The 54,835-nt window shown below is 62.3% G+C and carries 53 protein-coding genes (1 of these 53 running past the window's edge); 18 read left to right on the top strand and 35 right to left on the bottom strand.

Annotated elements, in window-relative coordinates; translation table 11 throughout:
* Positions 1-195: 195 nt before the first annotated feature.
* Together VKS22_09850 and VKS22_09845 are read left to right on the top strand one after the other, a co-directional pair.
* Positions 196-1,797, top strand: coding sequence for a DHA2 family efflux MFS transporter permease subunit (locus VKS22_09850; protein ID HLW70913.1), 1,602 nt, complete (start codon positions 196-198; stop codon positions 1,795-1,797).
* 105 nt (positions 1,798-1,902) lie between these two features.
* A complete protein-coding gene (locus tag VKS22_09845) occupies positions 1,903-2,688 on the top strand; it encodes an SDR family NAD(P)-dependent oxidoreductase (protein HLW70912.1) in 786 nt (261 codons plus the stop codon).
* Positions 2,689-2,701: 13 nt separating this feature from the next.
* Here the strand turns inward: VKS22_09845 and VKS22_09840 are convergent, their stop codons facing one another.
* The gene (locus VKS22_09840) at positions 2,702-3,304 is read right to left on the bottom strand and encodes a flavin reductase family protein (GenBank protein ID HLW70911.1); all 603 of its coding nucleotides are present in this window, start codon (positions 3,302-3,304) and stop codon (positions 2,702-2,704) included.
* A 105-nt stretch (positions 3,305-3,409) separates the two neighbouring features.
* On the opposite strand from VKS22_09840, the gene VKS22_09835 reads away from it, so the two are divergent.
* Positions 3,410-4,213 carry an SDR family NAD(P)-dependent oxidoreductase gene (locus tag VKS22_09835; GenBank protein ID HLW70910.1) on the top strand — a complete coding sequence of 268 codons (804 nt, stop codon included), beginning with the start codon at positions 3,410-3,412 and terminating at the stop codon, positions 4,211-4,213.
* Between the two features lie 1,174 nt (positions 4,214-5,387).
* Here VKS22_09835 and VKS22_09830 read toward each other — a convergent pair.
* The 11 genes from VKS22_09830 to VKS22_09780 all read right to left on the bottom strand — a co-directional run bounded on the left by VKS22_09830 (position 5,388) and on the right by VKS22_09780 (position 20,488).
* On the bottom strand, positions 5,388-6,092 hold the full coding sequence (locus VKS22_09830; protein ID HLW70909.1) for a glutathione S-transferase N-terminal domain-containing protein: 705 nt from the start codon (positions 6,090-6,092) through the stop codon (positions 5,388-5,390).
* A 72-nt stretch (positions 6,093-6,164) separates the two neighbouring features.
* Positions 6,165-7,553 carry a DUF2252 domain-containing protein gene (locus VKS22_09825; protein HLW70908.1) on the bottom strand — a complete coding sequence of 463 codons (1,389 nt, stop codon included), beginning with the start codon at positions 7,551-7,553 and terminating at the stop codon, positions 6,165-6,167.
* A gap of 91 nt (positions 7,554-7,644) precedes the next feature.
* Positions 7,645-8,733 (bottom strand): peptide chain release factor 2, encoded by a 1,089-nt coding sequence (gene prfB / locus VKS22_09820; protein HLW70907.1) that lies wholly within the window; start codon positions 8,731-8,733, stop codon positions 7,645-7,647.
* A gap of 164 nt (positions 8,734-8,897) precedes the next feature.
* Entirely contained in the window at positions 8,898-10,544 is a 1,647-nt protein-coding gene (gene lnt, locus VKS22_09815; protein HLW70906.1) for an apolipoprotein N-acyltransferase, read from the bottom strand.
* Positions 10,541-11,095 carry a hypothetical protein gene (locus VKS22_09810; protein HLW70905.1) on the bottom strand — a complete coding sequence of 185 codons (555 nt, stop codon included), beginning with the start codon at positions 11,093-11,095 and terminating at the stop codon, positions 10,541-10,543. The genes lnt and VKS22_09810 overlap by 4 nt, the downstream gene beginning before the upstream one ends.
* An 11-nt stretch (positions 11,096-11,106) precedes the next feature.
* Complete coding sequence (gene ybeY / locus VKS22_09805; GenBank protein HLW70904.1) at positions 11,107-11,649, bottom strand: rRNA maturation RNase YbeY; 543 nt, start codon at positions 11,647-11,649, stop codon at positions 11,107-11,109.
* 1 nt (position 11,650) lies between these two features.
* A complete protein-coding gene (locus tag VKS22_09800) occupies positions 11,651-12,715 on the bottom strand; it encodes a PhoH family protein (GenBank protein HLW70903.1) in 1,065 nt (354 codons plus the stop codon).
* 62 nt (positions 12,716-12,777) lie between these two features.
* Positions 12,778-15,477: an alanine--tRNA ligase gene (gene alaS / locus VKS22_09795; protein HLW70902.1), complete on the bottom strand. Its 2,700-nt coding sequence runs from the start codon at positions 15,475-15,477 to the stop codon at positions 12,778-12,780.
* Positions 15,478-15,522: 45 nt separating this feature from the next.
* Entirely contained in the window at positions 15,523-16,167 is a 645-nt protein-coding gene (coaE, locus tag VKS22_09790) for a dephospho-CoA kinase (GenBank protein ID HLW70901.1), read from the bottom strand.
* A gap of 68 nt (positions 16,168-16,235) precedes the next feature.
* Positions 16,236-18,014 (bottom strand): ABC transporter ATP-binding protein, encoded by a 1,779-nt coding sequence (locus tag VKS22_09785; protein HLW70900.1) that lies wholly within the window; start codon positions 18,012-18,014, stop codon positions 16,236-16,238.
* The gene (locus VKS22_09780) at positions 18,011-20,488 is read right to left on the bottom strand and encodes a glycosyltransferase (GenBank protein ID HLW70899.1); all 2,478 of its coding nucleotides are present in this window, start codon (positions 20,486-20,488) and stop codon (positions 18,011-18,013) included. The genes VKS22_09785 and VKS22_09780 overlap by 4 nt, the downstream gene beginning before the upstream one ends.
* Positions 20,489-20,598: 110 nt before the next feature.
* Between VKS22_09780 and VKS22_09775 the strand changes: the two genes are divergently transcribed.
* Positions 20,599-21,459, top strand: coding sequence for an alpha/beta hydrolase (locus VKS22_09775; protein HLW70898.1), 861 nt, complete (start codon positions 20,599-20,601; stop codon positions 21,457-21,459).
* 6 nt (positions 21,460-21,465) lie between these two features.
* On the opposite strand, the gene VKS22_09770 is transcribed toward VKS22_09775, so the two are convergent.
* The gene (locus VKS22_09770; GenBank protein ID HLW70897.1) at positions 21,466-22,239 is read right to left on the bottom strand and encodes a methyltransferase; all 774 of its coding nucleotides are present in this window, start codon (positions 22,237-22,239) and stop codon (positions 21,466-21,468) included.
* Here VKS22_09770 and VKS22_09765 point away from each other — a divergent pair.
* Both VKS22_09765 and VKS22_09760 read left to right on the top strand, forming a co-directional pair.
* Positions 22,239-22,451, top strand: a complete 213-nt coding sequence (locus tag VKS22_09765) for a hypothetical protein (protein HLW70896.1) — start codon at positions 22,239-22,241, stop codon at positions 22,449-22,451. The genes VKS22_09770 and VKS22_09765 overlap by 1 nt on opposite strands.
* Before the next feature lie 152 nt (positions 22,452-22,603).
* Positions 22,604-23,032, top strand: a complete 429-nt coding sequence (locus VKS22_09760; GenBank protein ID HLW70895.1) for an Hsp20/alpha crystallin family protein — start codon at positions 22,604-22,606, stop codon at positions 23,030-23,032.
* A gap of 73 nt (positions 23,033-23,105) precedes the next feature.
* Here the strand turns inward: VKS22_09760 and VKS22_09755 are convergent, their stop codons facing one another.
* Both VKS22_09755 and VKS22_09750 read right to left on the bottom strand, forming a co-directional pair.
* Positions 23,106-23,486 (bottom strand): cupredoxin domain-containing protein, encoded by a 381-nt coding sequence (locus VKS22_09755; GenBank protein HLW70894.1) that lies wholly within the window; start codon positions 23,484-23,486, stop codon positions 23,106-23,108.
* Complete coding sequence (locus VKS22_09750) at positions 23,473-24,498, bottom strand: metallophosphoesterase (GenBank protein ID HLW70893.1); 1,026 nt, start codon at positions 24,496-24,498, stop codon at positions 23,473-23,475. Before VKS22_09750 ends, VKS22_09755 begins: the two co-directional genes overlap by 14 nt.
* A 221-nt stretch (positions 24,499-24,719) precedes the next feature.
* Here VKS22_09750 and VKS22_09745 point away from each other — a divergent pair, with 221 nt between their 5' ends.
* Complete coding sequence (locus tag VKS22_09745) at positions 24,720-25,241, top strand: sigma-70 family RNA polymerase sigma factor (GenBank protein ID HLW70892.1); 522 nt, start codon at positions 24,720-24,722, stop codon at positions 25,239-25,241.
* Between the two features lie 2 nt (positions 25,242-25,243).
* On the top strand, positions 25,244-26,044 hold the full coding sequence (locus VKS22_09740) for an anti-sigma factor (GenBank protein HLW70891.1): 801 nt from the start codon (positions 25,244-25,246) through the stop codon (positions 26,042-26,044).
* A gap of 8 nt (positions 26,045-26,052) precedes the next feature.
* On the opposite strand, the gene smpB is transcribed toward VKS22_09740, so the two are convergent.
* Positions 26,053-26,541 carry an SsrA-binding protein SmpB gene (smpB, locus tag VKS22_09735; protein HLW70890.1) on the bottom strand — a complete coding sequence of 163 codons (489 nt, stop codon included), beginning with the start codon at positions 26,539-26,541 and terminating at the stop codon, positions 26,053-26,055.
* Between the two features lie 242 nt (positions 26,542-26,783).
* Here smpB and VKS22_09730 point away from each other — a divergent pair, with 242 nt between their 5' ends.
* Positions 26,784-28,634 (top strand): alkaline phosphatase family protein, encoded by a 1,851-nt coding sequence (locus VKS22_09730; protein HLW70889.1) that lies wholly within the window; start codon positions 26,784-26,786, stop codon positions 28,632-28,634.
* A 112-nt stretch (positions 28,635-28,746) separates the two neighbouring features.
* Here the strand turns inward: VKS22_09730 and VKS22_09725 are convergent, their stop codons facing one another.
* From VKS22_09725 to VKS22_09710, 4 genes are all read right to left on the bottom strand, one after another.
* On the bottom strand, positions 28,747-29,892 hold the full coding sequence (locus VKS22_09725; GenBank protein HLW70888.1) for a cobalamin-independent methionine synthase II family protein: 1,146 nt from the start codon (positions 29,890-29,892) through the stop codon (positions 28,747-28,749).
* A gap of 36 nt (positions 29,893-29,928) precedes the next feature.
* Positions 29,929-31,119 (bottom strand): cobalamin-independent methionine synthase II family protein, encoded by a 1,191-nt coding sequence (locus tag VKS22_09720; GenBank protein ID HLW70887.1) that lies wholly within the window; start codon positions 31,117-31,119, stop codon positions 29,929-29,931.
* A gap of 74 nt (positions 31,120-31,193) precedes the next feature.
* Positions 31,194-32,216 (bottom strand): LLM class flavin-dependent oxidoreductase, encoded by a 1,023-nt coding sequence (locus VKS22_09715; GenBank protein HLW70886.1) that lies wholly within the window; start codon positions 32,214-32,216, stop codon positions 31,194-31,196.
* A 32-nt stretch (positions 32,217-32,248) separates the two neighbouring features.
* Positions 32,249-32,890: a DedA family protein gene (locus tag VKS22_09710; GenBank protein HLW70885.1), complete on the bottom strand. Its 642-nt coding sequence runs from the start codon at positions 32,888-32,890 to the stop codon at positions 32,249-32,251.
* 226 nt (positions 32,891-33,116) lie between these two features.
* Here VKS22_09710 and VKS22_09705 point away from each other — a divergent pair, with 226 nt between their 5' ends.
* Complete coding sequence (locus VKS22_09705) at positions 33,117-34,448, top strand: citrate synthase (protein HLW70884.1); 1,332 nt, start codon at positions 33,117-33,119, stop codon at positions 34,446-34,448.
* 438 nt (positions 34,449-34,886) lie between these two features.
* On the opposite strand, the gene VKS22_09700 is transcribed toward VKS22_09705, so the two are convergent.
* From VKS22_09700 to VKS22_09655, 10 genes are read right to left on the bottom strand one after another with little or no spacing between them, the layout of a single operon-like run.
* A complete protein-coding gene (locus tag VKS22_09700) occupies positions 34,887-36,362 on the bottom strand; it encodes a dihydrolipoamide acetyltransferase family protein (GenBank protein ID HLW70883.1) in 1,476 nt (491 codons plus the stop codon).
* A 12-nt stretch (positions 36,363-36,374) separates the two neighbouring features.
* The gene (locus tag VKS22_09695) at positions 36,375-37,355 is read right to left on the bottom strand and encodes an alpha-ketoacid dehydrogenase subunit beta (GenBank protein HLW70882.1); all 981 of its coding nucleotides are present in this window, start codon (positions 37,353-37,355) and stop codon (positions 36,375-36,377) included.
* A gap of 9 nt (positions 37,356-37,364) precedes the next feature.
* Positions 37,365-38,411 (bottom strand): thiamine pyrophosphate-dependent dehydrogenase E1 component subunit alpha, encoded by a 1,047-nt coding sequence (locus VKS22_09690; GenBank protein HLW70881.1) that lies wholly within the window; start codon positions 38,409-38,411, stop codon positions 37,365-37,367.
* Between the two features lie 42 nt (positions 38,412-38,453).
* Positions 38,454-39,362 (bottom strand): class I SAM-dependent methyltransferase, encoded by a 909-nt coding sequence (locus VKS22_09685; protein ID HLW70880.1) that lies wholly within the window; start codon positions 39,360-39,362, stop codon positions 38,454-38,456.
* Positions 39,359-40,309, bottom strand: coding sequence for a glycosyltransferase (locus VKS22_09680; protein HLW70879.1), 951 nt, complete (start codon positions 40,307-40,309; stop codon positions 39,359-39,361). The genes VKS22_09685 and VKS22_09680 overlap by 4 nt, the downstream gene beginning before the upstream one ends.
* Positions 40,310-40,314: 5 nt before the next feature.
* Positions 40,315-41,202: a sulfotransferase gene (locus VKS22_09675; GenBank protein HLW70878.1), complete on the bottom strand. Its 888-nt coding sequence runs from the start codon at positions 41,200-41,202 to the stop codon at positions 40,315-40,317.
* 21 nt (positions 41,203-41,223) lie between these two features.
* Positions 41,224-42,219 (bottom strand): glycosyltransferase, encoded by a 996-nt coding sequence (locus VKS22_09670; GenBank protein ID HLW70877.1) that lies wholly within the window; start codon positions 42,217-42,219, stop codon positions 41,224-41,226.
* Between the two features lie 42 nt (positions 42,220-42,261).
* Positions 42,262-43,038 carry a sulfotransferase gene (locus VKS22_09665; GenBank protein HLW70876.1) on the bottom strand — a complete coding sequence of 259 codons (777 nt, stop codon included), beginning with the start codon at positions 43,036-43,038 and terminating at the stop codon, positions 42,262-42,264.
* Between the two features lie 54 nt (positions 43,039-43,092).
* Complete coding sequence (locus VKS22_09660) at positions 43,093-43,236, bottom strand: ferredoxin (protein ID HLW70875.1); 144 nt, start codon at positions 43,234-43,236, stop codon at positions 43,093-43,095.
* Positions 43,202-43,990 carry a methylated-DNA--[protein]-cysteine S-methyltransferase gene (locus VKS22_09655; GenBank protein HLW70874.1) on the bottom strand — a complete coding sequence of 263 codons (789 nt, stop codon included), beginning with the start codon at positions 43,988-43,990 and terminating at the stop codon, positions 43,202-43,204. Before VKS22_09655 ends, VKS22_09660 begins: the two co-directional genes overlap by 35 nt.
* Before the next feature lie 195 nt (positions 43,991-44,185).
* Here VKS22_09655 and VKS22_09650 point away from each other — a divergent pair, with 195 nt between their 5' ends.
* The 4 genes from VKS22_09650 to VKS22_09635 all read left to right on the top strand — a co-directional run bounded on the left by VKS22_09650 (position 44,186) and on the right by VKS22_09635 (position 47,927).
* The gene (locus VKS22_09650; protein HLW70873.1) at positions 44,186-44,674 is read left to right on the top strand and encodes an SRPBCC family protein; all 489 of its coding nucleotides are present in this window, start codon (positions 44,186-44,188) and stop codon (positions 44,672-44,674) included.
* Positions 44,675-44,797: 123 nt separating this feature from the next.
* Positions 44,798-45,472, top strand: coding sequence for an OmpA family protein (locus VKS22_09645; GenBank protein ID HLW70872.1), 675 nt, complete (start codon positions 44,798-44,800; stop codon positions 45,470-45,472).
* Positions 45,473-45,710: 238 nt separating this feature from the next.
* The gene (gene icd, locus VKS22_09640; GenBank protein ID HLW70871.1) at positions 45,711-46,955 is read left to right on the top strand and encodes an NADP-dependent isocitrate dehydrogenase; all 1,245 of its coding nucleotides are present in this window, start codon (positions 45,711-45,713) and stop codon (positions 46,953-46,955) included.
* A 93-nt stretch (positions 46,956-47,048) separates the two neighbouring features.
* Positions 47,049-47,927 (top strand): hypothetical protein, encoded by an 879-nt coding sequence (locus VKS22_09635; GenBank protein HLW70870.1) that lies wholly within the window; start codon positions 47,049-47,051, stop codon positions 47,925-47,927.
* 92 nt (positions 47,928-48,019) lie between these two features.
* On the opposite strand, the gene VKS22_09630 is transcribed toward VKS22_09635, so the two are convergent.
* The 5 genes from VKS22_09630 to mdh form a co-directional block, all read right to left on the bottom strand.
* Positions 48,020-48,277: a hypothetical protein gene (locus VKS22_09630; protein ID HLW70869.1), complete on the bottom strand. Its 258-nt coding sequence runs from the start codon at positions 48,275-48,277 to the stop codon at positions 48,020-48,022.
* 3 nt (positions 48,278-48,280) lie between these two features.
* Positions 48,281-48,697: a nucleoside-diphosphate kinase gene (gene ndk / locus VKS22_09625; protein HLW70868.1), complete on the bottom strand. Its 417-nt coding sequence runs from the start codon at positions 48,695-48,697 to the stop codon at positions 48,281-48,283.
* 40 nt (positions 48,698-48,737) lie between these two features.
* A complete protein-coding gene (sucD, locus tag VKS22_09620; GenBank protein HLW70867.1) occupies positions 48,738-49,619 on the bottom strand; it encodes a succinate--CoA ligase subunit alpha in 882 nt (293 codons plus the stop codon).
* Between the two features lie 96 nt (positions 49,620-49,715).
* Positions 49,716-50,876 carry an ADP-forming succinate--CoA ligase subunit beta gene (gene sucC, locus VKS22_09615; protein HLW70866.1) on the bottom strand — a complete coding sequence of 387 codons (1,161 nt, stop codon included), beginning with the start codon at positions 50,874-50,876 and terminating at the stop codon, positions 49,716-49,718.
* On the bottom strand, positions 50,873-51,814 hold the full coding sequence (mdh, locus tag VKS22_09610) for a malate dehydrogenase (protein HLW70865.1): 942 nt from the start codon (positions 51,812-51,814) through the stop codon (positions 50,873-50,875). Before mdh ends, sucC begins: the two co-directional genes overlap by 4 nt.
* A 147-nt stretch (positions 51,815-51,961) precedes the next feature.
* Here mdh and VKS22_09605 point away from each other — a divergent pair, with 147 nt between their 5' ends.
* The 4 genes in view from VKS22_09605 to VKS22_09590 are tightly spaced (at most 48 nt apart) and all read left to right on the top strand, a layout consistent with a single transcriptional unit that may run on beyond the window.
* On the top strand, positions 51,962-52,474 hold the full coding sequence (locus VKS22_09605) for a nuclear transport factor 2 family protein (protein HLW70864.1): 513 nt from the start codon (positions 51,962-51,964) through the stop codon (positions 52,472-52,474).
* A gap of 5 nt (positions 52,475-52,479) precedes the next feature.
* Positions 52,480-53,592: a 23S rRNA (adenine(2503)-C(2))-methyltransferase RlmN gene (gene rlmN, locus VKS22_09600; GenBank protein ID HLW70863.1), complete on the top strand. Its 1,113-nt coding sequence runs from the start codon at positions 52,480-52,482 to the stop codon at positions 53,590-53,592.
* Positions 53,593-53,617: 25 nt separating this feature from the next.
* On the top strand, positions 53,618-54,481 hold the full coding sequence (gene mtnP, locus VKS22_09595) for an S-methyl-5'-thioadenosine phosphorylase (GenBank protein HLW70862.1): 864 nt from the start codon (positions 53,618-53,620) through the stop codon (positions 54,479-54,481).
* A 48-nt stretch (positions 54,482-54,529) separates the two neighbouring features.
* A protein-coding gene (locus VKS22_09590) for a PfkB family carbohydrate kinase (protein HLW70861.1) crosses the window boundary here: on the top strand, positions 54,530-54,835 show its start. The gene runs 618 nt beyond the window's last position; 306 of the gene's 924 nt are visible here — the first part of the coding sequence; it begins with the start codon at positions 54,530-54,532; its stop codon lies beyond the right edge, outside the window.

Raw genomic sequence — 54,835 nt, 5'->3', positions numbered from 1 at the left:
GGCGACAATCCAGAGTGCTCGCAGGGCCTCAGGTCAAACTAACACTCGGGCTGCGAGCACCAGGAAAAAAACGACCTCGGTGCCGACAGCGCGGTGTCCCTTCCTTAGCAGGTTTCATCCATCAGGGTGGGCGCAGCCCATAACGAACTAACATGATAAGACCTTGGGGTTGAGTTTCGCCAAGGTTCAGGACGTATGGCTGCCGCTGGAAGTACCGCCCCGACAAGCGCTCACGCCGAAGCGCCCGCGCACAAGTGGCTGATCGCACTGGCCGTGATGCTGGGGGCGACGCTCGAAGTCCTCGACGGTTCGATCATCAACGTCTCGCTGCCCCATATGCAGGGCTCGTTTTCGGCCAGTGTGGACGAAATCGCATGGATTCTCACGAGCTACCTGGTGGCCAATGGCATCATGATCCCGATGACCGGGTGGATCTCCGGGCGCTACGGCCGCAAGCAATATTTTCTCGCCTCGGTCTCGACTTTCGTGCTGGCCTCGGCGCTGTGCGGCGCCGCCCGCTCGCTCAGCGAGATGGTGCTGTTTCGTCTGATCCAGGGAGTCGCCGGGGCGGCGATGATTCCACTCTCGCAGGCCATCCTGATGGAAACCTTTCCGCCGCAGGAGCAGCAGTTGGCGATGGCGATGTGGGGGATGGGGCTGATGGTCGCGCCGATCCTGGGGCCGACGGTCGGCGGCTGGATCACCGACAACTGGAACTGGCGCTGGAATTTCTACATCAATGTGCCGCTAGGCGCGATCGCCTTCGTGATGGTTTCCAGCTTCGTCCACGACCCGGCCTATATACGCGAGCGCAAACGCAGCGGCCCAATCGATTTCCTTGGGATGATCTATCTGGCCGTCGCGCTCGGGCTGATGCAGATCATCGTCGATCGCGGAGAGCGCGCCGACTGGTTCAATTCGCCCTGGATCGTCGGCGCGGCGATCGTTTCCGGCGTGGCGACGGTGCTGCTGGTGTTCCGCGAGCTGCGGGTGGCCGATCCGATCGTGGAGTTGCGTTTCCTGGAAATCCGGCAGTTCGCGGGCGCGGTCTTCGCCGTCGTGATGTTGAGTTTTATCCTCTTCGGCACCGGCATCCTGAACCCGGTCTTCCTGCAGGAGTTCATGGGCTATACGGCGTGGAAGGCTGGACTGGTGATGGCGCCGCGCGCGGGCTGCGCGATGTTCGCGATGCTCCTTGCCGGGCAGATTGCGCGCCATGGAATCGATAACAAGCGGCTTATCGGATTGGCCTTCGTGCTGCAAGCGATCGGATTGTGGAATATGGCCCACTGGAACCTGGAGGTGGGAATCTGGCAGGTGATCTGGCCGGGGATGGTTCTGGGACTGGGCCTCGGCATGTGCTTCCCGGTGCTCTCCGCCGCGGCGCTGACCTGCGTCCCGCGCGAGCGGATGGGCTACGCCTCGAGCCTCTACAACATGATGCGCAATACCGGGGCGGCGATGGGAATCGCCTACCTGACCAGCACGCTGGTGCGCCATCAGAGCATCCATCAGGCCTACCTCGTGCAGCACTTTTCGGCCTTCGATGCGTGGCAGATGAGCAATCGCGCGCCGCACCTGCCGGGCTCGCCGACGTTCCATCTGCTTAACCAGATGGTGACCGGGCAAAAGCAGGGTCTCGGGATGGTATACGGCGTAATCCAGCAGCAGTCCGCGATGCTCGCGTTTGCCGATCTGTATCGCATCCTGGCGGTGATGGCGATCGTAATGGTTCCGTCGTTTCTGCTTTTTCGCGGCGCGAGCACGACGGGTGCGGGCGGCGCGGCGGCACACTGAGGAGCGCTCTTTCGCGCCCGATCTACTGGCCCGGGTTGTGATAGACCTTGCGGATTGAATCTCCCGATACGCCAAAGCGATCGGGCGTACATGAAGGAGGTAGTCATGGAACTGGGCTTGGACGGCAAAGTCGCGATCGTGACCGGCGGCAGCAAGGGCATCGGGCGGGCCACGGTATTAGGCCTGCTCGCCGAGGGCTCTTCGGTGCTGGCCTGTGCGCGAGGTCAGGCGGCGCTCGACGAGACGGTCATCGCCGCGGGTCATGCCGCGCGCGAGCGGATCGATACGATCGCTGCGGACCTCACTGACGGCGCGGCGATCAAGCGCGTCGTCGCGCGCTGCCTCGAGCGCTTCGGACGGGTCGATGTCCTGATCAACAACGCCGGCAGTGCGCGCACCGGTCCTTTCATGGAGCTCTCCGACGAAGCCTGGATAGCAGACTGGATGCTCAAATTTTTCGGTTACGTACGGATGGCGCGCGAGGTGCTCGCACCGATGCGGCGCGACGGCGGCGGCATAATCGTCAACGTGATCGGTGCGGCCGCGCTCAATCCGCGCGCCAGCTATACGATCGGCGGCGCGGCCAACGCGGCCCTCAATCACTTCACCAAGGCGCTGGCCGAAGAGGCGGCGCCAAACGTCCGCGTCGTCGGCATCAATCCCGGACCGATCCTCACGGAACGATTACTCAAGATGCGCTCGGGCCTGATTCCTGCCAGTGCAGGTCAATCGACGGAAGAGGCGTTTCGCACGATGACCCCGCTCGCACGGATTGGCCAACCCGAAGAGGTCGCCGATCTTATTCTGTTCCTCGCGTCAGCGCGTGCGGGCTTCATTCACGGGGCCAACATCACGATCGATGGCGGTCTGACCAAGGGCCTGATGGGCTAGCGAATCGCGCCTTCTAGCGCGGGCGCTTCATGCGGAAAATGGTATCGATGACGGTGTATTGATCGGTCGAGCCCAGGCGCGCGATCGGGCGATGGCGTGAGAGATCGACTGCGCCGTCGATGACCACGGCGTCATCGATGTAGATGCTGACGACCTCACCGATGACGATCGTGTAGTCATGCGGCCGGCCGTCGCGGCCGGGCAGATCGACGCTCTTGACGTATTTGCACTCGAAGGCGACCGGCGAGTGTTTGACGCGCGGCGGCTTGACGACGGTCGAGGGCGCCATCGCGAGCTTCGCCAGTTCCGGCTCGCTAACCTCGGGACCGACCATCGCGGAGGTGAGATTCATCTCTTCGCGCAGCTCCCAGGTGGTGAGACTATGGACGAACTCGCCGGATTTTTCGGCGTTGTGCTGCGAGTGTTTGCGGCCGCCGCTCGAGAACATCACGAAGGGTGGATTCCCCGCGATCGCATTGAAAAAACTGTAGGGCGCCAGATTCACGACGCCGCTCGGACTGATGGTCGAAATCCAGCCGATTGGGCGCGGCACGACCAGCGCTGTCAGCGGATCGTGCGGCAGCCCGCCATTGCCTTTTCGCGGATCATATTGCATCGATAGACCAAGCCGTTGTTCGTTGATGTCCGAAAGGGACGTCCAAGCGCAAGTTACATCAGGCGGCGAGCCGGGCAAAGGCGACGTTTCGGGAGGTCAAGAATCATGGCGGGAAAACTCGACGGGCGGGTCGCGATCGTTACCGGTGGCGGCTCGGGAATCGGCGCGGCGACGGTGCGGCGCTTCGCGCGCGAAGGGGCCGCGGTGATCGTGGCCGATCTGAGCGGTACGCGCGCCGACAAGATCGGCGCGGAAATCGTCGCAGCGGGCGGCAAGGCCCGGCAGATCAAGATGGACGCGTCGGACGCCGAGGGCGTGCGGGCGGCGATCAAGCTCGCGCTCGACAGCTTCGGCCGGCTCGACGTGATGTTCAACAACGCCGGCGCGGCGGAGGTTGCGACGCTCGAAGAGACCACGCTCGAGAGCTGGAACCGCGTGATGGCGGTGACGCTGACCAGCACCTTCCTTGGGATCAAGTACAGCCTTCCGATCATGCGCAAGCAGGGCGGCGGCGCGATCATCAATACCGCGTCCATTTCGGGCACGCGCGGGGACTATGGGCTCTCGTCCTACAACGCCGCGAAGGCTGGCGTGATCAATCTGACGCGGGCCGCGGCGATGGAGAACGCGCGCTACAAAATCCGCATCAACTGCGTCTGTCCGGGCGCGATCAATACGCGCGCGCCGGAGCTGATCGCGGGCGATCGGGCCGACGAATTCCGCCGGCTTCAGGCGGAAGCGGCGCCGCTTGGGCGGATCGGCGAACCCGACGAGATCGCCAACACGGTGCTGTTCCTCGCCTCGGACGAGGCCTCGTTCATCACCGGCGAGGCGATTGTGGTTGACGGCGGCCTCACCGTGCAGACCGGTTTGGCCAATCTCAATACGATCCGCAGCGGGCGGGCCTAGTTCCCCCGAGTTAGAAATTCGCTGACAAATTGGAGTTGGCCGAGTGTACCGGCACGGCGACCGGAGCAGTTACGTTTTCCATTTCACCGGATAACATAGGAATGCCTGACGAAAAGAAAGAAGAACATACGGCGCATTCTCTCGCATCCAAATTTGCAAAGTCTTTACTCAAAATAAAGCCCGATCCGAAACAACCAAGGTAACGTAACCCTGAGGATATAGCCAAATGAACAAGTTGAAAGCGCCCTGGTATTGGTGGCCGTTCATCGGTATTGCATTTTTTGTTGCAGTCCAAATAATCGCAGAATTTGCTAAGTAGAGAGAACACATGGCACGATCGCTAGCGTCGAAAATTGCCAAGGCTTTGCTGGAGACGAGTCCGTCCAAGAGGCATGAGCAAGCACAAACGCAACCGCCAACAGAGTAACTACATATCCAACAATATCGGTAATCGCCCTATGAAGCTTATCCAGCTGCTTAAGAGAAGCAGTCTGACCGACTGGCTGCTCATGTTCATAACAGCTGGAATTTTGTGGGTAGGTTTTCGGCAGTGGAGGGTTTCGCAAGGGCAATTGGAAGTTAACCACAAAGAGCTTCGCGCGTGACTGAATGTGACAGAAGGCACCATACCAGTGTTGGCAGTAAATACGCCCTTGCAATCGACCCTGATCATAATCAACTTTGGGAAGACCATCGCTTCCCAAGTAACAGGAGAGTTTATATCGAGGTCATTCCAAACAGCGTTGCGCCTCACTTCGAGACCTCCGGCCAGCATGGCGGATTCACCACAGGATCTATCTTTCCGAATATAGTTGCGAAACCTCTGTAAGTATCCGTGCAAAGAGGCCAACCTAAAAAGCTATAGGGCGACGCCAGTAATCAACAGTTGCTTACGCAAGCCGAGATAAACTCTCTCCAAAGCGGTGAATCTTGGCTCGCCCTCCATGGCTGCATCACTTATTACGATATTTTTGGTATTTCGCACTGCTGCGCTTTTGTATGACAAAAGTTTATAAAGCTGGCGGATATCTCTACAAAGACTGCACTGATTACAACAGCACCGATGACAAGTAATGCGGCCGCCTTCGGCCTGTCACGTCGCCCCTGATTCTGGGCGAACCCGCGTCTTCTGCCAACAGACGGATAATCGCCCTAAGCTAGCGCCGCGGGCGCGTTAGCGTTTTTCGAATTGCTGCTTGCCGAAGAGAATATCCCAGGCTTTTGGGTTGGGTTTGGCGCCACGCCCGCGTTCGACTTCTTCCTTCATCACGGCGAGGCCGCGCTGGACCGCCGGACGCGCTTCGATAGCGTCATACCAGCGCTTAAGGTTGGGAAAGTCATCGAGGTTTTGTCCCTGCCAATGATGCGTGCGCAGCCACGGATAAGTCGCCATGTCGGCGATTGAGTATTCGCCGGCGAGGTAGCCGGCCTCGCCGACGCGCTTGTCGATCACGCCGTAGAGGCGATGCGCCTCGTTGGTGTAACGCTCGACCGCGTACTGAATCTGCTCAGGTGCGTAGCGGCGAAAATGATGGGCCTGACCGAGCATCGGGCCGACGCCGGCCATCTGGAACATCAGCCACTGGACGACGTCGTAGCGCTTACGTAGGTCCTGCGGCATGAACTGCCAGCCGCTCTTCTCGGCCAGATACATGAGTATCGCGCCCGATTCGAAGATCGCGATCGGCTTACCGTCCGGGCCGTCATGATCGACCATCGCGGGAATCCGGTTGTTCGGCGAGACCTTGAGGAAGTCGGGCTGGAACTGCTCGCCCTTGCCGATATTGATCGGGATGACATTGTACTTCCAGCCCAGCTCCTCGAGCAGGATCGTGACCTTGTAGCCGTTCGGGGTAATCCAGAAATAAAGATCGATCATATTTGGCTCCTGGTTGGTTACCGGGCACAGCCTAGCAAAAGCGGCGCATTATTCTGAGCGCTGCATTGGAGATCACGCGCTCGCGGCTTTGATCCGTCCGGCCTTGATTGCTTTGAGCAGCGCCGCGTAGTCGCGCTCGGTCTGATCGGCGTAGGCCGCGGCGAAGTTGACCAGCGCGTCGTCGAAGGCTTCGCCCGAGCCGAGGTAGCCGGCGATCATCGCGGAATCGCCGGAGCGAGCGTGTGCGAGCGCCAGGGCCCAGCCGCAGGCTTCCGCGAAGTATTCGAGGTCGGTGTGGCCGGCGGTCTCGATCGGCATCGCGATCTTCATATCGCGCAGTTGGCGGATATAGAAGTGGCGGTTGTCTTCGAGACCCTCGGTCCAGCCGAGCAGGATGTCTCCCGCGGACTGCATCAGACGCTGTCCGACGACGACGCGCTCGCCATGACTGGTGAAGGCGCTCGCCCCGGCATACGGCTCGAGCACTGAAGGGCCTGCCTCCTTGACCTGCAGGAAGAGCGGATCATCCTCGGCGGCGGTGAAGAGCGCGACGGCGCAGAACGTGCCGACGCTACCGACGCCGACGACCTTGATCGCGATGTCCTGCAGCTCGTAACGCTGAAACAACTGCCGATATGCTGGTGGGAGCGACGCGGCATAACGCTCGAAGCCGTCGAGTACGCGCTGGCGAAATGCCGCCTTGTGGCGTTCCGCCGGATGATAGATCAGGGGCGGTGCGTCGTTGATCCGCAGGGGTTTGCGGCCCGACCGCGCGAGCGCCGGAAAAAGATGTCCCGGAGTGCTGTCGCGGCGCGCCTTCTCGATTGCCCGCCGGGTCTCGGCGCGCTCGGCGTCGCGCGGCATACTGCGGATCAGCGCCTTAAGATCGATGCGCTGGTACCAGACCTCAAGCACGCGCATCGCGGCATATTCCGCCATGTGCTCACGATAGGCGCGGGTGGCGGCGCGGACCGCCTCCTCGCGATATTCGGTCTTGAAATCGGCGGTGCGCGCGGCGACCTCGATACTCGCAGCGAGACGTTTGATGTCCCATTCCCAGGGCGCAGGCAGGGTTTCGTCGAAATCGTTGATGTCGAAGATCAGGTTGCGTTCGGCGGTCGCGAAGGCGCCGAAATTCATGATGTGGCAATCGCCGCCGGCCTGCACCCGCAGCCCGGTGGCGGGTGTGCGCGCGAGATCGGCGGCCATAATCGCCGCGGCGCCGCGCAAAAAGGCGAACGGCGACTTCTTCATGCGCCCGTAGCGGATCGGCAACAGTTCGGCGATGCGGTTGTGGTCAAACTCGCGGAGGATCGCAACCGGGTCGGCGCGATTGACTGCGGCCTGCCATTCCCCGTGACTGCTGCGCGGCACCTGCTCGCGCAGGGCGCGGCCCGCCATCATCCGTTCAGCGGCCGACAGTGCCGGTGCCGCGCGGGTCGCGCCTAAGGCTTTCCGCATGCCGATCTAGTAGCGACGGCTAGCGCAGCAATGCAATGGGCCGCAAATTAACTTTTGGTTACGAAAGATCCGTACCCGAAGATTTCGTCGCTCAGACCGATGCGGCTTCGGGGTCGCCCTTGCGCACACCCATCAGGTAGGCCTCGATGAACTGATCGATATCGCCATCGAGCACCGCGCTGGTGTTGCCGGCCTCGACGCCGGTGCGATGGTCCTTCACCAACTGATACGGATGGAGCACATAAGAGCGGATTTGGCTGCCCCAGGCGATCTCCTTTTTCTCCTTGCTGAATTTCTCGAGCTCCTCGCGCTTCTTGCGTTGCTCAAGCTCGAACAGCCTTGCCCGCAGGATTTTCATCGCCATCGCGCGATTCTTGTGCTGCGAGCGCTCGTTCTGGCAGGTTACGACGATTCCGCTGGGGATATGGGTGAAGCGCACGGCGGAATCGGTCTTGTTGACGTGCTGGCCGCCGGCGCCTGAGGCGCGAAAGGTATCGACGCGCAGATCCGCTGGATTGATAATGACCTCGACCTTGTCGTCGATCGCCGGGAAGACAAAGACCGAGGCGAACGAAGTATGGCGGCGCGCATTCGCGTCGTAAGGTGAAATCCGCACCAGCCGATGGATGCCGGCTTCGGCCTTGAGATAGCCATACGCGAACTCGCCGTCCACCTCGAAGGTCGCATTCTTGATTCCGCCGCCGTCGCCGGGCTGCAAATCGGCGAGATCGGTCTTGTAGCCGCGCCGCTCGGCCCAGCGGAGGTAGAGACGGAGAAGCATCTCGGCCCAATCCTGAGCCTCAGTGCCGCCGGCCCCCGGATGGACCGAGACGATCGCGCCGAGGCGATCGTATTCGCCTCCGAGCATCAGTTGGAGTTCCTGGCGCTCGAGCTCTGCGCCCGCGGTCTGAAGTGCGGCTGCGGTTTCGCCAGCCGCCTCAGAATCGTCCATCCCTTCTTCTTCGGCCATCGCGAAGAAGAGCTTCGCCTCTTCGAGCGATTTCTTCAGAAGCTCGTAGCCCGAGAGCTTGGCGCGGATGCGGTCCTGCTCCTTGAGCACCGCCTGGGCGTCCTCAGGGCGATCCCAGAAATCGAGCTTGCTCGACTCCTCGAGCAGTTGGTTGGAGCGCGCGCTTAGTGTGGCGACGTCAAAGACGCCTCCCGAGGGTCTCGCTGCGATAATCGAAATCGATGAGTTGTTCGCGCATCTCGGCTAGGGTCATTGGGCAATCTCCAAATACAGAACGTTGCGTTTCAAAACAGTCGGTAGAAGCTGGGTTGTTAGCCGACGCGAAGTGTGTCGGGTCGATGCAGCTTATATTCTGACATAAACGCGTCGGCGAATTAATGCAGTAGGTGCGAGTTTGTCCGCTCGTGGGCGCGGCCGTTGGGCGGGAACTGATCGGACCCGACTCCGCGTCGGCCGCTGGCGCCGCGGCGCAGAGTCAGCGCGTCGAGGAATCCGGCGAGCGTGAGGATCAGGCAAGCTTCCGCAAAGAGATCACCGACCCGCGTGTACACTGTCCGCTCGCGGCGCCAGTACACAAGTTCGGTTTCAGTACCGCGCACGAAAAGCGGCGTTGGCGCGGTGATCGCGCCGGTGGGCTGGATAACTGCGCTGATGCCGGTGTTCGCCACGCGCACCAGCGGGACTTTGGTCTCGACCGCGCGCATCGCCGCCATCGCGAGCAATTGATAAGGCGCAGAGCTTTCCCCGTACCAGGCATCGTTGGTGATATTGATCAGAATGTCGGCGCCGTCATTGACGACGCTGCGCGCCAGATCCGGAAAGATGCTTTCATAACAGATCAGCACGCCCAGCTTGGCATCTTTCACCGTAAAGACGGTCTGTTTTGATCCCGCAAACATATCGCCGAAACCGGCGACGACGCGATTGACGAAGTAGCCGAAAAGGCTGCGCAGCGGGACGTATTCGCCAAAGGGCACGAGCTGAATCTTGTCGTACCAGGCGATAACCTCGCCGCGGCCACTGACGAGATAGGCGCGATTGTAAAACCCCACGCGGCCATCTTCGACGCCAAGCGCGGGCGCGCCGAAAAGGATCGGATCGGCAGTCTCGACGGCGAGCGCGAGTAATTGTTGGCGGTAGCGCGCATCTTCAGCGAAAGCGGCGGGATAGCGCTCGTCGGGTTGAAAGAAAAACGCGGCGGCGGCCTCCGGCCAGACGATTAAGTCAGCGCCGCGCCGCGCTGCGCTGCGGCTCTGATCCGCATAGACGTCGAAACTGGATTTGAGGAACTTGGGATCCCATTTCAGCGATTGCGGGATGTCGCCCTGGACCATCGCAACGTTGAGTGACGCCTCGCCCTGGGCGTTTTGCAGGCCGCGGACTCGGATCGAACCGAAGACGAACGCCGCCGCCATCAGGAACGTCAGAGCGCCGAGACTCACCGCCTGCGTCCTGCGCGAATAAACCTGGAAGGCGACGACGTAAACTACCACGTTGGCGAAAATGATCAGCGCGGAGATCCCGTAGACCCCAGTGAGTTCCGCAAACTGAATCAACTGAAGATTGCGATAGGCGGTGTAGCCCAGCAGATTCCACGGAAAGCCGATCGGGAAGTAGGTGCGGACCCATTCGAGCGCCGTCCAGGCGATCGGCAGCGTAACGACTATCGGAATACGGAAACGGACCGCAGTGAAGTCGGCGAACGCAAAGGCGATAGCGCCGTAGAGCGCGATGATCGCGGCCAGCAAAAGCATCGGCGTGATCGCCAGATCGATGCGCAGGCTGGTGAAGCTGTGCAGCGTGATCGCGATCCAGTAAACCGAAGCGATATTGCAGACAAAGCCTTGCAGCCATGCGTAGAGAAAGAGGCGTCCGGTTGATTCGTCGCGGATTGCGTAAAGCAGCGGCACAAAGGCGACCCAGGCGAGCAGACCCAGATCAACCTTCGGAAAGGCTGCGGCGAGCGCCAGTCCGCTGATCGCCGCGAGCGCGGCGCGAGTTCCCCGGCTCAGGCCAGTCACGCGCCGGAACCAAATAAATTTTCGAGCGGGAGAACGCCCGCGCACGGCGGTGCGCCGTCGAAACGATCGTACAGTTCGTCAGCGTCTCGCCAGGACTCGACCAACGCGACGGCGCCGCGGGCGGGCAGCGGCAGCGCGCCGGGCACCCGCCATTCGCGCTCGAAAGTCCAATCCACGGCCGGCGTGCGGCGCAGGTCGATCGCGACCACGCGCCACAGCTCCTCGGCGGCGAGAATCGCGCGCGCCTCGGTCAGCGGGAGATAGAAAACCGGACGCGCCCCCATCGCAAAGGCGTAGCGTTTGTCCAGCGCAACCCCGAAGGGTTGGTAGCGGCGCCGATTGGCCCGCGTGAGCAGCCGGCTCAATTCTGCGAGCGGCACGTCAAAGAGGCAGACGGCGCGTTGTTTGCCGGGGACCATCCGGGTAGAGCCTGCGATACTCCCGTTGCGCAGAATCGTTACCAGATTGTCGAGCGCGTCACCGCTGCGCGAGGTGCGGGTGAAATGCGTCAGGACTGCGGCGGCGGCCGGCTTAAGCGGAGCGGCGGACATGCTTTAACGATTCACAATCTCACGGTCGCGGAGCGCAAGCGGCGCGGGGCTGGCCGGGAATCGAGCAGCGCTGCGAGTTCACGTTCACGCGCGAACATGCGCCGCGCCTCGGCCCGAGAACGCTCGTGGTCGTACCCGAGCAGATGGAGGAGGCCATGAATTAGCAGGGCGCGCAGACGGCGTTCCGGCGGCAACCTCATCGCCTGCGCCTGGCGCAAGGCGGTCGCGATCGAGATCACGACATCGCCAAGAATCACCGGAGGGCCTGCGTCCGCGGCGCCCGCGCGCGTTTCCGCTGCGCGCCCGCGCGAGTTCTCCCCGCATTCGTGCGATCCCTGGCCGTCGCCGAGTTGCGGAAACGAGAGCACGTCGGTCGGCGAGTCCTTGCCGCGAAACAGGCTGTTCAATTGACGGATCGCCGCGTCCGTCGTGAGTACGATCGACAGCTCTGCGCGGTCACGATCGAGCAGCCGCAGGAGCGACTTGGCCGATCCGCGCAATGACGCGGCGAACTCGCGACCGTCCGCCGCGTCGCATCGCAGAGCTACCGTCACGTCACGTCCGAGGTTTGGGGACGCTTTCGAGGGCTTGCGTGGGACCGTCGCCGTTGAAGGATTCGTAGGCCGTGATGATCGCCTGCACCAGCCGATGGCGCACCACGTCACGCTCATTGAAGTAAACGAACTTGATCCCCGGCGTATCGGCGAGCACGGTGCGCGCTTCTTTCAGCCCTGAGAGCTTGCCGCTCGGCAGATCGATCTGGGTGATATCCCCGGTGATCACCGCCTTGGAAGCGTAGCCCAGCCGCGTCAGGAACATCTTCATCTGCTCGGAGGTCGTGTTCTGCGCCTCGTCGAGGATGATGAACGAATCATTGAGCGTGCGCCCGCGCATAAAAGCGAGCGGGGCGACTTCGATCGTGCCGCGCTCGAGCATCCGGCGCGCCCGATCGTAATCGACCATGTCGTGCAGCGCGTCGTAAAGCGGACGCAGATACGGGTTGACCTTTTCGGCCAGATCGCCCGGGAGAAAGCCGAGCTTCTCGCCGGCTTCGACCGCGGGCCGGCAGAGCACCATGCGGGTGACCTGATTTTTCATGAGCGCGGCCAGCGCCATCGCCATCGCGAGATAGGTCTTGCCGGTGCCGGCGGGACCAATCCCGAAGACGATATCGTGGGTGCGAATCGCGTCGATATAGCCTTTTTGATTAAGGCTCTTCGGCGAAATGACGCGTTTGTGCGCCGAGACGTAAACCGTGTCGAGGAAGATGTCCTTCAGGTCGGCGTTGCGATCGGCCCGCAGGATGCGCGCCGAGTATTCGACGTCGCCCGCATAGATCGGATAGCCGCGTTTGAGCAGTTCGTAGAGCTCGCTCAGGAGCTTGCCCGCGACCGCCTGCTCCTCGTGTCCGCCGGAGACCTTGAGCGTGCTGCCGTTGGCGCCGATCCGCACGCCGAAGCTCTGCTCGATCGTTCGGAGGTTGGCGTCCTGCTGGCCGAGCAGCTCCGTGAACAGGCGATGATCGTCGAAATGAAGTTCGAGAGAATCCTCAGAGGATAGAGTCGAAAGGCTGCCGTTGATCCGATTGATATCTTCCGTCACGCCGTTATGTCGATCCATCTTGAACGGTAAGCGTAGCGGTTTTCACCCGCGCTGTTAACCGGCGCGAAATTAAGCTCGCGTTACGAATCACCGCGGATGAGCCCGGCAATGCGATCGAGCGCTTCGTCGAGTCTGGCGGCGTCGCGGCCGCCGGCCTGCGCAAAATCCGCGCGACCGCCGCCGGTACCGCCGATGATTGGCGCTAACTGCTTGACGATGTCGCCGGCCTTGATCCGGCTGGTCAGATCGCTGGTCACCGCGACGAGCAGGGCGGCCTTGTCGTCGCCGAGGTCCGAGCCCAATGCGACGACCGCGGAGCCGTGCTTCTGACGCAGGCGATCGGCGAGGTCGCGCAGCGCCTTGGGGTCCACGCCGTCGAACTTGCGCGTGACGACTTTGACGCCACCGGCGTCGCGCACCTGCTCGGCGTCGCCCGCGGCCTTGCCGTCGCCGGCGACGAGCTTCTGCTCGAGCGCGCGCAATTTTTTCTCGAGTTCCTTCTCGCGCGCGAGCAGGCGTTCGAGCCGCTCGAGCGCGTCGCCGTCGCGTGCGCCGAGCCGGCCGCTCAAGTCTTCGAGAATCTTCTCGCGCCGGCGCACCGCTTCGAGCGCGCCACGGCCGGTCGCGGCCTCGATGCGGCGCACGCCAGCCGCAACTCCAGATTCGGCGTCGAGCTTGAACAGCCCGATGTCTCCGGTGCGATTCACGTGCGTGCCGCCGCAGAGCTCGACCGAGAAATCACCCATCCGCACGACGCGGACGCGGTCGCCGTACTTGTCGCCAAAGAAGGCGAGCGCGCCGGCCTTGAGCGCGACGTCGTAGGCCATCTCCTCGGTGGTGACGCCGGCGTTGTCGCGGATGCGCGCGTTGATCAGCTCCTCGATCGTGACCAGGTCGCCGTCCGCGATCGGCCCCTGATGGCTGAAATCGAAGCGCAGGCGGCCCGGCTCGACTAATGAACCGGCCTGACGGACTTCCTTGCCGGCGACTTCGCGCAGCGCGTAATGAAGGAGATGGGTGGCGGAATGATTGCGCATCGCGGCGTCGCGCCGCTCGCGATCGATCGTCAGCTTGACCGGGCGGCCGCGCTCGAACTCGCGGGCGTCACCGCGAACTATCCGGCCCAGATGGAGGATCGCGCCGTCCTGTTTGCGCGTGTCGAAAACTTCAAGTAACGCTCCAGATTCTGTCGCGATCGCGCCGCGGTCGCCGACCTGTCCGCCGCCCTCGGGGTAGAAGGGGGTCTCGGCGGTGACGACGGTGACGTTGTCGCCATCGGTCTGCGCCGCCACAACTTTGGAGTCTGCGTCGTAGGTGTGATTGCCGACGAAACGCGAGGCCGCGCCGTCGCTCGAAGTGATTTCGGGCGCGACGGTTTCCTGCTTGCGGGCGGCTCGACCGCGCTCGCGCTGTTCGGCCATCAAGCGATTGAAACCCTCAACGTCTACTTCAACTTTCTCATCGCGCAGAACGTCCTGCGTCAGGTCGAGGGGAAACCCGTAAGTGTCGTAGAGTTTGAAAGCGACTTCGCCTAGGAGCACTCGCTTACCACCTGTAGCGGGAGCGCGGCTGCGAAAGGTATCGAGAAGCAAGAGTCCGCGGTCCAAGGTTTCGAGAAACCGAGTTTCCTCGCTCGTAACTGCGCGTCTAATTTCTGCGCTTTGTTTCCTAAGCTCGGGGTACGCAGCGCCCATTGTCTCGATTACGGCATCGCATACATCGCTCAAAAATGGCTGCTTAATTTCGAGAGTATGGCCCTGACGCACGGCGCGGCGAATCAAACGCCTAAGGACGTATTCACGATCGGTGTTGCCGGGAAAGATACCGTCGGCAATCAGAAAGGTGATCGCGCGGGCATGGTCAGCTATAGCCCTATACGAAATGTCTGCCTTTTCGTTGAGCCCGAACGACCGAATTATCGGAGTCGGTGAAAATCTCTCGAGTTTGGGCTTAGCGACAACAACTTGTTCCTCGATTCGTCGAATAATCGCCTGGAACAAGTCAATCTCGTAGTTGCCGAGGAGTTTGCCCGTTTCGAGACTCTGCAATACAGACGCGATGCGTTCGAGGCCGGTGCCGGTATCGACGTGCTTCATCGGCAGCGGTGTCAGTTTGCCGGAGGCGTCACGGTTGTACTGGATGAAAACCAGGTTGCCGAGCTCGATAAAGCGCGCGCAACCATCGACGTTGACCGCGCACTTACCCGGCTCGTGCGTGCAGAACTTCGCCGCCTCGACGTCGCGATCGATATGAATCTCCGAGCAGGGACCGCACGGGCCGGTCTCGCCCATCTCCCAAAAATTGTCCTTCGCGCCGCAGCGCAGGATACGATCTTTAGGTAATACTTTAAGTTTGAGCCAGGCCGCTTCGGCCTCGTCGTCGTCCTGATAGACGGTCGCCCAGAGCAGCTCCTTGGGGATGCCCCAGACCTTGGTCACGAGCTCCCAATGGAACGCGATCGCCTCTTCCTTGTAGTAGTCGCCGAACGACCAGTTCCCAAGCATCTCGAAAAACGTGTGATGGTAACTGTCACGGCCGACCGCCTCGAGGTCGTTGTGCTTGCCGGAGATGCGCAGGCATTTTTGGCAATCGGCGACGCGCTTCGACGTGGGCGTCCTCACGCCGAGGAAATAGTCCTTGAAGGGGACCATGCCAGCGTTGGTGAAGAGCAGGGTCGGGTCGCCGTGCGGGATCAGCGAGGCCGACGGAACAATCTCATGTCCTTTGTCCTTGAAGAAATCCAGAAATGACTGGCGGATGCGGTCGGTGGTCCAATGCATACCGGCTTATTCTAGCCATGCCGGTCAGCCGGTGCATCCCGCCTCTCAAGCGGTTTGGGCGAGCGCCGACTTCCATAGCTTCGCGATTTTCTCCCGAAGCTCCCCGATCGTGCCGTCGTTGTTGATGACCTCGCTAGCGTGACGGCGCCGTTCCTCGTCGGAGAGCTGGGCGCGGATGCGCGCCTCGGTCTGCTCGGGCTTGAGTCCGCGTTCGAGTTCGACGCGCTCGATCACGCGTTCTTTGGCCGCGACGACCAGCCAGATCTCGTCAAACAACGGCTGCCAATTCGCTTCGATCAGCACCGCGGCCTCGATCACGATGGGCTTGCGCTCGCCCGCAGCGCGCATCGCGTCGACCATCTCGCGCATCCGCGCGAACATCTTCGGATGGACGATCGCGTTGAGCCGCTTCAGCGCGGCCGGGTCGGCAAAGACGATCGGGCCGAGCTTCTTGCGATCGATCGTGCGGTCCGGCGCGAGGATGCCTTCACCGAAGGCGGCGAGCATATCCGGATAGGCGGGACCGTCCGGCGCGTAGATTGTGTGACCGACCTTGTCGGCGTCGATAATCGGTGCGCCGAGTTCGGCGAGAATTTTGGTCACGGTGCTCTTACCCGACCCGATTCCTCCGGTCAGTCCGATCGTGAGCATCCACTCGCCCTTGGAATAGAAACTGTCGGCTCGTCGCAAGGTTTGATCCCTCAGATTACTGCTCGATTCTCTGAGCACGGCTCGCAGACTCGCTCCTTTTGCTCCGCCTAGCCAGCCTGCCGGGTCCACGACTGCAAGTCGTAAAGATGGCTGAAAAAGCCGCCGCGCGCGAGCAATTCCTCGAAAGTACCTTGCTCGGCGATCGTGCCGTCACGCAGGACGAGGATCAGATCCGCGTTCTGGATCGTCGATAGCCGATGGGCGATCACCAGGGTGGTGCGTTCGCGCATCGCGGCACGCACCGCCGCCATCACCAGGACTTCGGTTTCCGCGTCGAGCGCGCTCGTGGGTTCGTCCATGATCAGAATCGGCGCGTCCTTGAGCAGCGCCCGCGCGATCGTGACGCGCTGCCCCTCGCCCTCGGACAAGCTGTGGCCGCCCTGGCCGACGAGTTCGTCGAGGCCCGCGGTCAATTTCGCGATCAGCCCGTCGAGCCGCGCCGCGGTCGCCGCCTGCTCCAACTCGCGTGCGGTCGCGTCCGGCCGTCCGATCGCGAGATTGGCCCGAATCGTCGCCGCCAGCACCAGCGGCGGCTGGATCACCATCGCGATATTGCCGCGCAGCGACCGCAATGTGGCCTCGCGCGTATCGACGCCGTCGATCCGGATCGCGCCGCGGTCAGGTTCATAGAAGCGCATCAGCAGGGTCGCCATCGTGGTTTTGCCGGCGCCGCTGGGCCCGACGATTGCGACTGTCTGCCCGGCGCGCACCTTGAAACTGATCCCCTTCAAGACGGGCGCGCTGCGCTCGTAGCCGAAGACCACGTCATCGAACTCGACATCGCCGCGGACGCGGGGGAGCGTGCGGGCGCCCGGCCGGTCCTTGATCTCCGGTTCGAGCTCGACCAGCTCGAAGCATCGACGCAACCCGGCCTTCGCGCCCTGAATCATGCCGTAGGTTTGAAACATCTGGTTGACCGGCAGATAGAGCGACGCGAGGTAGGTCGTGAAGACGATCAAGTCGCCGACTGTCAGCTCGCCGCTGAGCACGTGCAGCGCGCCAATGTAGATGACCAGCGCGGTGCCGACCGCAATCAGCGCGTTAACGCCGCCGGCGTAAATAGTCTGAAAGACGTAAAGCTTGAGTGACTCGCCCAGGCTCTCGCGGCTCGATTGCACGAACTCGTTGAGCGACTCGTTTTCCCGCGTGAAGGCCTGCACGACGTGTATCGAGGAGAGCGCCTGATGAGCGACCGTATAGAGCTGGCTCTCCTTGATGCGTGCGCCGCTCGCGAGCCGATCGATCCGTTGGCTGACGCCGGCGATCAGGATGAACAAGATCGGCACAACGCCGAGGGCGGCGAGCGTGAGGATCGCGTCCATGCGGATCATCACGACGAACATTGCAACCAGCATCACGCTCGCGGACAGCACGGGAAAGATTCCGTTCATCGCGATCGTCTGCAGCGACATGCTGTCGTACGCGATCCGGACCATCAGATCGCCGACTTCGCGCCGGCGATGGAAAGAGAGCGAGAAGCGCTGCAAGCGGTCGAACATCTGCGTGCGCAGCTCGTTCACCATCCGCTGTCCGACTGCGATCGTAACGTAGTTGTTGAGCACGTTGAGGACGCCGAGCGTCAGGTAAAGCACGACCAGCACGAGGCAGGCGGCGATCAGCAGATGGGCGCCCGCGAGCGACGGCGTCCAGCGCGTCGCCGCCAGCGGCACGCCCTTCAGCACATTGTCGATTACGATCTTGAGCGGCCACGGCTTGGCCACTTCGATCAGACTGGTCGCGCCCACGCTCAGGATGACGACGAGCAGCGTGCGCAGATGCGGGCGCATCCGGCGGAACACTTCGCGGTAAAGCGCGAGTTCTTTCATCGAGGGCCGTTCCGTTCGGGGACGAAGCCTGCCGCATGAACTGCTCCCGCCTCACGCACCGCGAGCTCGATCAATGGCGGAAGGTGTCGCGCATCAAGAACGAAGAGCGTGGTGATCGCCATTGCGCCAAGAACTGCTGCGAGAATCGCGAGGTAAGGGCCGGCGCTGAAGTAGAAAACCGCGGCGACGACGATCACCAGGACGCCGAAACGCCAGGCGGCGACCGCCGGCTGTGCCCCGAGCTTCCATCCGACAACGATGCGGCCGTCGCGGGCATTGAGCAGGTTGAGTGCGGCGGTGGCGCCGTTGGCCGTGCGGACCTGCAGATCGTAGGGCTGATAGCCGTCCGTCAGCGCTACGGTCGCGCCGCGTCTGAGCAGAGCGGCGCGGAGCAGCCCGGTGAGCTGCTCGACGGCCAACTCGTCGCTGGGGTCGGCGAGGATATGGGCGAAGGCGACGCTGCCACTTCTCTTCCATCCGGGCCTGGAGGGCGCCGGATCCGCCGAAATATCCAGGGGCGCGCGAGCATAGCGAAAGTCTCGCGCGTAGCTACGCACCAACGGACCCAGAAGGCAGAGCATCGCGAGCCGGATGCGCACCGCGATCGCCATTCCGCGCGGCATAGGCGTGACGGCGGCCCACGCGATCGCACTCGCGAGCATCGCCGCGAGCCCGATCGCGCCAACGACCGCCAAAGCGTCGTGCGCCAGGAGCCCCTGGAGCAAGAGTATCGCGGAAATTATCAACCAGGAAAAATGGAGCGGCGCCTGCAACGCGAGCGGAAAATCAGCGCCGCGATAGAGGCTCTGGAAGAGGCCGCGGCCGAACGCGCCGTAGTAAACCCGCGCGCCAGCCCCGAACCATCGCGCGAACCGCCCGCCGGCGCCGTAAACTTGCGCGCTCCCGCGATTCGGATATTTCCGCGCGAGGACAGCCTCCGCCTGACCGTAACCAATCTGCTGACGCAGATAGGCGCTCATCGTCGGTCGCCGCCGATGGATCACGATCGCGGCGGGCGCGTACGCCAGTTGCAGTCCGCGCTCACGCAGCCGCCACGAGAAGTCAACGTCATCGCCGGCGGTCCTGAAAGTGTCGTCGAACGGCGCCGCGCCGCCCAGCCGAGTTTTGTCCAGCGCCATGCTGCAGCCGCAGACCTGATCGAGCGTGTCGTCGCCGGCGCGAACCTCGCGCGGCAGACCCGGCGCCGCCGCGATCGCGGCCTGCGTCGCCGTGACGGCAAGTGGTGGAAAATTCTGACCGCCCGCCGCGGCCAGGTCGCGGCGCAAAATGGTCTCGACGAGATGATACAACCAGTCGGAATCGGCTTCGGCGTCGGCGTCAATAAACGCCACGATGCGTCCATCCGCCGCGGCAATTCCGGCGTTGCGCGCCGCGCTCAGTCCGCGATGATCGAGTTTCAGCAGCCGCGCACCCGCGCTTTGTGCGATTTGCGCGGTCGCGTCGGTCGAGCCGTCGTCGACGACGATAACTTCGTAATCCGGATAATTCAGATGCTTCAGTGATTCGAGACAGGCAGCGAGGGTCGCCGCGGCGTTGTAGGCGCAGACCACTACGGAGGCCTTCGGGAGAGCGGCGAGTGGCGGCGGCAACGCGCCGGCGAAGACTTGCGCGATCGCGGCGAACGCCTGCTTCGGTTGGCGCTCCCGCGTCACCAGGCCAAAGGCCCAATCGGTGATTTCCGCACCGCCCGTGTGCCATTCATCGGTGAAGGCGAAAACGATGAAGCCCGACAGTCCCAGCTCGAAGGCCGCCCGCGCCTGCCAGCGCAGAAGTTCTGCCTGATGCCCCTCGCCCTCGCGCAGGGTGTCCATGCCGGTCTCGCTCAGGACCAGCGGGCGATCCTGCGTCGTCACGAGCAGATGAGTCAGGTAGCGACGGAAGTCCGTCTCGCGATGGAGATAAACGTTGAAGCACACGAGGTCGAGAAAGTTGAGTTCCAGATATTCCGCCGACGGATAATTCGAGTAGGTGAAGAGACCCTGCGGGTCGGCTTGCTTGCCGAGGTCGTAAAGTTCGCGCAGAAACCGATTGACCGCGCGCGGTCCGTGCCAACGCACGATGTCGGAGCGAATTTCGTTGCCAAGGCTGTAGGCGAAAATCACCTCTGCAAACTCTTTCATCGTGCGGACGCCGTCGCTGATCGTGCGCCGAATGTCGCGCGCCATCTCGGGCGAATCGAGAAACGCCATGTGGAACGGCCACGGCATCCCGACCATCATGCGCAACTCGTGTCGAGCGGCGAGCTCGAACATCCAGGGCGGCGGCGGCACATAGGTGCGCACGACGTTGACGCCCAGCCCGCGCATCAGCGCGAAGTCGGCGGCGGCGCGCTCCGGCTCCGGATAACGCTCGCCGCGTGAATTCGGAGTAAAGGGCCCGTAGGAGACGCCGCGCGCGAAGAATTTCTGCTCGCCATCGTATAGATATTTGGAGCGCACTATCAGCCGATTCATCTCGATGAGATAAGCCTAAAGGTTCACGGCAAGCAACGCAGGTTATTCAGAGTTATAAGGCACCAGCCGGGTTTGCTCGGCGTCAGCCGTCTCCTAGTATTTACGTCACGATGGCTATTGAGAAGTTTCCGGATGATCCCGTGAGCGGATACCTCCGCGTTAATGGCGCAAACTTGCAGTACCTCGACTGGGGTGGCGACGGTCCGCCGATCCTGATCCTTCATGCGACCGGATTCCTGGGACGCCTCTATCGGCCGATTGCGCAGGCGCTCCGCCCGCTCGGCCGGGTCTACAGTTACGATCAGCTCGGGCATGGCGGCAGTGATGCGCCGGCGCTCGAAGAGATTTCATGGTATCGCACAGCGGACGACCTCGAGGCTTTTCTCGAGCAGATGAGGCTGCGCGGGGTGCGAGCGTTCGGCCACTCGGCGGGCGCGACCGCGATCGCCGCCATCGCCGATCGCCGGCCGGACCTGATCGCGCGCGCGATACTGGTCGAGCCGGTGATTGTCGACAAGAGCGACCCGCGTGAGCGTCCGAGCGAGCTTTACGAGCGCACGCTCAAGCGCAAGCCCGCGTTCGACAGTCTCGCCGCGATGTATGCAAACTTCGCGAGCAAACCCGGCTACTCAGCGTGGCGCGCGGACATCCTCCACGACTACTGCGAGTACGGAACCCGGTCGGATGCGGGCGGCAGGCGCCTCCTCAGATGCACGCCGGAGGTCGAAGCCCGGCTCTATCAGACCGCGCGCGACTTCGACGGACTCCAGCACATCCTCGCGGACAAGATACCGGCGTTACTCGTTTTTGGCGAGAAGAGCGACAGCCCCGGGATCGGATTTGCCGAGCGCATCGCTCAGAGCGCATCGCATAGGCGAATCGTAGTGATTCCGGGCGGAGGCCATCTGCTGCCGATGGAGCAGCCTGAGGAGATCGCACGCCTGGCAGTTGAGTTCTTCAGCGCGGCCTAACGCTGATCAAACGCGGCCCCATACCTTGGCGAACGGATTCGCGCCAGCGTCGTCAAGAATGCCGCGGGCTTCGTCAGTATATACGCCAGGTTTTTGCCAAACGATCAGCGGCGGTGCAACTTTGCCCTCGACCCCAGCGCCCTTGCGCGCTTCAACCATAATCAAGGTCGCCGGACTCTCCGCATACGGCTGGACGAACCTGAGTCGCTTGGGCTCGAGCGATTTGGCTCTCAGCTCGACGAGCAGATCGGCGCAGCGACTCGCCGGAAAGATCATCGCGACGCGGCCGTTGCCGGTTGCGTAGCGCGATGCGGCCGCGATGAAATCGCGAATGCTCGCGCCGCCGGCGCCGCGAGCTACATGGCGGCTTGCATTCGGGCTTTCGCGTCCTCTCCGGAGCGCATGATAGGGCGGGTTGGCAACGACGTAATCAAATGAGCCTGGCGCCGCCCCGGCGATCTTGCGCGCGCGCAAATCAGCCGCAATCGCAGTTGCGTGCGCGAGTTGGTTAAATGCGAAGTTACGCCGGGCAAGCTCGGCGAGGTCGGTCTGGATTTCGATCGCGACGACCTCGCGCGGCCGCCGGGTGATGGCCACGATCGTGGCAATGACGCCGCATCCGGCGCCGAGATCGAGCAGCCGGTCGCGTTGGCGCGGATGTGCGAAGCTCGCGAGCAGGATCGCGTCAAGCGAGAAACGATAGCCCGCGCGCGGCTGGACCAGCCAGACGGCGCCGTTTAGGATCGAATCGAACGTTTCCGTGCGCGAATCAAATTCCATTGGATGCGGCCGAAAAAGGCGCCAAATACGCCAAAATCTTTCGTAAGGCCGGGGCGCTCCTCGGCCGCAGCAGAATAGCGCGCGCGATTGTCGCACTAGAAGAAGGACGCGCCCTGGCAGAACAACTGGGCGACCACGCCATGGCGCGGCGCTTCGCGGCCGAAATCAAACGGGCGAACCTGCTCGCCAATCCTGCTGATAGTAACTCTTAGTAGCGTTCCGGCTTTCGCGACTATCAGATCGGGTGCTCCCCTTGACGCCGGACGATCCGTACTTACCTTTCATGCAGAAGCTGCGACGAATCGGGCGTCCGGGTCGCAAGCTTGAATTCAAAAATGATCGGCATAGCCGACGGAGGATTCAGATGGAACTTAGACACGAAAACGTATTGCCGGCGAACGGCTGGCTCTTTAACCGGATGAACGGCGGAGTTAACGGATGGTTGGCGGAATTGAACGGGACCCCGCGGCGCATCAGCCCGGCGACCGATGTCGTCGAAGAGAAGGATGCCTATCACTTCTACTTCGAGATTCCCGGTCTCAAGAATGACTCATTCGATGTGCGCGTGGAGAATGGCAACCTGATCATCGCGGCTGAGCGGAAGCGTCCCGAATGGGCGAGCGACGCGCGGGTCCATGTCGCGGAGCGCGGCTACGGTCGAATCCATCGCGCCTTCGAGCTGCCCGAAGATGCGAGTGCCGACAAGGTGAGCGCATCTTATAAGGACGGCGTACTCGAACTCACTGTCGAGAAGCGGCCGGAGACCAAGCCGGTCAAAATCCAGGTCAACTAACCAGGCTGCAATCGTTTGACTACAAAGGGGCGCGTCTTGACGACGCGCCCCTTTTTGTTGCACATAGCGTCGGCTATCGACTTGCAGTCTTTTCTGCGACCACCACAGTCATTTTCATCCCACCATGGCCGGGTCCGCAGTAGTGATCACAAATTGCCTTGAAGTTCCCGACGACATCGGGAGTGACGGTAACGCTCGTGGTCCTGCCGGGTTCGATCGTCGAATCGATTTTGAGCGCGCGGATCATAAAGCCATGCGTCCGATCGGTGCTGGTTAGTTCGAGGGTCACCGGCTCGCCTTTCACCAACGTAATGTGATCGGGAGTGAACTGATATTTGCTCGCGCTGATCTTCACGATCTGCGGAGTCTCATCGGCGCGAACGGATACAGTCGCCGCGCACGAGATCAAGCCCAGCGTTAAGCCTATAACTGCGAATTTTCTAGTCAGCATCATTGGAGGAACTCCCACCGATTGAATTGTTGCCCTTGATCATTTGTTGCATTCCCGAAAGGCCCGAAAACTCATTCTTGGCCATTACTACGTCCGTGATCGCAAGTGGCGCGGACGGCTCGGCGGTCCCCTGGGACCCGACTAACCGGATTCCCAGGTCCTTGAAGGGATCGTCCTTGTCGAACGGAAGCTGTTTCTTATCGTCGCTAGTCGCCGGATCGTTGAAGGCGAAAATCAGAGATCGCGCCGCGTAGTGCCCCACTTTGCCACTCTGATGAACGTCGTGGCGGTGAATGTGACCGTAAAGCACCGTGACGTTCTCGTAAGGCGCGAGCGCGTTCATCACGTCGTCGCCATCGGCAGTGAACCATTCCCATTCGGGCTTGAGGTCGAACAGCGGGCGATGAGTGAAGACGACGATCGGCGCGGTCTTCGGAAAGCGTGCGACGTCAGTCTTGAGCCAGGCGAGCTGTTCCGCGCCAACCTCAGGATGGCCGCGCGAAACGTTGTCGAGCGCGACGAAATGGACGCCCTTGTGGTCGAAGGAGTAATGGCTTTCGCCGAAATGCTCGCGATACAGCGTGCCGCCGTCGAGCGCCGCGTCGTTCTCGCCCGGGACCGTGTGAATGGCGTTGGTCTTAATGCGTCCGGCGATCGACTTGAACAATTCCATCCGGCGGGCGTGGGTATCGCGATCGTCGACGTCATGGGTCAAATCGCCGGTGAACAACACGAAGTCGGGACGCTGGGGACCCCGGTTGATCAGCGACACGGCGTTTTCGAAGGCCTTGGTGCCGAGCGGATCCGGTGGCCCCTCGAAACCGACGTGCGGATCGCTGAATTGCGCGAAGCTGAAGCTCGCCGGAGCTTCGCCGTTGGCGTGCTTGTAGAATTCGCTGATCGGGTCGGCTCTCGCGCCGCTCGCCAAAAAAGGCGCGAATTCGTAAAGTACACCGATTCCGACCGTGGTTCCGGCGATTCGCAGAAATGCGCGCCGGTCGATCTTTTCGTTCATCTAGTTACCCTCCGTTGCTATGAGCAGCCGGTCCGTTCGCGTGGAGCGCCCTTTTCCTGGGGCTCAGCAGCGCGTAAAGTCAGACCGCTTTCATCGGGTAATACCGTCGCGAGCGCGATAAATTCCCACCCGCGGGTCACTTTTGAAAGCGGGAATAAAAACCCGGCAGAGCAGGTCTCATCGATGCGGCGGTGTCAGATGAGACCCGGAAAGCGCATCCATTGGCTCGACAGGAACAACGCTTTGAAGAGGCCGTGTTGCCTCATCTGGACGCCGCTTACAATCTGGCGCGCTGGATTATGCGCAACGACGCTGACGCTGACGATGTAGTGCAGGACGCCTGCCTCCGCGCGCTCAGGTTTATCGGCGGCCTGCGCGGAAACGACGGCAAGGTCTGGCTGCTCAAGATCGTCCGCAACACCTGCTATTCGCGCTTCGCTCACGATCGTCGGCGCGAGCGTGAAACCGAATTCGACGAGGATCTGCATTCGCCGCCGGTCGAAACCCTCGACCCCGAGCGACTTCTGCTCAACAGCCGCGACGGCGAGATCATCAATCGGGCGCTCGACGAACTCCCCGATGAGTTCCGCGAGGTCGTGGTGATGCGTGAGCTGGAAGGGCTGAGCTACAAGGAAATTGCCGAGGTGGCCGGCGTTCCGCTCGGCACCGTGATGTCGCGACTGGCGCGCGCGCGGAAACGGCTGCAGCGGACGCTGAGCATGGCGCCGCGCGAGGAGTCGTGACGATGACCTGTGCGGAGGCCCGCGTGCTGATCCATCCGTATATCGATGGTGAGCTCGATTTGTCGCGCAGCCTCGAGATCGAGGAGCACCTGGGCGGCTGCGCGGCCTGCGCCGCGGAGGCGGCGGCCGTGCGGGCGCTCAGCGCGGGAATCAGCGAAGGGGCGTATCGATACGAGGCTCCAGCGCGCCTCGAGAATCGGATCCGCGCGATGGCGCAGGCTCGTGGCGGCACCGCTCATCGGCAGCGCTTCTCCTTACCGCGCGTCGAGTGGGGCTTGCTCACGGCGGCTGCGGCCGTCGCTCTTATAGTCATCCTGTTTAAGGGCGGCTTTTTTGCCGGCGGCTCCGGGCCTGAGGAAATCGCGCGTGAGGTCGTAGCCGACCATGTCCGCTCACTGATGGTTGATCATCTGACTGACGTGATTTCCACGGATCAGCATACGGTCAAGCCGTGGTTCGAGGGCAAACTCGATTTTTCTCCGGTCGTCGAGGACCTCACTCCGCAGGGCTTCAAGCTTGTCGGAGGGCGGCTCGATTATCTTGGCAATAGGCCGGTGGCGGCGATCGTCTATAAGCGCCGGGCGCATGTGATCAACGTCTTCGTATGGCCGCAACCAAGTGGCGGCGAGACGCCGGTAACGCTCGAAACGCACGACGGCTATAACCTCGCGCATTGGACCGCAGGCGGAATGACCTATTGGGCGGCTTCGAGTCTGAATAAAGAGGAGCTGGAGGAATTCGTCGCCGACTTGCGCCGGCCAATCGTGCCCGCTTCGCCTGCTAACGCTGCGCCGATGGGCTGAGCGCCTGCCTAGCGGCTGCGCGTCTTGATGGCGCGTTGCATCTCACGCTCCGTCGATTTGCGCGCGATCGCTTCACGCTTATCGTACAGCTTCTTGCCCTTGGCCAGCCCGATCTCGACTTTCGCGCGGCCTTTCTTGAAGTAGAGTTTCAACGGGACGAGCGAATAGCCGCGTTCGCGCACGCGTCCCCATAGCCTCTCGATCTCGCGCCGATGCAGTAACAGTTTCCGCGGCCGGGTCTCCTGATGGCTGAATTGGCCTGCCGGCGCGTAGGCGCCGATATGCACGCCGTGCAGAAACATCTCCCCGTTTTTGACCCGCGCATAACTGTCGCGCAAATTGGCCCGATGACCGCGCAGCGATTTAACCTCGGTGCCGGTCAGCGCCATCCCGGCCTCGAGCGCTTCCTCGATAAAGAAGTCGTGCCGCGCCTTGCGGTTATCGACGATGAGATCGTAGCCGTCGGCGGACGGCCGTTGGGCTTTTTCGCGCGCCATTTATGGATCGAGTCTATCGGCGGGACGTGCGGTCAGACAATCGGCTCGCCGGTTACGCAGAATCAACCTTGCAGAAACTCCCCTGCAACCAAATGTTCGCCGACTGTCCGCGCGACGTTCACCGTTGCGCAACCTTCCTCGGCTACCTATGGCGGGGTCCCAATTACAGGAGGAGGACAGCGATGGAGCATAGGAAAACCAGGAGTTGGCTATGGATAGCGCTTGCGTCAGCAAGCGCCTCGATGGCCGTATTCGCCGCCGGCGCTGCGCATGCCGGTTCGGCGGACAAACCCGCGAATCCCGAAGCGGTCACCACCACCACGCCAATCAAGCACGTCGTGCTGATTATCGGGGAGAACCGCACGTTTGATCATGTTTTCGGCACCTTCGTGCCGAAGGCCGGCCAGACGGTCTCGAATCTGCTCTCCAAAGGTATCGTGAACGCGGACGGTTCACCCGGCCCCAATTTCAGCCTCGCGCAGCAATGGCAGGCGAGCGACACCACCACGTATTCGATCAACCCGGCCAAGACCTCGGTGTACAGCGTCCTGCCCGACGTCAATACCGACGGCACGCCGACCGCTCCATTGTTCAGCACGGTCGCTGCGGCGGAAGCCGTCGAACCCGCGCTCCAATTAGCCGATTACGTGGAATTGACCACGGGCGGCAGCGGCCTCCCAAGCCACTCGATCGATACCCGTTTCGGCGCGTCGCCGCAGGACCTGCCGAACGGACCATTCGATATAACGCACTTCATTACGTATGACGATTACGCGGGCAGCCCGGTCCATCGCTTCTTCCAGATGTGGCAGCAGCTCGACTGCGATATCACCAAAGCGACGGCGGCTAACCCCAGTGGCTGCCAGGAAGATTTGTTCCCTTGGGTCGAGGATACGATCGGCGCCGGCAGCAACGGCAATCCGCAGCCGGTGCCGTTTACCGACGAGACCACCAACGAAGGCTCGATCGCGATGGGCTTCTACAACGTCGCGGCTGGCGATGAGAGCTATTTCGATACCCTGGCTCATCAGTACGCACTGAGCGACAACTATCATCAGGCGATTGAGGGCGGCACCGGCGCCAATCACCTCGCGATCGGCTACGGCCAGGGGGTCTTTTACGCAGACAGCAACGGCAATCCCGCCACCCCGCCGGCCAACCAGATCGAGAACCCTGATCCGCAGGCTGGCACCAATAACTATTACACGCAGGACGGCTACGGCGGCGGCTCGTATATCAATTGCGCCGACTCGACGCAGCCGGGGGTTTCCTCAGTCACCAGCTACTTGAACTCGCTGCCGTACAAAACCTGGCGGGACTGCGCGAAGGGCGCCTATTACCTGGTCAACAATTACAATCCTGGTTATCTCGGCAACGGAACTCCGGCTCCGCTCGGCCCGACCGATTACACGATTCCGCCGACCCAGCAGAAAAACATCGGTACGCTGCTGACGGCGCATGGAATCTCCTGGAAGTACTACGGCGAGGGCTGGGCGAAGGGCGCCGAGACCGGCGAGGCGAGCAGCTTTTGCAACATCTGCGATCCCTTCCTCTACTCGACGCAGATCATGACCAATCCCAGGCTGCGGGCGAACAACCAGGACATCCAGAATCTGTATGAAGACATCCGCAAGGGCAAATTGCCTTCGGTCTCGATCGTCAAGCCCGACGGCTACCTCGACGGCCATCCGGCGTCCTCGAAGTTTGAGCTATTCGAGGGCTTCACGAAAAAGATCATCGACAACGTTAAGGCCAACCCGGCGCTGTGGGGCGACACCGCGATACTGATCACGGTCGACGAGGGCGGCGGCTACTACGATTCCGGTTACGTCCAGCCGATCGATGCGTTTGGCGATGGCACGCGCATCCCGATGCTTGCGGTCTCCCCGTTCTCTAAGGGCGTCGGCATGGCGCATTCGTACGCCGACCACGTCTCCTTCGCCAAGTTTGTCGAGGCGAACTGGGCGGTTCCGACGATCTCTCCTTCGAGCCGCGACAACTTGCCGAATCCAACGCAGGCGGCCGGCTCGTACGCGCCGACCAATGCACCCGCGATTGGCGATTTGATGGACATGTTCAGGTTCCCATCCTGAGACAGGAAGGTCACGCCATCGCGGCGTGACCTTAAAGACAAGAGCGGCGGAGCTGCGCTCCGCCGCTCTTGTTGCGACCGTATCCTAGACGCGCGCCGCGTTTAATCGGCTCTCACCAAAGTTCTTTCGACGCCAGTCTCGCGCCCTCCGCCATTGCCGCGAACTTGGCCCAGGTGATTTTCGGATCGACTGTATGAAAGCCGGCGAACGTGGCGAAGCCGCAGTCGGTCCCGGCGATAACGTTCTCGCGCCCGACCAGCCGCGCGACGTTGCAGATGCGTTGGGCGACCAGCTCCGGATGCTCGATAAAGTTGCTGACCGAATCGATCACGCCCGGAATCAAAACCTTGCCCGCCGGCAGCTTGACATCCTTGAAGACCGCCCATTCGTGCTCGTGACGCGGGTTCGACGCTTCGTAGGAGATTCCAGCAGCGTGGGCCTTCAAAACGATATCCAGAATATCCCGCAGCGGGACGTCGCGATGATGCGGGCCTTCATAGTTGCCCCAGCATAAATGGAGCCGGACGCGATCTTCGGGGATGCCGCTCAGGGCGTGATTCAAGGTCTCGACATGCAGTTCGATATTCTTGCGGAACTCCGCCAGCGAGGCGTCGGGAAACTGGATATGGCGGCCCATCGCGAGGTCCGGGCAATCGACTTGCAAAACGAATCCCGCCTGATGAATCGCCGCGTATTCGACCTTCATCGCGTCGGCCAGCGCGGTCAGATAGGCCTCGTGCGTTTTGTAGTGGCGATTGGGCAGGAAGATCGAGATCACTCCGGGCGAGGCGGCACTCATAAAGGCTTCGGCGGGCTTGGCCTGCGCCACCGCCGCCTTCAAATTGGCGATCTCGGTCTCGAGTCCGGCGCGATCGCGATAGGCCACGGGGCCGTCACAGGCGGACCGTTTGAGGCGGCTGACCGTCGTGCCGGCAAAAAAACGCTCGCCGTATTCCGGGTAATCGACCAGATCGCCGATCGAGAAAAAATCCTCCACCACACCACCAAAGCCGCTCAAGCGATCCTTCGGGTAGGTCGCATACGACGGTTTGTCGACTTCACCATCGTTGACGATATCGACACCGTTCGCGGTCTGCTGGTGCACGATCTCGCCGACGGCGGACTTCACCGCCGCGTCGAAGGCGGCCTTGTCGCGCAGCGTGCCTGAATCCTTTTGCTCGATCAGGGGCATCAGGGCGTCGGGCCGCGGCAGGCTGCCGGTATGAGTCGTGAGAATGCGTTCGCTGCTGCGTTTCATGACAAGGGCTCCTTCCCTTGGATGCGTCAATTCGGGCTATCCCCACAACTCCTGTGAGGCAAGGCGCGCGCCTTCAGTCAGCGACCTCATTTTGGCCCACGCCACTTCGCCGTCAACCGCCGACGCTCCTGCGATCGTACCGAAACCGCAATCGGTGCCGGCAATCACATTCTCGCGGCCGACCATGCGCGCGACATTGCCGATCCGCTGCGCCACCACCTCGGGATGCTCAACGAAGTTGGTCACCGAATCGATCACACCGGGGATCAGAATTTTGCCGTCGGGCAGCTTAACGTTTTTGAAGACGGTCCATTCGTGCTCGTGGCGCGGATTGGACGCCTCGTACGAGATCGCCTGCGCCCGAGTCTTGAAAACAATGTCGATGATATCGCGCAGCGGCACGTCGTGATTATGCGGTCCCTGGTAGTTGCCCCAGCACAGATGGACCCGCACACGATCCGGCGGCAGGTTGGCGAGCGCGTGGTTGAGCGCGTCGACATGGAGCTCGATCGTCTTGCGAAATTCGGCCAGGCTCAAATCCTTATAGTGGACGTGGCGGCTCATCGCGAAGTCGGGGCAATCGACCTGGAGCACGAAGCCCGCGGCGCAGATGGCCTCGTATTCGACCCGGATCGCCTCGGCGATCGCCCGCAGGTAAGCTTCGTGCGAGGGATAGTATTTGTTGCTGAGGAAGAAACTGACGACGCCGGGTGAGGCCGCGCTCATGAAACTTTCGGCTGGACCTTGGCCGCGCGTCGCAGACTCCGCCGCCCCCCGGGCGCTGCCGATAGCGGCTTTGAGATTCTCGAGATCAGCTCGCAAGGCTTCTTGGTCGCGATAGGCGATCGGTCCGGTGCAGGCGGGCCGTTTCATGTGCACGCCCGCGGCACCCATCCCGCCCGCGCTGGCGCGCGCGAAATCCGGGAACTCCAAAAAGTCGGCGCCGCGAATCGGTGCGCTTCGTTCGCTCCCATCGAAACCGCTCATCCGGTCCTTGACGTAGGTGGCGTAAGACGGCTTGCTCATCTCGCCGTCGTTGACGATGTCGAGCCCGGCCTCGAGCTGGCGGCGCACGGTCGCCATGACTGCACTTCTGACCTTCGCGGCGAGCGCCTCGGCGTCCTTCAATTCGTCATTATCTTTCTGGCGCAGCAGCGGCAGCAGATCGGCGGGCCGCGGCAGGCTTCCGGTATGGGTCGTCAGGATGCGTTCAGTGCTGCGCTTCATCGGCGGCCTCCTTTTTCGGGACCGCCCGACCTTAGCGCACTCCCGCTCGCAGCGCCAAAGGCCGTGCGAAGGTTCTAGCGAAAGTGCGGCATGACCTTGGTCGCCATCAGTTCGAGGTGCTCGTCCATATTGCGCACCGGAAAGCCGGGAGGGATGGTCCAGCTGTAGAAGCGCTCGATTGGTACTGTCGCGGCGTAATCGCTGATCGTTTTGATCGCGGCTTCGGGCGTCAGCACCTGCAGCATGCCGCTGGCCTTGAGCGCTTCGAGATTGGGCATCGGCGGGAAGAGTTCCTGTCCGGCTTTCTTGAGCCAGTCCGCATAGACATTGATCTGGAATTGCACGTGCGGCGCGATCGCGGCCCACGCTTTCTCGGGATCGTTGGCGACGACCAGCCAGAAGAGGCCGCCGGCGACTCGCCCTTGCTCGGGATTCTTGCCCGCCACGCGCAGCTCCTCGACGTACATCCGATAGATCTCGCGCATGTCGCCGGTGCCGATATAGCCGTCGCCGAGGCGCGCGGCGCGGCGCGCCGAGGCCTTGGCGAAACCGCCCACCCAGATCGGCGGACGCGGCTTCTGCAGCGGCAACGGCGAGATTCGCGCGTTCGTGACGTTGAAGTGCTTGCTCTTGAAGGTGACGCTTTCGCCCTCCCACAGCCGCCGAATGATCTCGAGACCCTCGTTGGCGCGGGCGCCGCGCGCCGAATGCGCAATCCCGAGGCCGTCGAATTCCTCGCGCCGGTAACCGACGCCGACGCCCAACTCGAAGCGCCCGCCCGACAAGAGATCGATCGTCGCGCCATCCTCGGCTACGCGCACTGGATCATAGAGCGGCAGCAGCAGCACCGAAGTGCCGATCCGAATCTTCTTCGTGCGCATCGCGAGCGCGGCGGCGAGGATAAGCGGTGAGGGGGCGTGACCGTCATCGACGAAATGATGCTCGGTCAGCCAGACGTCGTCGTACCCGATCGTTTCGGCCCACGCGACCTGATCGATTATCGCATCGTAGATCTCCTTGTCACTGCGCCGCCATTGCACCGGATTGCGGAAGTCATACCAGAGCCCGAAGCTGAGTTTGCGCTTGCCGTTATCCATGGTCTTCTCCTCATATCGCGATAAAGGCGCGACTACTTCGCCGCGGACGTTTCGCGCGCGAGCGGCGAACGTTTGATTCGGTTGTACAGCAGGAGTGCCGCGCCGACCAAGACGGCGAAACCGATTACACCGTCGAAGCGATGGAAGTAAGGTCCAAGCGCCTTCCAGTGCGCGCCAAGTTCCATCCCGGCGTAGGCCAGCGCGAGGCACCAGAGATACGAACCCGCGAGCGTGTAGAGCGTGAAGGGCAAAAGGCGCATCCGCGCGACGCCCGCCGGGAACGCGATAAAAGTCCGCACCACCGGCAGTAGACGGCTCCAGAAAACCGTCGCCCCGCCCCAGCGCGCGAAGAACCGGTCGGCGATTTCGAGTTCGTGCGGAGCAATCAGCAGGTAGCGTCCGTAACGCTCGAGGAACCAGCGGCCGCCGCTCGCGCCGAGGTAATACGCCGCGTATGACCCGAGCAGGCATCCACTCGCCCCCGCCAGCGCGACCAATTGCAGATTGAAGCGCCCGCTTGCAACCAGGTAACCGGCAAACGGCATCGTTACCTCCGACGGCAGCGGGATGCACGCGCTCTCGATCGCCATCAGGATGAGCACGCCGCCGTAGCCGAGGCTCGCGATCAGCCCGACGATCCAGGCCGACATTGCGGTTATGAGCTTGTCAATCATCCAGAGTAACCTGCATTTGGGTAATCTGCCTGACCTTGCGTTCGCAGTAGAATGTCAGCACGCTGCATCCGATGCGAGTTGCGCGAAATCTGCGGCATTCGTTTGCATCGTGCGGAGAAAAATTATATAACTGCATATATGTTGATGAAATCTGGATGTATGTTGAACGTTTAAACTGCCGGCGCGCCGCCTGACAATAAGCGCCGCAACCGGGGAGGACCCATCGATGGCCAAGGACACACTGACGATTACCGACAATCGCACCGGCAAGAGCTACGAGGTTCCGGTCGAGGCCGGCGGCGTGATCCGCGCCGCGGCCCTGCGCGATATCAAAACCGGGCCTGACGACTTCGGCCTGATGTCCTATGATCCGGCCTTCACCAACACCGCCTCCTGCCGCAGTCGCGTCACTTTTATCGACGGCGACAAGGGCATCCTGCGCTATCGGGGTTTTCCGATCGAGGATCTCGCCGAGCACAGCAATTACCTTGAAGTCGCCTATCTGATCGTCAAGGGCGAGCTGCCTGACGCCAAGCACTACGCGGCGTGGGAGCAGAACATCAAGACCCATACGATGGTCCATGAGAACATCAAGAAGTTCATGGAGGGCTTCCGCTACGACGCCCATCCGATGGGGATGCTGGTGGGCACGATCGGCGCGCTTTCGACCTTCTATCCCGAGGCCGCGCAGGTTAACGATCTGGAATCGCGCCGCCTGCAGACGCGCCGCCTGATCGGCAAGCTGCCGACGCTCGCGGCCTTCGCCTATCGCCACACGCGGGGCCTGCCCTACGTCTATCCCGACAACGAACTGAGCTACACCGGCAATTTCCTCGCGATGCTCTTTCGCATGACCGAAACCAACTACAAGCCCAACCCGACACTCGAAAAGGCGCTCGACATCCTGTTTATTCTGCACGCCGATCACGAGCAGAATTGCTCGACTAACGCGATGCGCGCGGTCGGCAGTTCGCAGGTGGACCCCTACTCGGCCGTCGCCGCGGCCACCGCAGCGCTCTATGGTCCGCTGCATGGCGGCGCCAATGAAGCCGTCATCCGGATGCTGATCGATATCGGTTCGCCCAAGAACGTGCCCGACTTCATCAGGGGCGTGAAAAAGGGTGAACGCCGCCTGATGGGCTTCGGTCATCGGGTGTACAAGAGCTATGATCCGCGGGCCAAGATCGTCAAGCGTATCGCCTACGAAGTGTTCGACGTGATGGGCCGCAACCCGCTCATCGATATCTCGCTCGAGCTCGAACGGATCGCGCTGGAAGACGACTATTTCGTTTCGCGCCGGCTCTATCCCAACGTCGATTTCTACACCGGCGTGACCTACCAGGCGATGGGTCTTCCGATGACCATGTTCCCGGTGCTGTTCGCGATTCCCCGCACCTCAGGTTGGATGGCGCAGTGGGCCGAGATGATTCGCGATTCCGAACAGAAGATCGCGCGCCCGCGCCAGATCTATGTCGGTGAGGTTTTGCGGAAATGGACGCCCCTGTCGCAGCGCGAGGCGCCGGACCAGCGCGAGGACAAAGTCAGCGATCAGATCTGAGTTTTCGTCACGCTTGACGCTGGAAATTGACAGCGCCCGCGGTCGTGGCGATGGTGCCGGGGCCTGCGCAGGCGGTACGCAAGTACAGGTCGTCTTAACTATTCGCCGACGTTCAACGGTTGGCCGGACGATTTGCCGCGATTGCTACGGAAGCACTCGGCAGAGTTGGCGCGACTCGTCGAGCGGTAGATGAAGCGGCGCGACCGCGGGAGCTTCGGCAATAGATTGCGGAGCGCTTTTTGACCCGGGATCTATCAACGGGCGACTTATTGTGCTGTCCCGCAAATAACTTGGACGACCGCGGTCTTTCTGTGTCATCCTGAGCGAGCGCTGCGCGAGTCGAAGGACCCGGGATCATCAATGACTGCATCGCCGCAAAGCCCGCACCTCCATCTGGTCCTCGGAGCGTTTTCAGGAAGCTATTTGCGGGACACGGCACTAGAGTTCGAAGTTCGCTTCCTCGAGCAGCCGCGCGGTGTGGAACAGAAAGCGGTTGCCGAGCACGCCGTCGATCACGCGATGGTCGTATGATAGCGCCAGATACATCATGGTGCGGATCGCGATGGCGTCGGCGCCGTCGAGCTCGATCACGACCGGCCGTTTCTTGACTTCGCCCATCCGTAGAATTCCGACTTGCGGCTGATTGATAATCGCGAAGCCGTAGAGATTGCCTTCGCGTCCGGGGTTCGACAAAGTGAAGCTGCCGCCGCCAAGGTCGTCGGCCGTGATACTCTTCGCGGCGACTTTTTGCCGCAACCGTTCCATCTCGCGCGCCAGCCCAACCACCGTGAACGTATCGGCCTGCTTGATGACCGGGACAAGCAGGCCGTCCGGCGCGTCCATCGCGATGCCGAGATTGATGTCGCGGCGAATGACGGCGGAATCGCCGACGACGGCCGCGTTCATGCGGGGAAATTCCTTGAGCGCCTGTATCGTCGCCATCGCGGCGAACGGCAGCAGCGTCAGTGAAAAGCCTTCGCGACTCTGAAAATCCTTCTTGTGCTTTTCGCGCAGCGCGGACAGCCGCGTCAGATCAACCTCCGCGACCGTACCGACGTGCGGCGAATGGGTCTTGGAATAGACCATGTGCTCGGCGATGAGCTTGCGGCGGCGGGTAAACGGCTCGACCATATCGCCCTCGCGCGGTTGATAGACCGGCGGGCGGAAGGTGGGCCCGTGAGCCGGCGTCGCGACGGGAGCCGCCGCGCTCGGTGCAGGCGCGCCGGTTGGCGTCGGCTCATTCGAGACGGGATGGGCTGCTACGCCGTTAGTTTGCGACACCGGCGCGCGGCCGCTGCGCAGGGCTTCGAGGTAACGCTCGACATCGCGCTTGCTGACCCGTCCGCCGATTCCAGTCCCGGGGACGAGGCTCAGATCGATCGCCTGCTCCTCGGCCATCTTGAGCACGACCGGTGAATAGCGGCGCGGCGCCGAGGCGACGACGGGCGCGCCTTCCATTGCTTGCGGAGCGCCCAAACTTGCTTGGTGCGGAGCGTTAAGAGTTCGTGCGGGCGCGGAGGCCTCGGCGCTCGCGAGCGCTGCCGCGGGCACAGCCTGAAGTCGCCGCGGCGCGGGCGGCGCCACGGCCGCCACAGGCCGCGACACCGGCCGCGTCGGCGGTGAAGATTGGGGCGAAGTTGGAGGCGAGGGTCTGGCCGCCGTCCCCGTCCCCGCCCCGGCTGCGTCGATTAGGGCGAGCGGCGCGCCGATCGGCAAGACTTGTCCCTCGATGGCGATCAATTGCGTGATGACTCCGGCACCCGGCGAGGGAATCTCGGTATCGACCTTGTCGGTCGAAATTTCGCACAGCGGCTGATCCTCCTTGACCTGATCGCCGACCTTGACCAGCCACTTCGTGACCGTGCCTTCAACGACGCTCTCGCCCATCTGGGGCATTGTGACTTCGAGACTCATAGGGTTCCGATTCTAGTAAGCGGCGAGGCTGCGGATGGCTTCGACGATTTTGTTGGAGTTGGGCAGGACGAATTCTTCGAGCGGCGGACTGAACGGCGTATGGGTATCTGCGGCCGCGATCCGGCGCACGGGCCCGTCGAGCGACTCGAAGGCGTGTTCCCCGATGATTGCCGCGATCTCGCCGCCGAAGCCGCCGGTCAGCCGATCTTCGTGGACGACGAGGACTTTGCCGGTCTTGCGCGCAGTGGCCAGGATCGCGTCGCGGTCGAGCGGCAGTAGCGTGCGCAGATCCAGCACCTCGACCGAGAGACCGTCCTCTTTCTCGACGATGCGCGCTGCGTCGAGCGACTGATGGACCGTGCCGCCATACGTGATGATCGAGAGGTCGCGCCCGGGCTGGCGGATTTCGGCGACCCCCAGCGGGACGACAAAATCGCCCTCAGGCACATCCGCCTTGATGCTGCGATAGAGCCGCTTGTGCTCGAAATAGACCACGGGATTGTTGTCGCGAATCGCCGCCTTGAGCAGACCCTTCGCGTCATAGGGGGTGGCCGGCGCGACCACCTTGAGACCCGGTACGCGGGTAAACCAGGCTTCCGGGTTCTGCGAGTGGAACAGCGCGCCGTGCACGCCCGCGCCCGAGGGCGCGCGAATCACCAGCGGGCAGGCCGCTTGGCCGCCATGCCGATAGCGCAGGGTGGCGGCTGAGTTCACGATTTGGTCGAAGGCGCACGAAATGAAATCCCCAAACTGCATCTCGACCACCGGGCGCATCCCGAGCATCGCCGCGCCGATGCCGGCGCCAACGATCAGCGCCTCCGAGATCGGCGTGTCGATCACGCGGTCCTCGCCGAAAGCAGCCAGCAGCCCCTCGGTGACCTTGAAAGCGCCGCCGAGTTCGGCGACATCTTCGCCCATCATGAAAACATTCTCATCACGGCGCATCTCTTCGTGGAGCGCCTGATTGATCGCAGTCAGATAATTTACTTCCATCGAGAGAGCCTAAGCCTTGCCGTTGGTGTTGAGGGTGGGCGCGGTCGGCGGCGCGTAGAGGTCCTCAAGCGCTTCGCTGGGCTCGGGCAGCGGATCGTTCTCGGCGAAGTCCACCGCCTGCTGGACGATGTGCTGAGTCTTCTCGTCGATCTCCTGGCGGATGTGCTTGACGTCGTGCCCGCGCTTTTCCAGGTAAAATTCATAACCGGGAATCGGGTCGCGGCTCTGCCATTCGACCAACTCCTCCTTGTCGCGGTAGAGCGCCGGATCGTGCTCGCTATGGCCGCGATACCGATAGGTCTTGCATTCGATCAATGAGGGGCCGCCGCCGCTGCGCACCTTGCTGATGATCCGTTCGCTGAGCTGAACCACGGCCAGCAGATCGTTGCCGGAAACGACGTGACCTTTGAAGCCGTAGGCTTCCGCGCGCGAAGCGACGTCTTCGATCGCCATCTGCTTTTCGAGCGGGGTCGAATAGGCAAAGCGGTTGTTCTCGCAAACGAAGAGCACCGGCAACTTGCGCACGCCGGCAAAATTCATCGCTTCGTGGACGTCGCCGCGCGACGCCGCGCCCTCGCCGAAGAAGGCTACCGCGATATGGTTCTCTTTTTTGATCTGGAATTTCAGGGCCGCGCCCACGGCGATCGGCAGTGACGAACCAAGCATCGAGGTCGAGCCGAAAATCCCGTGTTCGAGGTCGCCGCCATGCAGGAAGGAATCCTTGCCGCGCGCCAGCCCCGATTCCTTACCCATCAATTGCGCCATCAAACGGCCCGGGTCGACGCCGCGCATCAGGAAGACGCCCATGTCGCGATGGAGTGGGGCGACGAGGTCGCCATCCTGCAGCGGCGCGCAAATTCCGGTGACGATCGCTTCCTGGCCCGCGCCGGAATAGACGCCGCCGAGAATCTTGTTCTGGCGGTGCAGGCGCGAGACGCGCTCCTCGAACGCGCGAATGAGCTTCATCTGAAAATAGAGATGGAGCTCGAACTCGATACGCGCGCCCGCGTCCGGCGCTTGGGGGGCCGCAGCCGCAGCGCTATCTGAATCAGCCATACTAAACTCCGGGCGGACGGCGGTTGTCCGCGAGCGATTATCCTACCAAGTTCGTCTGCCTTTGCCAGTCTCCGGCGAGCGAGTGACGCCGGCCGGCAGATAGGTGCGCAACAGCCGCAACCATGTATTGAGCCGGCGCGGATTGAGCCGGCGGGCGGCGCTGAAGGCTACGCGCGCGGCGCGCCGGTCACCATCGTGCAACGCGCGCAGGCCGTCTGTGCGCAAGCGGCGTTCCTCGGCGGCGCCAAGCGCGAGGCCCGCGTGGAAGGGCGCCAAGTGGAAGCGTCCGCGCGCCGGGGGTTGTGCGGGTTTGCGGTAGGCCTGCATCTGTGCGCGATAAAGCCGCCGGCGCCGGCGTCCGCGGCGCATCGGTGGATAGGCGGCGACGGCCGTGTAGCCATAATTAGTTTCGAGGTAGCGGCAGGCCAGAAACACCGAGTCCGACCAACTGTCGTCGAAGGCCATCACGCCGCCCGGTTTCAGCAGCCGGTTGGCGTACACCAGGTCGAGAAAAACGCCGTCGAACTGATGATTGCCGTCGATGAAGACGAAATCGAACAGACGTTGCGCTTCGACCATTTTCGGCAGCGCAATCTCGGACAGCGCCTCGTGAAATTCGATCATTGATTCGAGCCCGAGCCGCCGGATCGAGGCCAGCGCCGCGCGATGAAAATGTGCGGTCTGGAAAGGATCGATTACGACGTGCGCGCCCGCAGGCGCCTCGTTGGCGACGAGCGCGCGTAGGAGGAAGAGGGTTGAGAGGCCCCAAGCCATGCCGACTTCCAGAACGGAGCGGGCGCCCTCGCGCTGGCAGAGATCGCCCAGGAAGTCGCCGCGATCGGCCGTAACGCTCGCGTCGAAACTGTGGGCGACGCCGGCTTCGTCCGCCACCACGCCGGCGTCGTAGAGCGCGGTGATGAATTCCGCGATTGCCTCGGCCCGCGCGGTCACGCCCTTTGGTTCTCGCCGGCCGTTCGCACCGTGCGGCCGCTGAGCCGGCGCGCGACGCCGTCGGGTAGCCACGTGCGCATCCAGCGCAAGTAATTCTTGAGACGCCAGGGATCAATCAGCAGCGCGCGGTGAAAGGCCTCGCGCGCGCCTCGCCGATTACCGTCGCGGAGCTCGCGCAGCCCGATATAGCCGAGCAGACTGCGCGACGCGCGCATCCGTGAACGCAACAGCGGCTCGACCGAGCGCCCCCAGCGCTCCTGCACCAAGCGCGCGAACTGCGCCCGCGCCACCGGGCTGAAGCTCGAGTTTTTGAGCGGCCGGGGATAGGACGAAAAGCGCCACTTCACTAATCGCTCGGGGAGGTAACAGAACTCGCCGAGCTCGCGCGCGCGCATCCAGCACCACGCGTCCTCGTAGCCATAGGAGCGGAACTCCTCCGCGAAGCCGCCGATCGCTTCGAGCACCCGCCGCCGTATCACGACCGCACTCGGCATAATCGGCCACAGCCGCGTGAGCATCTCATCGAGCGTGGGCGCGTGCGCGGTCTCGGCTCCGACCAGGGCGGTCTCGAGCGCGCGGCCGTCGCTGTCGATGACCGCGAGGTCGGTGTAAGCGAGGACAGCTCGCGGCGCTGCGTCGAGCGCGGCCACGGTTCGCTCGAGCATCGCGGGCAGCCAGACGTCATCGCAATCCAGCAACGCCACGTACTCGCCGACAGCTGCGCGCAGTCCGCTGTTGCGGGCCGCGGAAATTCCACCATTGGCGCGACTGATCAATTTGATCGAAGCGGCGTAGCTCGCGAGGACTTGCGCAGTCGCGTCGGTCGAGCCGTCGTCGACGACGATCAGCTCGAAATCGGGGTAGCTTTGCGCGAGCACGCTCGCCAGCGCCTCGCCGACCGTCGCGGCGCCGTTGAATACCGGCACGATCACGGATACGCGCGGCATTGTCGTCAGGCGGAGGCGCGATCGACGCCGCGTTCCAGAGGGTCAGGGGAGGCTTTCCACGCGCTCAAGTCGCGGTCGAGCAGGGTTTCGAGATCTTCGACTTGCGGCATCAGGCGCCGGCGGATGCGACGCTCGGTCGCCGGGTCGAGCGGCGGGAATTCTGCGCCGCCGTCGAAGCAGAAGCGCCAGACGCCGGCGCGCGTGAGCAGATTGATCGTGCGGTAATATTCGCGGCTCTGGAGACGATCACGCAATTTGCGGGCTTTGCGCGCGAGGTAGGCGCTGCGCGGCATGCGGCTGAAACTGTTGACGCGCGGCGCCTCCGGTGCAGAACCGGCAATCGCGATGTGCTCGATACCGATGAAGTCGCAGACGCGATCGAGATAGTCCTGCGGGGCGGCTTCGAGATCGTCGTAGAGCAGCGCCAGCACCTGCTCGCGCCCGAAGGTCTCGAACCAGGCGCGCAGTCCCTTGCTGTCGGTCTCCCAGCCGTCGGGCGTGTAGGTCTCGAAATCGTGCGCGGTCCAGGCGTTGCGCCGCGCGAGTTTCCAAAAGGAAAAAAGCACCTGCACCGGATCGCGCAACGTGCAGATGATGCGGCACTCGGGAATATGCTCGGCGATCCGCTCGCGCGCCGCGTTTGAGCCCAGGTAGCTCGGACAAATTTCGCCGGCGGGCAGGCGCGGATCGCATCCGGCGAAATAGCCCTTGTACCATTCGATCCCGCGCGCGTAGTTCTTGACGAAGAAATCAACTTCCTTGACGTCACGCGGCAGGCCGGCGTGGCCGCGCAGCATCGAGTCGAGCCACGAGGTGCCGGTGCGCGGCTGGCCGACGCCGAGGAAGTCGGGCAAGCGGCCGCGGCCATTATTTGCGTGAGCGGAAGAAGTCATCGATGCGTTCGACCACCAGCTTCAGCGTGGCGAATACGGGCGATCTGAGCAAGCCCGACGGCTTCCAACGCACGCGCTAGATCTGGCGTCGAATTGACTGGAAGGACCAGGGCGGCTTCCACTCAGGGCGCGTGCCAGGCGCATCGGCAGAAAGGTCCGCAGCAGGCGCAAAACAGTTCTGAGTTTGGTCGGATGGTATCTGAGCGCGCGCCAGAAGAATTGCCGGGCCGCGGCGCGGTCGCCGCTCCGCATCGCGAGCAGACCGCGATAGCCCAGCGTGCTGACATAGGCGTCGCGCGTGGCGCCGAGCAGGGCGGAGGCGCGGGCGCCGTAGCGATCCATGATGCGCCGGCGAAAGAGTGCATAACTTTCCTCGTAGCGACCCATGCGCGCGTGAATAGGTGTTGTCCGATAGATCACCAGCGGCTCCGCGAGATAAGCGAAGCCTCCGCATTCGCGCGCGCGCAACCAGAAGTCGACGTCCTCGTAAGCTCGCCGATAGCCCTCGAAGAAGCCGCCGCATCGGATGAAGGTTGTGTGCCGAATCACCACGGTGCTCGGCAGGATCGGCCACCATTGACGCAGCAGGTCATCCATCGTGGGCGGACGGGCGAGGGCGGCCGTGATCGGCGAGGGACCGGCGGGCGCGCCCCCATCATCGACCGGGACGAGGTCGGAATAGGACAGGACGAGATCCGGATCGCGTTCGAGTGGCGCGATCGTGCGTGCGAGCTTCTCCGGCAGCCATAGGTCGTCCTGGTCGAGCAGCGCGAGGTAATCGCCGCCGGCAATCGCCGCGGCCGCATTGCGCGCGGCTGGGAGACCGCGATTGGGCTGGTTCACGATTCTGAGCCGATCACCAAACGATTCCAGGATGGCCTGAGTCCCGTCGGTCGAGCCGTCGTTCACCACGATGATCTCGAAATCGTCGGCGCAGCGCTGATCGAGCGCACTCCGAATCGCCGCGGCGATCGTGGCGGCGCCGTTGAAGGCCGGAATTATGACCGAGGCGCGCATCAGCGCGGGCCGCGCTCGATCGCGCGAAGCGGAGCGATCGAGTCATGCATGATCGTCGAAGCCGGCGAGCTCACAGAGCTGTCGATAAAGCGGCGCGAGCGCGGAGGGAACTGCGCCATCGGCGGTTGAACGGCTGAGCGACGGGTCAACGAAGTCGCGCTGCAGCGTGACGCCGAGCAGCCGCTCGATCGCGGCGAAAGCTGCGCCGCTCAACAATTGCGCATAATTCACAAACAGCCAGTCGCCGCCGCCAGCGCGCTGAAGCGCGAGCGCATAGGTGTACATCGCGCGCCAGATGCGGGTTGCACGCGAGTAATCGACCGCCGCACCGTTGACCAGAAATTCGTCGCGCGCGGCCTCAGCGACGATGCTTCGTGCCGAGGCTCCGGGATGGCGAAAGACGCAAATCATTGCGGCTTTAGGCGCGAAGCTACGCCACGCCCCCAGCGTGTAGCAGAAGCGCGGATCCTTGAAGCAGAAGGGGCCGCGCGCAGTTTGCCGGATGATGCGATCGGCCAGCTTCGGCGGGCAGGGAACGACCTGGTGCGGCTCTAACTCCGCGAGCCAGCGGAACCATCGGGATTCGGGGCGCGGCCGCCGCAGCAGCTTGTCGGCGACACTGCGGCGCGGCCCGGGGATTAACTGCGCGAGCAAACCTTCGTTGATCGCGTTGACTTCGCGATCCTCGAAGTAACCCTTGGGATTGCCTTCGTCTCCCGGATAGAGCTCATCGCCCATGAAATATCCGGCGTCTGCGAGGAGACCGGCGGTCAGGCTGGTCCCGCTGCGCCCGCATCCCAGAATAAAGCAGTCACGCATCCAAAGAATTCTGGACTGAGGAGTCAGGCGGATGCCACGTGTGGTCGCGTCGGGTTATTTGTCCTCGATAACCGAAATCGCCTGCTTGGGGCAGACTTTGATCGCTCGCAGCAGACGCTCGCGCGACGATTCCGGCGGATTCTCGTTCAGCACGGTTAGCTGATCATCGTCGCCCACCTGGAAAAGTTCGGGCGCCACCTGCATGCATCGGGCGTTGCTTTCGCATCGCGTATAATCGACTACGATTTTCGTAAAGAGATCTCCCGTCGCCAGTTTTTCGACCGCGATTGTAGGCGAAACCGCCGAATCCCGCTAGCTCAGCGAAGGGCGAAGCCCGGTCTAAAGCACCCTCGCGTTCGAGCAGCCGCCGCTTGATTTCGACGCCCCAGCGATAGCCGGTGAGCGAACCGTCGGCGCCGATCGCGCGATGGCACGGGATTATGATCGACGTCGGATTCGAACCATTGGCGTGGCCGACCGCGCGGGCGGCGTCGGGGCTTCCGATGAGTCGGGCGATTTCGCCGTAGGATCGAGTGGCGCCGCGCGGGATCGCGCAAAGCTCGCGCCAGACCGCGAGTTGAAACGGGGTGGCGCGGATATCCAGCGGGAGTTCGAGCGCCGAGGATTCGTCGGCCAGTTCGGCGATCACTCGCGCTGCGAAATCGCTCACCCAGCGATCGTCGCGGTGGATTTCCGCATTTGGATAGTCGCGACGCAGCTCAGACTCGAGGTAGGCGGGCGACGCATGGATTCCGAGCCAGGAGATTCCATTTGCGGTTGCCGCCAGCAGCATCGGGAAGTCCGCGGCGCTCGCGATCGTAAAGCCCATGCGCGCACCCTTACCGTATGCGCCGTAGCTCGAGCCGTTGATCCGCAGCTCAGTCGCGCCGTCGGCGCGGCGGCGCAGGATCCCGAGGGTTGAATCAATCGTGGCGGTCATCTTAATGTTCATAGCGAGCCTCTGGCGAAATTGCCATTTTCTTGAAGGTTGTCTGCTTACAAACCCCGCAACGGCTGAGTTGTGAGAGTGTGCGAAGAAGGGCAGAAGCGGGATCGAAACTGATCGCCTCGGCGCCAAAGGGGCGCGACGCTCTGAGAACCTGGAACCTGCGGTGTGCTATAGCATTGGCCGGAGGCCGTCCGCGCCATGAAGAAAGCCGCATCGCCAAAAAATCCCGCGCCGAAAAGCTCTGCGAAAAAAAGCTCCGCGGGACAGTCGACCACGACGATCCGTCAGTCTGCGATCATTCCGGCGACTCCCGTCGAGGTCTACGACGCTTTTGTCAACGCGCGAAAGCATGCCGCCTTCACCGGCGCTGCGGCGAAGTCTGCAAACAAGGTCGGCGGCAAGTTCACCGCATGGGACGATTACATCAGCGGGAAATATCTGGAGTTGGTGGCTGGCCGGAAGATCGTCGAGGAATGGCGTACCGGCGACTGGCCGGCGGGTTGTGAACCGTCGCTAATCGAGTTCACCTTCGCCAGAGTGGACAAGAATACTCGCGTCACGATGGTCCAGACGAAAGTTCCGGCGGCGCAGGCGGCGAATTACCGGCAGGGCTGGAAAGACTATTACTGGACGCCGCTCAAAGCCTACTTCCAGGCGCAGCGCCAGCGCGCCGTAAAGTCCTTGTAACAAAATCCCAACGGAACGTTCATCGCGTTCACGTTGTTTCGCGGAACACGCCTCGATATTTTTCGCGTTGTCGCGGACATTGCTGTGTCGCACTTCCGAAAACCAGAGGATTAAACCGCAATCATGAGACCAGGATTCGCCCGATACGCAATGTGGCTGGCCGTCGCCGGCGTCGCCGCCGGCTGTGGTTCGATTTCACCTGAACGGGAAAAGGCCTGTTTGATCGGTGCCGGCGTCGGCGCGCTTGCGGGCGGGGGTATTGGCGCGATCGCGGCGGCCGGCCCCGGCAATAATACCAAGAGAAATTACGAGATCGCCGTGCCCGCGGGCGTCGTCGGCGGCGCATTGCTGGGTGGCATCGCTGGATGTTTGTCAGTGCGGCAGCCTGAGGCGCCGCCACCACCTCCGCCTCCGCCGCAAGCCCCGCCACCCCCTCCGCCGCCAGCTCCGGCGCCACAAAAGATCGTGCTGCGCGGCGTGCACTTTAATTTCGACAAGTCATTCATCCGCGAGGTTGACAGGCCGGTGCTCGACGAGGCCGCAGAGACGCTCAAGGCCAATCCGAACGTCAAGGTTGACGTCAACGGCTACTGCGACGCGATCGGCAGCGAAAAGTACAACCTGAAGCGGTCCCAGCGCCGCTCGGAATCCGTAGCTGCGTACCTTGAGGACAAGGGTATTCCGGCGGCTCAACTGGCGCCGCAAGGCTTCGGCAAGACGGATTTTGTCGCGACCAACAATACCAAAGAGGGCCGCGCGCAAAACCGCCGCGTCGAGTTGGCGCCGCTGGATCAGTAAGCTGCACTGCATAGGATGCTCGCTTTTGCGTGAGTGACGAAGGGGGCCGCAACTCCTCGCCAGAGTTGCGGCCTCTGCTTTTAGTCCGATTTCAATTCCGGGTTTGGCGAAATCGCGGCCAGCCGTTGGCTAGCATTGGACGAACTTTATTATATGATACGCGCGGCGCGCCCGAACTCATGGCGAGGCTCAGGCGTCTGGCAAAAAGCGCCCAATCTTGGCAAACGGTGAAAAACTAATGGCGTCCAAAAATATCAAAATTCCTGCTAACGGCGAAAAAATCCGCATGGGCGAGGGTAAACTGCAAGTGCCCGACCAGCCGATCATCCCCTTTATCGAGGGCGACGGCACCGGGCCGGATATCTGGCGCGCCTCGCAGTATGTCTTCGATGAGGCGGTCAAAAAGGTTTACGGGGGCAAGCGCAAAATTGCCTGGATGGAAGTCTATGCCGGCGAGAAGCCCTTCAAGATGTTTAACGAGTGGCTGCCCGACGAGACGGTTGAGGCCTTCAAAGAATACCTGGTCGGAATCAAAGGGCCGCTGACGACGCCGGTCGGCGGCGGCATCCGCTCGCTCAACGTCGCGCTGCGCCAGTTGCTCGATCTCTATGTCTGTCTGCGTCCGATAAAATACTTCGTTGGTGTGCCCAGTCCGGTTAAAGCGCCGGAAAAGGTCGATATGGTGATCTTCCGCGAGAACGCCGAAGACATCTATGCAGGCATCGAATGGCAGGCCGAGACGCCAGAGGCCAAGAAGGTTATCGATTTTCTGATGAAGGAGATGGGCGTCGACAAGATTCGGTTTCCAAAAACCTCGGGTATCGGGATCAAGCCAGTCTCGCGCGAGGGCTCGGAGCGGCTGATCCGTGCCGCGCTCGAATACGCGATTTCGCATAAGCGCAAGAGCGTCACGCTGGTGCACAAGGGCAACATCCAGAAGTTCACTGAAGGCGCCTTCCGCGACTGGGGTTATGAACTAACCAGGCGCGAATTCAAGGGCCGGGCGATCGGCTGGGACGACTGCAACGGCAAGCCGCCGCCCGGGCAGATTCTGGTCAAAGACAATATCGCGGACATCACCTTTCAGCAGGCGCTAACCCGTCCTGACGAGTTCGACGTCATCGCCACGACCAACCTCAACGGCGACTATCTTTCCGACGCTCTTGCCGCGCAGGTCGGGGGCATCGGGATCGCGCCCGGCGCGAATATCAACTACGTTACGGGCCACGCGATCTTCGAGGCGACCCACGGCACCGCGCCCAAGTATGCGGAGCAGGACAAGGTCAATCCGGGCTCGGTGATCCTGTCGGGCGTGCTGATGTTCGAGCATATGGGCTGGCAGGAGGTCGCCGACGGCATCATCCGCGGGATGACCAACACGATCGCGAAGAAGGAAGTGACTTACGACTTCGAGCGGCTGATGACGGGCGCGAAGCTGCTCAAGTGCTCAGAGTTCGGCAAAGCGATCGTCGCGAATATGTAGAGTCTGACCATTCGATCTTTGCCCGCGTGCAACCGCGGGCAAAGACCACTAAACGCGTCGCCACGAATAGCTTTCAGGGGGGGGGTAAAATCGATGAAACGTGCGTTGCTAACGTTGGTGGTTCTGATGGCATGCAGCTTTGCTCTCGGCCTATGGTGGAACGTTATGCCGCAAACCAAAGCGCCCGCCTCGATGGTGTCGAGGCTGCGAGGTGCGGGCGGAGCAGTTGCCGAGGCCGCGACGCCAGTATTGTCGGGGGCGGTAATCTCCGGGCCGGCGAGCGCTTCCATTGCCCGCTGCACGAGTTTCAAGGTTACCGCAATCGGCCAATATGGATACCCATTCACCGTCGCCCAGAATGAACCGGTGCTCTTGCGATTGTTTAGTGCGGCCTCGGTGTGGTTTTCGGCGAACTCCTCTTGTTCCAGTCCGCAGAAGCAGTTCACGATCAAGGCGGGCACCAGCGCCCACACTTTCTATGCCCTGGATTCAGCCGCGGAGTCGTTTCTGGTGCAGCCCGTCATCAATCCAAGCTCCTCGAAACCGATTTACGGAACAGACTTCACGATGAACTTTACCGGGGTGCAGGCAACGCCGACCCCAACCCCCGTCCGCACCCCGACGCCGAGCCCGTCCCCGACGCCTTCGGGCTTGAAACTCACCGATATCGGATGCTGGTACACGACCAGCGGTAATCGTTATCAGGCGCTGAATTTTCAGCTAGCGAGTCCGGCGACGCTGATTCTCCAGGGCGAACTTTACACGGGAAGCAACTGCGTTCCGGCCAATTTTAGTGATCAGCTCAACGATTTCGGCACACCCGAATCATTCGGCACGCTGGGCTATATTTTCTGGTTCATAAATCGGGCCAATTTGACCGATGTTTCGGTGGTGTGGTCGTTTAGCGATACCAGCAACAATCTTTTGTGGAGTTCGAGCTGCGTAGAGTACAGCACCGCCCCGGCCTGCTAACCGGAATCGGCGTGAGGAGGACATTCGCTGAGAATCCGAAGCTCGAGTTGCCGGGCACAATACGTGGGGATCCCAGGCGCGCCAGCGACTTTTCAAAGGTAAACGAACAGTTCATACGCGAAGTAGACGAACAGGCAGAGCAGGACGAATTCATCGACCAGCAGGACGGCGTGCTTGAAGATGCCGTCGTGCATCAGCTTGCGCACCATAAAGCCGACGAACCAGAAGAGCACCAGCGCGGCGATTACGGCGCTGGTATGGTGCGCGAGCTTCTGGATGACGTCGATGTTGATCCAGTCTTCGATGGCGCCGAGTGATGACGCCGGCGCCGGATTGCTGTTTGCCGACAACGCCTAAGAGACGATTTCCAGCGCGCTGAAGAAGAACGCGATCTCGCGGGTGGCGGTCTCGGGAGCGTCAGAGCCGTGCGATGCATTCTTCTCGACGTCCTGGCCGAAATCCTTGCGAATCGTCCCGGCGGCCGCTTTCGCCGGATCCGTTGCGCCCATCAGCTCGCGCCATCGGGCGATCGCGTTGTCGCCCTCGAGCACCGCGATCACGATCGCTCCCGAAGTCATGTAGTCGCACAGCGAGCCGTAGAACGGCCGCTCTTTGTGAACCTCGTAAAAGCGCTGCGCTTGCGCCCGCGTCAGATGCTTGAGCTTGAGCGCGCAGGGGTGCAACCCGCTCGCTTCGATGCGCTTGAGGATGTCGCCAGTCAGCTTGCGGCCAACCGCGTCGGGTTTGATTATAGCGAGTGTGCGTTCCATGAATAATTAAAGTGTCACTTCAGCTTGAGATTAAGTTGGCTCAGGCGGCCTTGGCCTCGAGCGTCTGCTTCATCGTAATGCCGAGGTCGGCCGGACTCATCGCGACGGCGATGCCCGCCGCCTTGAGCGCCGCGATCTTGTCCGCTGCGGTGCCACGACCGCCCGAGATAATCGCGCCCGCATGGCCCATCCGGCGGCCTTTGGGCGCCGTTTGTCCGGCGATAAACGCAACCACCGGTTTCTTCATGTTTTCCTTTACATATTGCGCGGCCTCTTCTTCGGCGGTCCCGCCGATCTCACCGATCATGATGACGGCGCGGGTGCCCGGATCGTCGTTAAAGAGCCGCATCGCGTCGGTGTGATTGGTGCCGATAATCGGATCGCCACCGATTCCTATACAGGTCGATTGCCCGAGCCCCAGCTGCGTCAACTGATAGACCGCCTCGTAGGTCAGCGTGCCCGAGCGCGAGACGACCCCGATGTCGCCGGCCATGTGGATGTAACCGGGCATGATTCCGATTTTGCATTCGCCCGGCGTGATGACGCCCGGGCAGTTCGGCCCGATTAACCGGCTCTTGGAATCGCGCACGTACTTTTTCACCTTGACCATGTCGAGCACCGGCACCCCCTCGGTGATGCAGATCACCAGCTCGATGCCGGCGGCGACCGCTTCGAGAATCGCGTCGGCGGCGAAGGGCGGTGGCACATAGATCACCGTCGCATTGGCGCCGGTCGCTTTGCGCGCCTGCTCGACCGTATCGAAGATCGGGATGCCCTCGAAGTCGGTGCCGCCCTTGCCGGGCACCACGCCTCCGACCATCTGGGTGCCATATTGCTTGCAGGCGCGGGTGTGAATCTGGCCGGTCGCGCCAGTGATGCCCTGGGTGAGGACGCGGGTATTTTTATTGACGAGTATGCTCATTTTCTTTTAACCGTTCAGATGCCCACAGAACCTAACCAAGAATCTTGACGCAGCTCGCAGACTCGCCTGCTCGTTCCGCGCGGCAACCGCACTCCACTAGTGTATGGCCTCGACGACGCGGCGGGCGCCATCGGCCATATCGCTCGCGGCAATCACCGCGATGCCGGAATCCTTGAGAATCTGCTTGCCCTTATCGACATTGGTCCCTTCCATCCGGACCACCAGCGGAATGCTCAGTTTGACCTCGCGCGCGGCGTCGACCACGCCCTGTGCGAGGACGTCGCAAAGCATGATGCCGCCGAAGATATTGATGAGCACGGCTTTGACCCGCTCGTCGGCGAGCAGGATGCGAAAGGCGGCCGCGACTTTCTGCGAATTCGCGCCGCCGCCGACGTCGAGGAAATTCGCCGGCTCGGCGCCGTAATACTTCACGATGTCCATGGTCGCCATCGCGAGGCCGGCGCCGTTGACCATGCATCCGATATTGCCGTCGAGGTGCACGTAGCTGAGATCGTATTTGCCGGCTTCGGTCTCGGCGGGATCCTCTTCGTTCGAGTCGCGCATCTCGCGGATCTCGGGATGACGGAACAGCGCGTTATCGTCAAAAGACATTTTCGCGTCGAGGCAGATGACGCTGCCGTCCTTGGTCACGACCAGCGGATTGATCTCGATGAGGGAAGCGTCGGTCTCGTTGAACGCGCGATAGAGCGCGGCGAGGGTCGCGCCGAACTGGCCGACCTGCTTGTCGCGCAGGCCGAGGGCGAAGGCAATTTTGCGCGACTGGAAACCGCTCAGCCCGATGATCGGATCGATCGGCTCGGTGATAATCCGCTCCGGAGTTTTCGCCGCGACCTCCTCGATCTCCATCCCGCCCTCAGTGCTCGCGATGATCGAGACCCCCTCGGCTTTGCGATCAACCACCATCCCGAGGTAGAGCTCGCGTGCGACCTCGCTGGCCTGCTCGACATACATGCGGCGGACGACGCGGCCCTCAGGGCCGGTCTGATGAGTGACCAGCGGCTTGCCGAGCAGCTTCGCGGCAAAGTCACGGGCCTCGGTCGCGCTCGAGAGCACCTTGACGCCGCCTGCCTTACCGCGTCCGCCCGCATGAATCTGCACTTTGACGACGGCTTTGGGCTGCCCGAGCGCCGTGAACGCCGCGGCCGCCTCTTCCGGCGTCGAAGCGGGTTGGCCCTTGGGGACCGGAGCGCCGAAGCGGCTTAGGATCTGTTTGGCCTGAAATTCGTGGATATTCATGCTGAGAGCACCTTGTCCATCGCTTCGATCAGTTCGCGCACGTGACCGACCGACGACTCAAAAGCCTTTTTCTCGGCCGCGGTCAAATCGATCTCGATCACTTTCTCGACCCCGCCGCCGCCGATAACCACTGGCACACCAGCGTATAGCCCGCGCACGCCGTACTCGCCCTCGAGATAGGCCGCCGCCGGCAGAACCTCTTTTTTGTCGAGCATGAAGGATTCCACCATCCGATAAACCGCGGTGCCCGCTGCATAGTAGGACGAGGTCTTCATCAGGTTGACGATCTCCGCGCCGCCATTGCGCGTGCGGGTTTCGATCTCTTCGAGCCGCTTGGCATCGATCAGCCGCTCGATCGGCACGCCGCCGCAGGTGGTGTAGCTGCGCACTGGCACCATGTCGTCGCCGTGGCCGCCAAGGACCATCGCTTTGACGCTGTCGACGGAGACCCCGAGCTCGCTCGCGAGAAATGTGCGGTAGCGCGCCGAATCGAGCACGCCGGCCTGGCCGGCCACGCGACGCTTGGGAAAGCCGGTGACGCGCTTGATCTGCGTGACCATCGCGTCGAGCGGGTTGGTGACGACGATCACGAAGGCTTCCGGCGCGACCTCTTTGATCGCGGCGCCGACGTTACTCATCACGCCGGCATTGATCTTGAGCAGATCGTCGCGGCTCATGCCCGGTTTGCGCGGCGAGCCCGACGTGACGACGATGCAATCGGCGCCCGCGATGTCGCGAATCTTCGTCGAGCCGGTGACTTTCACGTCAATGCCGAGCACCGGGGCGGACTCGAGCATATCGAGCGCCTTGCCCTCGGGCAGCCCCTCGATAATGTCGTAGAGGACGATATCGCCCAGGCTGCGCAGGAAGCACAGGTGGGCACAGGTGGCGCCGACGTTACCGGCGCCGACAAAGGCGATCTTGTTTCTTTTGGGCACGGCTACAATTTCCGCTGGGGTAGAGTGTCGCGTTAAGCGCGTAATTTTATATATCGGCGCTTCGGCTTAGCGCAAATCGAGCTTTGGGCGAGAAGCTAGCGGCGTGATAGAGAGGGAGTCGAACGTAACGGAACGGAGGACGGCATCATGGCGGCAGATTTGGAAGCGCGCGTCAAAGAACTCGAAGGCAAGGTTCAGGCGATGACTGATTGTGAGGCGATTCGTAATCTGCGCTATCGCTATCACGAGTACGTCAACGAGGGAAAATTCAAGGAGATCCCGAGTCTGTTCGTGGAGGATGGCGAGCTCGACTTCGCGCATCTGGGAAAAGCCAAGGGACACGCCGAAATCGCCAAATTCTACGGCGGCATCGTCGGTGACGGTCCGGTGCGGGATCAGAACCGCCCGCGCATCAGTTGGGTGAAGCAGTTCATCCATAATCACATGATCGAGCTGCACGGCGATCACGGTCACGGCGTCTCCTATCTCGAGGCCAAGCCGATTTACGGCGGCGAGGCCTTTCTGGTCGCGGCGCGCTTCAACGACGACTACGTCAAGCGCAACGGCGAGTGGAAGTTCAAGAAGATGAGCCTGCTCCCGTACTTCATGGTGCCGCTCAAAGAGGGCTGGGCGCAGGAGGATAAGCTCAAGATGCGGTGATAGGTGTGTCTGTAGGCCTGACTGGTTTCAGTTACAATCACGCGGTGGACGCAGAGCAGGGCATCGCGATCGGCGCAGTCGGCGGCATCAGGCGGGAGATTCGGGATCTGCCGTTCGAGGAACTCGAACAGATGATCGTCGTCGCCGGCGAGCGCTCGTTTCGTGCCCGCCAGATTGCGCAGAGACTCTGGCGGCGCGACGCGGAAGCGTTCGACGAGATGATCGAGTTGCCGGCCGCACTGCGGGAATCATTAAAGCAACAGTTTAAGATTGAAGCGCTGGCGGTCGCGCATTGCGATCGCGCCGCCGACGGCACCCGCAAGCTGCTGCTCCGCCTGGCCGACGGCGAGCGGATCGAGAGCGTGATTATCCCTGGCGCGGGACGGGTGACGCTGTGCATCTCGAGTCAGGCGGGCTGCGCGATGGGGTGCAGTTTCTGCGCGACGGCGCTGATGGGCTTGCGGCGAAATCTCAGCGCTGCCGAAATCCTCGGCCAGGTGATAGCAGCGCGCCGCGAACTCGAGGCGGATGAGGCGCTGACCAATTTCGTTTTCATGGGGATGGGCGAGCCGCTCGCCAACTATCCGCGTCTGAGCCGGACGCTCGCGACCATGACCGCGGAGTGGGGCATGGGCATCTCGCCCCGGCGAATCACGGTCTCGACGGTCGGGCTCGTCCCTATGATGGAACGGCTGCTCGGCGACTTTCAGGTGAATCTGGCGGTTTCGCTCCACGCGACGACCGACGAGATCCGCGATCGCCTCGCACCGATCAATCGGCGCTATCCGCTGAAGGTTCTGCTGGCCGCCTGCGGCGAGCTGCCGATTCAGCGCCGCCGCCGAATCACCTTCGAGTATGTGATGCTCGATGGCGTCAACGATTCGGCAGAGGATGCGCGGCGGCTGGTGCGGATGCTCGCGCCGATCCGCGCTAAGATGAACCTGATCTTCTTCAATCCGTTCGCGGGCGCGAGCTACATGCCGAGTCCGCGATCGCGAGTCGAAGCCTTTCAAGCGATTCTGCAACAGGGTAACTTGACCGCGACGATTCGCGAGAGCCGCGGACAGGATATCGCGGCCGCCTGCGGCCAGTTGTACGCAGATCAAGCAGCGAGTTGAGCGGGCGAGTTGAGCAAGGAAGAGCATGGCGGGGACGATACTTGGCGTAATCGGCGGTAGCGGTTTTTACCAGATGCCGGGGCTGGAGCTGGTCGAGCAGATCGAGCTGACGACCCCGTTCGGCGCGCCCTCCGACGCCTATTATCGCGGCCGGATAGGCGAAACCGAAGTGGTCTTTCTCGCCCGTCACGGCCGCGGCCATCGGCTTCTGCCGAGCGAACTCAATTATCGCGCGAACGTCTACGGCATGAAGTTGCTTGGGGTGCAGCGACTGGTCTCGGTCAGCACCGCGGGCAGCATGAAGGAGGCGATCGCGCCCGGCGACCTTGTGGTGGTGGATCAATTTATCGATCATACCTATCAGCGCCGTTCAACCTTTTTTGGCGACGGGATCGTCGCGCATGTCTCGCTCGCCGACCCGGTGTGCACAGACTTGAACCGCACTCTGGTCGAGGCTGGGCGCGCGGGCGACGCGAAGGTCCACGACGGCGGAACCTATCTCTGTATCGAGGGGCCGCAATTCTCGACGCGCGCCGAATCAAATCTCTATCGCACCTGGGGCGTTGACGTAATCAGCATGACGGCGATGCAGGAAGCGCGGCTCGCCCGCGAGGCCGAGCTCTGCTACGCGACGCTGACCTTGGTGACCGACTACGACTGCTGGCATCAGAGCGCCGGCCCGGTGGATATCGGCGAGATCCTGCGCGTGATGCGCGCCAACGTCGAGAAGGCGCAGCGCGCGATCGCGAATCTGACTACTGCATTAGCCGGGCGGCGGCGCTCATGTGCCTGCGGCGCGGCGCTCAAGGACGCGATCATTACCGATCGCAAAGCGATTCCAGCCGCTGTCGCCGAAGATCTGCGGCCGATCATCGGAAAATATCTGTAGGGCAGATGCCCGCAATCAACGAGAGGCGCAAGTGAGAGAAGTTTTCGTATGAGTATAGTGGTAGTCGGCACGATCGGTTACGACACGATCGACACCACTCACGGCGGCGTCAGCGAGGCGCTCGGCGGGTCAGCGAGTTTTTTCGCGCTGGCTGCGCGCTTCTTTGCGCCGGTCAGTATCGTCGCCGCGGTCGGCAGCGACTTCCGCGAGGAGCATTGGCGGCTGTTTCGCGAGCGCAGTATCGATCTGCGCGGGATGGCGCAGATCGAGGGCCCCACCTTTCGCTGGCACGGCCGCTACCACGAAGATATGAACGTCCGCGATACGGTCAGCCTCGCGCTCAACGTCTTCGAG

The sequence above is a fragment of the Candidatus Binataceae bacterium genome (assembly GCA_035308025.1).
Classification (GTDB): Bacteria; Desulfobacterota; Binatia; order Binatales; family Binataceae; genus JAJPHI01.
This window is presented reverse-complemented; position numbering and strand designations above follow the sequence as displayed.

Bases quoted from the DNA above. Each gene is read 5' to 3' on its own strand.
- VKS22_09720 (HLW70887.1), bottom strand. From the start codon at position 31,119: ATGAAGCGCAGCACTGAACGCATCCTGACGACCCATACCGGAAGCCTG.
- VKS22_09690 (HLW70881.1), bottom strand. From the start codon at position 38,411: ATGGCTGATTCAGATAGCGCTGCGGCTGCGGCCCCCCAAGCGCCGGAC.
- VKS22_09670 (HLW70877.1), bottom strand. From the start codon at position 42,219: ATGCGCGCCTCGGTCATAATTCCGGCCTTCAACGGCGCCGCCACGATC.
- VKS22_09655 (HLW70874.1), bottom strand. From the start codon at position 43,990: ATGAACATTAAGATGACCGCCACGATTGATTCAACCCTCGGGATCCTG.
- VKS22_09850 (HLW70913.1), top strand. From the start codon at position 196: ATGGCTGCCGCTGGAAGTACCGCCCCGACAAGCGCTCACGCCGAAGCG.
- VKS22_09635 (HLW70870.1), top strand. From the start codon at position 47,049: ATGAAACGTGCGTTGCTAACGTTGGTGGTTCTGATGGCATGCAGCTTT.
- VKS22_09845 (HLW70912.1), top strand. From the start codon at position 1,903: ATGGAACTGGGCTTGGACGGCAAAGTCGCGATCGTGACCGGCGGCAGC.
- VKS22_09695 (HLW70882.1), bottom strand. From the start codon at position 37,355: ATGGAAGTAAATTATCTGACTGCGATCAATCAGGCGCTCCACGAAGAG.
- VKS22_09775 (HLW70898.1), top strand. From the start codon at position 20,599: ATGGCTATTGAGAAGTTTCCGGATGATCCCGTGAGCGGATACCTCCGC.
- alaS (HLW70902.1), bottom strand. From the start codon at position 15,477: ATGCATTGGACCACCGACCGCATCCGCCAGTCATTTCTGGATTTCTTC.
- VKS22_09705 (HLW70884.1), top strand. From the start codon at position 33,117: ATGGCCAAGGACACACTGACGATTACCGACAATCGCACCGGCAAGAGC.
- VKS22_09750 (HLW70893.1), bottom strand. From the start codon at position 24,498: ATGAACGAAAAGATCGACCGGCGCGCATTTCTGCGAATCGCCGGAACC.
- VKS22_09725 (HLW70888.1), bottom strand. From the start codon at position 29,892: ATGAAACGCAGCAGCGAACGCATTCTCACGACTCATACCGGCAGCCTG.
- VKS22_09755 (HLW70894.1), bottom strand. From the start codon at position 23,486: ATGATGCTGACTAGAAAATTCGCAGTTATAGGCTTAACGCTGGGCTTG.
- VKS22_09780 (HLW70899.1), bottom strand. From the start codon at position 20,488: ATGAATCGGCTGATAGTGCGCTCCAAATATCTATACGATGGCGAGCAG.
- VKS22_09740 (HLW70891.1), top strand. From the start codon at position 25,244: ATGACCTGTGCGGAGGCCCGCGTGCTGATCCATCCGTATATCGATGGT.
- ndk (HLW70868.1), bottom strand. From the start codon at position 48,697: ATGGAACGCACACTCGCTATAATCAAACCCGACGCGGTTGGCCGCAAG.
- VKS22_09830 (HLW70909.1), bottom strand. From the start codon at position 6,092: ATGATCGATCTTTATTTCTGGATTACCCCGAACGGCTACAAGGTCACG.
- mtnP (HLW70862.1), top strand. From the start codon at position 53,618: ATGGCGGGGACGATACTTGGCGTAATCGGCGGTAGCGGTTTTTACCAG.
- VKS22_09710 (HLW70885.1), bottom strand. From the start codon at position 32,890: ATGATTGACAAGCTCATAACCGCAATGTCGGCCTGGATCGTCGGGCTG.
- VKS22_09665 (HLW70876.1), bottom strand. From the start codon at position 43,038: ATGCGTGACTGCTTTATTCTGGGATGCGGGCGCAGCGGGACCAGCCTG.
- sucD (HLW70867.1), bottom strand. From the start codon at position 49,619: ATGAGCATACTCGTCAATAAAAATACCCGCGTCCTCACCCAGGGCATC.
- smpB (HLW70890.1), bottom strand. From the start codon at position 26,541: ATGGCGCGCGAAAAAGCCCAACGGCCGTCCGCCGACGGCTACGATCTC.
- icd (HLW70871.1), top strand. From the start codon at position 45,711: ATGGCGTCCAAAAATATCAAAATTCCTGCTAACGGCGAAAAAATCCGC.
- VKS22_09810 (HLW70905.1), bottom strand. From the start codon at position 11,095: ATGTCCGCCGCTCCGCTTAAGCCGGCCGCCGCCGCAGTCCTGACGCAT.
- VKS22_09770 (HLW70897.1), bottom strand. From the start codon at position 22,239: ATGGAATTTGATTCGCGCACGGAAACGTTCGATTCGATCCTAAACGGC.
- VKS22_09730 (HLW70889.1), top strand. From the start codon at position 26,784: ATGGCCGTATTCGCCGCCGGCGCTGCGCATGCCGGTTCGGCGGACAAA.
- VKS22_09800 (HLW70903.1), bottom strand. From the start codon at position 12,715: ATGGATCGACATAACGGCGTGACGGAAGATATCAATCGGATCAACGGC.
- VKS22_09785 (HLW70900.1), bottom strand. From the start codon at position 18,014: ATGAAAGAACTCGCGCTTTACCGCGAAGTGTTCCGCCGGATGCGCCCG.
- VKS22_09680 (HLW70879.1), bottom strand. From the start codon at position 40,309: ATGCCGCGCGTATCCGTGATCGTGCCGGTATTCAACGGCGCCGCGACG.
- VKS22_09825 (HLW70908.1), bottom strand. From the start codon at position 7,553: ATGCGGAAAGCCTTAGGCGCGACCCGCGCGGCACCGGCACTGTCGGCC.
- sucC (HLW70866.1), bottom strand. From the start codon at position 50,876: ATGAATATCCACGAATTTCAGGCCAAACAGATCCTAAGCCGCTTCGGC.
- VKS22_09700 (HLW70883.1), bottom strand. From the start codon at position 36,362: ATGAGTCTCGAAGTCACAATGCCCCAGATGGGCGAGAGCGTCGTTGAA.
- VKS22_09645 (HLW70872.1), top strand. From the start codon at position 44,798: ATGAGACCAGGATTCGCCCGATACGCAATGTGGCTGGCCGTCGCCGGC.
- VKS22_09835 (HLW70910.1), top strand. From the start codon at position 3,410: ATGGCGGGAAAACTCGACGGGCGGGTCGCGATCGTTACCGGTGGCGGC.
- VKS22_09605 (HLW70864.1), top strand. From the start codon at position 51,962: ATGGCGGCAGATTTGGAAGCGCGCGTCAAAGAACTCGAAGGCAAGGTT.
- VKS22_09715 (HLW70886.1), bottom strand. From the start codon at position 32,216: ATGGATAACGGCAAGCGCAAACTCAGCTTCGGGCTCTGGTATGACTTC.
- VKS22_09840 (HLW70911.1), bottom strand. From the start codon at position 3,304: ATGCAATATGATCCGCGAAAAGGCAATGGCGGGCTGCCGCACGATCCG.
- VKS22_09760 (HLW70895.1), top strand. From the start codon at position 22,604: ATGGAACTTAGACACGAAAACGTATTGCCGGCGAACGGCTGGCTCTTT.
- VKS22_09675 (HLW70878.1), bottom strand. From the start codon at position 41,202: ATGACTTCTTCCGCTCACGCAAATAATGGCCGCGGCCGCTTGCCCGAC.
- VKS22_09650 (HLW70873.1), top strand. From the start codon at position 44,186: ATGAAGAAAGCCGCATCGCCAAAAAATCCCGCGCCGAAAAGCTCTGCG.